Here is a 57,671-nt window from a genome sequence, read left to right as displayed (position 1 = left end):
GTCGTGGTCGTCGGGGTCATGGTCGCGTGGGCCAAGGACCTCCGCAACGACCCGTACATGCTCCGCAACCGCTACGCGAAGACCGCGATCGACCAGGGTGTGCGCCGCGCGATCGAGGACCACGGCGACGACTTCGTTTTCGGGTCGGACGTGGTCCCGGCCGAGGAGGGCGCCGGGGCGTGGCTCGACACCGACGACCCCGCGCTCACGGAGTGGTACGTCGAGGCGCAGGACGACTCCGTGACCGAGCCTGCGAAGACCAGTTCCGAGCCCGCGCTCACCGGCGAGACCGCCGCGGTCGAGGCCATCGAGGCCGCACCGGAGCCGGGAGCGATCGAGGCCGGGCCCGCGGGACGTCGAGAGTAGGAAAGCTGTCCACAGGCATCTGAGCGGGAGGCCTTGACGCCCTTGACGGTGGTAGCGTCGCTCATGGACACCTTGACGGCCTTGACAGGAGCAGCGATGGCGACGGAGCAGACCTACCACCAGCAGGTGGTCGACGAGATCAGTGCGCAGCTCGAGGCACGGCTGCGGACCGTCGACGTGTCGACGCTCGGCTCGCCGATCGATCTCGCCCACCAGATGGCGGCGGTGATCCCCCGGAGCAGCGAGCATCCCTGGGCTCGCCAGATCGGGCCGTTCTACGACACGGCTGCCGTCAGGGTGCTCTTCGGTTCCAGCAAGGCTGCAGTCTCGGACCGCGTCAAGCGGGGCACGCTGCTCGGCGCACTCACGGCGGGCGGCCCGATGGTCTACCCCGTCTTCCAGTTCGACGGGCGTGACGTCCACCCGGGCATCAAGGCGACCCTCGCAGAGTTCAAGGGGTCAGGGATCGACGCCTGGTCCATCGCGTCCTGGTTCACAGTTCCCGCAGCGGACCTCGACGGCACGACCCCCGCCGCCTGGGTCCGCGCCGGCCACGACGTCGGGGCTGCACGCGAGCTCGCGCGGGAGACCGTCACGCGGTGGAGCTCTCCGTGACAGGAGTGCCGCGTGCCGCCTCGACCCAGCAGCCGCCCGACCCCGACGTGGACCTGACAGCCTTTCCCGCACGCATGGTCGCGGTCGGCACCCAGTGGCATCGCGAGCACGGCCCTCGTCATCGGGTCGTCCCGGAGCTGGTCGTCATGCGCCCGTACGACACCCCTCGCGCCTGGGCGCACGCCTTCTTCGACTCCGGCTTCCAGGGGATCTGGGGCACCCTGCGGCACTCGAGCGGGACGAGCAGGGGGCTCTCCGTCTTCGGGCCGAGCGGACCCCGCGACTGGCCCGTCGACCCACACCCGACCCGGCTCAGCGATCTCCTGGAGGGCATGGCAGGCATGGCAGTCGTCAGACCTCCGTCGCTCGACGAGATCACCATCGTGCCACCGGCCTGACCCCGGAGGCCCTGGAGGCGACGGAGGCCCCCGAAGGGACTGGAGCGTCGAGGACACGCATCTCGGTCGGGCCCTCCACTCCCGATACCGTGCAGACATGACTGCTTCGTGTCCGACGATCCTCGCGACGAGTGCCGGGTTCGTCCCGCACCCTCGTCTGCGCTTCACCTTCGGCCCGATGATGGCGCTGGCCGTCGACCTCGCCTCCGAGAAGGGCCTGGTCGACGGTCGGCGTGCACGCATCTGCGTCGTCGGGACGGCGTCGGGGGACGACGCGCGCTTCCAGCGAGACATGGACGAGGCCGCGCGAGACTCCGGGTACGAGCTGCACCACCTGTCGCTGTTCTCGCAGCCGAACGTCGACGACGTGGAGTCCTACCTCCGGGGCTTCGACGTCGTGTGGGTCAACGGCGGGTCGGTCGTCAACCTGCTGGCCGTGTGGCGGGCGCACGGGTTGCCCGAGATCCTCCGCACCCTCTGGCAGGAAGGGGTCGTGCTGGCCGGGATCTCGGCGGGCTCGCTCTGCTGGTTCCGGGGCGGGACGACAGACTCCTTCGGGCCGGAGCTCGCCCCGGTCACCGACGCGCTCGGGTTCCTCCCCTACAGCAACAGCGTCCACCACGACTCCGAGGACGGACGCCGTCCGCTGATCCACCGGCTCGTCGCCGACGGCACCTTCTCCGAGGCGCACTGCACCGACGACGGTGCGGGTCTCGTCTACCGCGGCACCGAGCTGGCCGAGGCCGTCACCGAGAAGGAGGGGGCGTCTGCCTGGCGGGTGCGGCGTGACGCGGACGGCACGACGGCCGAGGAGCAGCTCCCGACGCGGCAGCTGGTCTGAGCGCCCGGCCTATGCTGGTCGCCAGGCGGCAGCCTGTACCTGCGCCTCTTCGGCTGACTGGCCGGCCTCGGGTCTCGACCATCCACCGGAGCCCATCGCGCACACCCCTGAGGTCGCCGCTCGCATCCCGGCGCTGTGGCTAGGTTGCATGAGATGCCTGACTCTTGCCCGGTCCTCTCACTCCTGGTAGTTTTGCCCTACTACATCCCCCACGCCTCTCGACGATGCGCACTTGGGGGATTTTTTTCGCTCGCTGGGAAGGGAACGATCGTGGCTCGTCCAGCTCGGGCGTCCAGGGAGCGCGGGACGCTCCACTACGGCAAGCCCGCCCTGAGCCTCGACGACCTCGTCGATCGCCTTGCGCGGCGCGGACTCGAGATCCCCGACACCGATCGGGCGCTCCGGCATCTACGGCACATCGGCTACTACCGGCTGTCGCCCTACACGATCCCCTTTCAGCAACGGGACTCGGATCACCACTTCCGCGGGGACGCAGCGTTCGACGACGTGCTCGACCTCTACGCCTTCGACCGCGCGCTCCGACTGCTCGTCATGGATGCTCTGGAGCGTGTCGAGGTCGCCGTACGCGCCGCTCTCACAGACCACATGTCGACGACGTACCGGGACCCTCACTGGTACGCAGACCCGTCCCACTTCCACAGCCACAGCAAGCACTCCGGACTTCTGAAGATCGTCCGAGACACCTCAGCCCACAAGCTCCTCTCCATCCCTGAGTCAGTGACCGCCCTCTCCACCGAGGCGGGAGACTCTGAGCGAACCGGAGCAGAGATGCTCTACCGCTCGGCCCTCGAGCACTACCTGATCACCTACGGGACGCCTGAGCTCCCGCCGTCATGGCTCGTGGTCGAGAGCCTGACCATCGGGCAGCTGCACAGCACGATCCAGAATCTGCGTCACCGGACCGACAAGACGGCTGTCGCGAAGAGCATCGGAGTCAACGAGCCCCTGCTGGACTCGTGGCTGCGCACCTACGTCCGCGTCCGGAACATCTGCGCGCACCATGGTCGCCTGTGGAATGTCGGCCTCGGTGTCTACCCTGCGATCCCGAGCGCCCCGAGCATCTCGTGGCTCAAGGGCACGGGCGCCATGCCTGATCGATCACGGAGACGTCTGTACCCGGTACTCGTCTCTCTGCAGTCACTCCTCGATGCAGTGTCTCCGCGCAGCAGCTGGGCTGAGCGGCTCCACACGCTCCTGACCGCCCGCCCCTCGATGAACCTCGTCGCGATGGGAGTTCCAGACAGATGGGCTGACGACGAGTTCTGGGCTCGGCACCTCGAGAGCAGCGACCAGAGGTAGACGTCCCGACTGCCTGCCGAGGGAGCGCCGGGCTACGGGGCCTCTCCAGCTCTCTCACCCCGAGAGGCGCGGTGACCGTGGCACCGTCCCTCCGGGCAGACCCGTGCTGAACACCGAGAGTGCGACCTCGGACCGTCGCAGGCCGAGCCGACGGCGGAGAGCCCCGTGGGCGGCGGGCGAGTCGACCACCTCCGAGTGCGGTGCGACGACGAGTCCTTCGACGTGGGCGTGCAGCCAGAGGCGCTGGAGCGCCCGACCGGCCTCGACGGCTGCGTCCTCGGGGATGCCGATGCGGCTCTCGACAGGCTGCGTCACGGGGGCGCGTCCGGCGCCGCTGACCCCAGCGGTACCGGCACGAGCCCCGGGGTCCGCGACGAGCACGAGGTGACGGACCCTGACGTCGGACTGGTCCTCAGGACGCCGTGGCAGCGGGCGGCCGCGGCCGAGCCCTTCGGCCGCGCGGCCGACCATCCCGGCCATGGCGACCAGCGGGTCGTGCAGCGCGGGGCGCCTGGTGAAGGGCGCGGCCAGACGCGCGACAGGTGCGGGCAGGGCCAGCATCTGGTCGGTCATGCCGTCGAGCGCGTAGCGGGGGTGGTCTGGTCTCAGGCGCAGCCACCGGACCAGCTCCGCAGCGACGGTAGGCCGCGACGCCGTGTACGCGGTGCCGAGGCGGACGAGCTGTCGCATCGCGGGGTCGTCGACCTCGAGCAGACGCAACCAGGCAGGTAGCCGCGGGGAGTCACGCCAGACGTCCGGGGCCGGCAGGAGCGTCCCACGGAACACGCGCCGGTCACGGACGTGCGTCGCTGTGAAGCCGTCGGTGGTCGTCAGGCCCGGGGTGACACCCCCGGCAGAGGCATGGGCATGGGCATCGGCATCGGCATCGGCATCGGTGAACGTCAGCCGCAGCACCGGGCGCTCAGGGTCGGCCGGACCCTCGACCGGGAGGTCTTCGAGCAGGCACAGCGCCGGCAGCGGCTCGACCGAGACGACGAGCCCGTCCGCAGCCGCGACGACGGCGAGGCTCTCGACCCAGGTCCCGAGAGACAGCAGCAGGTCCCGGAACGTCGGGTCGCCCGCAGGCAGCGTGCGGCTCGGGACCACCGACACCTCGACGGCTCCGTCGACGACGCGCGGCGCCCACGGCTGCGTGTTGTGCGCGGACGGGGCACGACCGGCGGCCCGGACGTAGCCTGCGAGCCGGGCGTCCAGGGCGTCGGGGACCGCTCGGCGATCCAAGGGTTCGTCGGTGCTGCGGCGGTCGGCGTGGGCGCGGTCGGTCATGTGAGTCCTCTGTCCGGTCGGGCGGTCGAGGGGACGACGCCCCGGGTGTAGAAGGTGTACCCGTGCAGCGGGCGTCCGCCCATCCGGACGAAGGCTCGTGCAGAGCCGGGGTTGTCACGGCCCACATAGGTGCTCCGTAGCCGTGTGTACCCACCGGCGGCGAGGTTGGCGTGCAGCTCGCGGGCGAGCAGCGACAGCACGCCCTGGCCCTGCCGGGCGGGCTCGGTGCCTTGCACCACGAGCACGGCCTCCTCGCGGTACCGACTGCGGGTCGCGAGCAGCTGCAGCTGGCGCAGTGGTCCGAGCCTGCCACCACAGCGCTGCAGGAACCGCGTGATGTCGGGGATGACGAGCACGAAGCCCACAGCCTCGCCCGAACCGGCGTCCCGGGCGAGCAGCAGGAGCCTCTCGTCGAGCAGGAAGGACAGGCCGTCGGTCGCCGCAGCCATCTCCTCGGGAGTGATCTGCGTGTAGTACGGCAGCTGGGCGAAGGAGGAGTTGAGGAGGGTGAGCAGCTCGGGCACCAGGTGCCGGACCTTCCGCCGGGTGCCGTGCTCGAGCGTCAGGCCGGCGCGCGACCACTCGTCGGGTGTCGGCCTCCTTGCGGCCGTGCTGCTCTCCCCAGGACCAGCACTCGCTCCGTCGCCGGCGAGCGCGGCACCCGGTGCGGGGATGTCGACCACCCACGTGTCGGACTCCCCCCACCGCTCGAAGCCGAGGGCCTCGTACATGCCCGGGTACCACTGCGGGTTCCACGCGGAGTCGACGAAGCCGCGCTCGTCGAAGCCCGAGGTGATGACCCCGCCCGCCTGGTTCGGCAGGAGGGACACCGGACCGAAGAGCTGCTCGGCGCCGGCGGCACGGGCCCGCTCGTCGAGGGCGTCGACCAGCGCCGCGGCCGCGGCGTCGTCGGCGATCTCGGTCGCCCCGAAGAGCAGCGAGCGCACGCCGAGCCGAACGTCGAGACGGGTGTCGGTGTGCGCGGTCGAGCGTCCAACGACGGTCCCCGACGCATCGCGGACGAGCAGCAGCTCGACCGGGCCGGGGTGCGGGCTCGTCCCGCGCCACCACGACTCGACCGTCGAGGCGAGGAGCGGGACGGCGAGGTCCCGGGGGTGCAGCCGTCCGGGCAGGTCGAGGAACTCCCGCAGCTGGCGCCGGGTCCGGACCGTCTCGACCCTCACGAGGAAGCTCCGCCCGGGTGCTCGTCCGCCGTGCCGTGCGTGTCCGGGGCGCCGCGGTCGTCGACCGGGCGGTGCACATCCACCCGGTCGCCCCCATCCGTGGCGCCACCGGGCTCAGCGGCGACGTGCAGCCGGATGTACCCGCCCGTCCCGTTGCGGGTACCCCGGGTGATCCACTGCATGAGGCGACGGTGCTCGGGCAGCCGCGCGAAGACCAGCAGGTCGTCGCGCGTCTCGAAGAACGCGAGCGTGCCGAGCGTGAACGGCGCCTCCCAGTACACGGCGTGCCACAGGTACCCGTGCATGCGACGCATCTTCGCGACCATGGGGAACCACTCACGTGAGAGGACCAGCCACGAGCGCAGCCCGCGGTACCGGGTAGCACCGATGAACATCGCGTGCGCGTCGACCGGTGACCCGGGTGCTCGCACAGGCCCCCGAGGCCTGCGACCTGCACGGCCGCCTCGTCGGCTGCTCGCGCCTCGCGCGGTGACGCGAGGGTCGGCGACGAGCGGCGGCTCGACCCCGCGCTCGACCTCGCGGGTGACAGGCGTGAAGCGCTCGACGTGCGCCATCGTCGGCCCCTCCGCGCGCCACACGCCGTTGGAGTACCCGGACTCCTCCGCGACCAGGACACGGGTGCGGACCGTCGCTCCCCGGCCGTCCGCCGCGAGCGCCTCCGCGAGCGCGAGCGCCTGCTCTGCTGTCTCCAGGTAGGCGATGACGCCACGGACCCGCTCGGGTTCGCGCAGCCTGTAGGCGGTCTGCCAGACGGCGCCGTCGACGGTGGCCGAGGTCCGGCGGGCTCGGCGCGCCCAGGAGCGGGCTGCCCGGCGCACGTCGGCGCTAGCGCCGCTGGTGCCGCTGGTGCCGCTGGTGCCGCTGCCACCCGACGCCCTCGCGTCAGGCACGTCAGGCGCGTCAGCAAGCTCGGCCACTTCGGCCACCTCGGCGACGACCATCGCCGCGGCGCGCGCCTGCCGTGGCGCTCGGGAGAAGTCAGTGGTCCGCATCAGCGCTCGCGGGAGTCGTCGACAGCCGCGGCTGGCACCGCACCGGCGGAGCCCGGGCTCCGGTCGGACTCGTCGACGAGGTAGACGTTCTTGATCTTGGTGCTCCCGCCCTCGAAGGGCCCGGTGCCGTGCGCATGGACCTCGATGCGCACGTCGGCGGCGGTCGGGTCTTCCTCGAGGGACTGGGCGATGTCCCGCGACACCGCGGCGAGGTGGGTGAGGACACCGGCAGCCGAGCGCTCGGCCAGCTCGGCGCGTCCGGCGTCGTCGAGGTGGGCGTCGGCGCGGAGCTGGAGGTGGATCACCGGGCGCTGCTCGTGCTCACCCACGTCGACGAGGGCGAGGCGGAAGGACTCGATGTCCGCGGCGTGCGGGTTGTCGAGGTAGAGGCCGTTCTCGACGTCGAGCGGGTAGATGTTGGCGCCCATGTACGAGATGGTCGAGTCCTTGCGGCCGAAGAGCAGCACGAAGGGCAGCTTCATCCGCTGGGCCGCGAAGACCCGCTCGAAGGCCAGAGCAAGACGTGACCGCTCCCCGCCGGGCTCACGGAGCACGGCCGCGCGCATCTCGGGGAAGGTGATGATCTTCGCCTCGTCGCCGATGTCGTAGCGGAGCTTGGGGCTCATGATGTCCGAGGAGTTGAGCGTGACGAGCAGCTCGTCGTCGGCGGTGGTCTCGAGGTAGGTCTCGAGGGGGTTGTACTGGAAGATCATCGGCGTGCGGTGCTCGTCGTCGCCGAGGATCTCGGTGCGCAGCCTGTCGTTGGTCAGCAGCGCGCGGCGCAGCCACACCGACAGGTCGCTCTCCCCGGCCATGCCGATCGTCAGGTCGGAGGCGCCGTAACCCGAGTACACGCGCCCGAAGCGCTCTTCGAGGTAGTCGCGCAGCCCTTCGGTGAGCGCCTCGCCGCCGACGAAGCCGTTGAGGTCGTAGCGGTCCCAGTCGAAGCCCTCGGCGTCGAGGCGGTCGCGCAGGTGCTTGAGGAACGGCGGGTACGCGCTGACCAGGTAGGTGTACCGGGGGCCGAAGTGCCGGAGGGTGTCGACGATCTTGTCGATCTCCGGGCCGGTGTTCTTGACCATCGCGATCTTGGACATCGCGATGCCGGTGTTGGTGCCCGTGGCCCAGGCCCCCATCGAGAAGGCGTTGATCGCGAAGAGCCGCTGCGTGCCGAAGAGCTGGGTGATGTAGCCGGCGACGTTCTTGTGCACGGTGTTGAGCTCCCGCCTGGACCGCATCCAGTTGTACGGCGTGCCCGACGAGCCGCTCGACTCGTCGACGACGGTCCCGACGGTCTCGATGACGCCGTGCCAGCAGCGCTCGTCCTCGGGGTAGCGGTCCACGTAGTCGTGCTTGGAGGTCGGGCGGTAGCTCGTGAGGTCCCACCAGCGGAACCTGAAGCCGCCCTCCTCGACGTAGCGCGTGTACGCGGGGACGTCGAGGTACGCGTGCTGGCAGATCATCCAGGCGTTGAGCCGCGCGAAGCGCTCCATCGCCGGGTGGTAGTTGCGGGCCGTGAAGCGCCAGATCGCCGGGTGGATGCGGTAGACCCTGAAGGCTGTCGTGACCGCTGACGTCGCGAGCCGTAGCGCCGCCTGACGCAGAGCGCTCGTCGGCCGGTCGTCCGGGACGGTCGAGCCGGTCGGTGCTGCCGGTGCCGGTGCTGTCGGCGCCGGTCGTGACGGCTTGCTCACGGAGACCTCCTGCCGGGCGCCCCACCTGCCGTGGGGAGCGGTGCGCCCAGTCTGCCGCCTCAGGCCTCACCCGCCCATGGGGACATCAGTCCTGCGTGGGCAGGCTGGTGGTGACTCCTCGGCGGACTGAGGCTTCAGGCGTCAGGACTCAGCCAGCGGCGCGACGGCGTGGTGCGCTCGACCTCTCACGGTCCCTGACGGTGCTGAGCTGATAGACGCGCTGCTTGCTGATTCCGAGGACGTAGCTCGTATCGATCACGGTCCACCCCTGCTCGAGGAGCGCGTCGACCGCGGCGCGCCGACGTGCGGCAGCCTGCACCTGCGCCGCTCGCGCCTGCTCCTCGTCCAGGGCAGCCTGCCTCCACTCCGCCAAGACGCTCTCCGGGGCCCGCACCGAGACGTCCACCGAGATCGACTCCGGCGGCACGTCCAGCCACATCGCCGCGACCCCCTGCGCCTCGTGCTCGACCTCCGCCAGACTCATCGCCTGCCCGCCCGTCCCCAGCTCGGGGATCTCGAAGACCCACCAGCGTCCATCACGGACGACCTCGACGGCGTACGTCGTCTTGTCCATCGACCGACCTCTCGCCCACTCGGCGTTCCGCAGGTGCTTCATGACGTCGCGGGTCTTCTGCGGCTTCACGCCACGATTCTAGCCCTGGGTTGAATGGCCAGACAAGAGGGGGTGGACAACCACGGTCGACCACCTGCGGTCAGCTGAAGCCGACCACCCGCTGCGCGACCCTGTACGCCAGGACGGAGACACGACGGCCGGCCGGGCCGGGGAGGTTGGTGAGCTGGCCGATGGCGCTCCAGCGCAGGCGTCGGTAGAGCCAGGGATCCTCGCGGCGGATCTCGCCCCACAGCTGGTCCTTCTCCGCGAGCGAGGCGCGGGTCCCGGACCGGACGAGCAGGATCGACGACACCGCGCAGATGATCCGCACGTAGTGCAGCCTGTAGTCGCGCATCCGCTTGTCCTCGACCTCGGTCGACCGCAGGTGGCGCAGCATCATCCAGTTGACCCGGAGCTGCTGGTCGAGGCGCCGGAGCATCACGGACTCGTGGACCGACTGGTCCTCGCGGCCGATGAAGTACCTGTAGAGGTCGACGTCGAGGTAGTACGCCGACCGGACGCGGGCCAGCGGCACGAAGGCGTACAGGTTGTCGACGTAGAAGGTGTGCTCGGGGAGCTCGAGGCCGACCTCGCGCAGCAGGCCTGTGCGGTAGATCATCGAGTGCATGAGCAGGTACTGGCGCTTGCGGAACCGCCGCGTCTGCGACCAGGAGAACACGCGGCCGCGCGGCAGGGCGTTGCGGTAGCGGACCGCGACCTTGCGCCGCTTGCCGACCTTCTCGTAGACGAAGTTCGACACCACGAGGTCGACGTCCGACCCTGACGTAGCGAAGCCGCGGAGCGTGTCGAGGACCTGGGCGAGCGCCGCCTCGTCGACCCAGTCGTCGCTGTCGACGACCTTGAGGTACCGACCCCGCGCCCGCGCCAGCCCGGTGTTGATGGCGGAGCCGTGCCCGCCGTTCGGCTTGCTCACGAGCACCACCGCACCGGGGAACCTGTCGACGTAGGTCTGCGCGAGGGCTGCGGTCCCGTCGGTCGAGCCGTCGTCGACGACGATGATCTCCAGCTCAGACCCGGCGCCCACAAGAGTGTCGAGGCACCTGTCCAGGTAGTCCTGCGAGTTGTAGCTCGGGACCACGACCGACAGCAGCGGCTCGGGGACCGGGGCGAGGACCTCGACCCTGGAGCCAGGCGCGACGGACACCCCCGTCCGGGCCCCGGCCGTCGCACCCCGTCGACGGGACACCGGCACGTCGTGCCGGGTGTGGGTGGGGACGTGCGCCTGGGTGCTCATGCCTTCTGCTCGCTCGGCTCAGCGGCGGCCCCGGAGACGGGGTCGCTCTTGAAGATCACCTTGAAGATCGGGAAGAAGACCCAGAAGGAGATCGCGCTGTTGATGATGACGGTGACGAAGTCGGCGAGCGTCTCCCCCGTCCCACCGAGCCCCCAGGTGTCGATGAGCAGGTCGTAGATCGGCGCCTTGTACAGGCCCTGGAGGGCCGCGGCACCGATGGTGATGAGGACGTACGCCACGAGGTACCAGAACGCCGCCCGGCCGATGCTGCTGCTCGACTTGAAGGTGATGCTCCGCTGGGCGAAGAAGTTGATGACCTGCGCCACGAGGATGGTGATCTGGACCGCGAGGAAGTATGCCAGACCGCCCCCACCGAGCGGCAGCGCGCCCGCGGCGTAGTCGAAGACGTAGTACGCCGAGCCGTCGGTGTTCGACCCGATCTGCCAGTGCTGGAACGCGGTGTCGATGAGGGCGGTGTGGCTGAAGGCCCACTTGACGAGGGGCATGAGCGCGAGCTGGAGGGCGGTGACCCCGTTGCTCAGCGCGAAGAACACGACGAACTGCGCGACTCCCGGTCGGGCTTCGGCAAATCGGCTCCAGGCGGCCTTGAGGCGCGTGACCATGATGTTCGTTCTCTCTTCGGTCGGTGCTCGGGTAGCGGTGGGGGGTGCGCGGTCAGGACGCGTCGCGCAGCGCGCGGGCGGTCCGACGGTTGGCGCGCAGGTTGCGGACGAGGCCGCGCACCGTGGCCGCCCCGCCGGTCAGCAGGTGGCCGTTGACGACCCGGACGATGCCGTCGACCATCTCGGTGCTCACCCAGCCGTTGGTCATCTTCCCGATCGCCCGGAAGGGCATGTTGAGCAGGAAGAGCGTGTTGAGGTCGGGCGTGCCCTTCTTCTCGCTGCGCCGCAGCTGCCAGGTCAGGACCCTGTGGGCGAGGCGCGCGAGCGGGCTGCGCGCGGTCCCCATCCGTCCGAGGGCGTCGTTGGGACCGAGCTCGCCGGTCCAGCGGGCCTGCGGCAGGGGCCTCCCGAGCAGCGCGGCGAACTCGGCGTCGGGCACAGACTGCACCCGGCCCGAGACGTAGCCGGGCAGCGCCGGGTCCGGCTGTCCTGCGGGCTTCGTGCCGCGGACGGTCAGCGGCGCGGAGAGCCTGAGGTCGTCGACGTGCGCGCCGACGAGCACCGTGTACTCGCCCTGCTCGACCTGCCATGCGCCCGACTCGACGTCGTAGTGGCGGAAGGCCTTGGCGTCGAGCGGGATCGTCACGACCACGCTCTCCCCCGCGGCGACCTCGACGCGGGCGAAGGCCTTGAGCTCGCGGTCGGGCCTGTGCACGCCTGCGGAGTCCCGTCGGACGTAGACCTGGACGACGTCGGCGCCGTCGCGCTCGCCGGTGTTGCGGACCGTGACCTGCACGCTGTCCTGGGACACCACGAGGTCGCTGTGCTCGAAGCTCGTGTACGAGAGCCCGAAGCCGAAGGGGAAGGCCACGGGGACGTCGGCCGTCGTGTAGTACCTGTAGCCGACGTAGAGGCCCTCGCGGTACTCGGCCGTGCGCTCGGTCCCGGGGAAGGTCAGGGCTGTCGGGGTGTCGGCGAGCGAGAGCGGCACGGTCTCGGCGAGCCGGCCCGACGGGTCGACGACCCCGGTGAGGACGTCGAGGAGCGCACCGGCCCCGGCCTGCCCGGCCAGGTACCCGTGGACGAGCGCGCGGCACGAACCGGCCCACGGCATCTCGACGACACCTCCGGCGCTCAGCACGACGACCACCTCAGGGTTGGCCTCCGAGACGGCTGCGAGCAGCTGGGTCTGGGCGTCGGGCAGCCGCAGGTGCGTCCTGTCGAGCCCTTCGGACTCGGCCATCTCGTCGAGACCGAGGAAGAGCAGGACGACGTCGGCCCCGCGGGCTGCCGCGACGGCCTCGGCCACGAGGTCGGCGTCGGGCGCGCTGCCCCGCCGGAAGCCCTGCGCGAAGCCCGTCGTCGTCAGGCCGCTGCCGTCGATCGTGTCGAGGATGCTGTCGAGCCGCGTGGGGTTCACCGCCGACGAGCCCGCCCCCTGGTAGCGCGGGGTCTGCGCGAAGTCGCCGATCACGGCGACCCGGGTGCCTGCCGCGAGCGGGAGCCGCGCGTCGTCGTTCTTGAGGAGGACGGCGCTGCGGGCTGCGGCCCGACGCGCCAAGGCGTGGTGGGCGTCCTGGTCGACCGGGGCAGCGGTCCCCGGTGTGCGGGACTCGGCCACGAGGGTGCGGAGCTCGGCGACGCGTGCGTCGAGGTCGGCGAGCCGCAGACGGCCGTCCTCGACCGCCGCGACCAGCTGCCGCGCCGAGTCGAGGCCCGCGGCCGGCATCTCGAGGGTGCTGCCTGCGCGCACGCCCTCGACGATGTCGTTCGAGCCGCCCCAGTCGGTCACCACGGCTCCGGTGAAGCCCCACTCGTCGCGCAGGATCGACTGCAGCAGGTGGGGGTTCTCGTTGGCGTAGACGCCGTTGACCAGGTTGTACGCGGACATGATCGCGCGGGGCGCGGACTCCTCGACGACGATCTCGAAGCCGGTGAGGTAGATCTCGCGGAGGGTGCGCTCGTCGACGACGGAGTCATTGACCATGCGGCGCAGCTCTTGGCTGTTGGCCGCGAAGTGCTTGGGGCAGGCCGCGACCCCCTGGGACTGGATGCCACGGACGTACCCCGCGGCGAGCTTCCCGGAGAGGATCGGGTCCTCGGAGAAGTACTCGAAGCTCCGGCCGCCGAGCGGGCTGCGCTTGATGTTGAGCCCCGGGCCGAGCAGCACGTCGACCTCCTGGTGGGCGGCCTCGGCGCCGAGCGCACGGCCGATCTCCTCGGCGAGCTCGGGGTCCCAGCTGTTCGCGATCGTCGCGGCCGTCGGGAAGCAGGTGGCCTGCTGCGAGGCGTGCAGCCCGAGGTGGTCGGAGGAGCCCAGCTGCTTGCGGACGCCGTGCGGTCCGTCCGCGAGGAACAGCGAGCGGATGCCCGCCCGCGGGACCGCGCGGGTCTCCCACACGTTCTTCCCGCTGAGGAGCGCGGCCTTCTCGAGGACCGTGAGTTCTGCCGTCATGACCTGCTGCTTCCTTCGTGTGTCCGGGTGTGGGCGTCCGGCGGGTGCTGGGCAGGGCGGCCCAGCACCTCGCGAGCCCGGTCTGGGACAGGGCTCCGTCCAGGGGCCCGGTCCGGGTCCGCGTCAGGCAGGCGGTGGAGACCACCTGCCTGACGCGGGGCGACGACTCGTCGTCAGGCGGAGGCGTGCTCGTCGTGCGACTCGGTCGCGACCACGGAGCTGTCGGCCCCGCGGTGACGCCGGACCCGGCGCGTCACCATGAAGATGCCGCCGGCCACGAGCAGCCCGAGCAGGATGCTCGCGCCGATCTGGACGTAGACCCAGGTGGGCGGCGTGTAGTCGACGGTCGCGCCGGGGGCGATCCCGTTCATCGCGTTGGAGTTGGTGACCGTGAACAGGATGTTGTGGGTCGCCTCCCGGATGTCGGTCCGGGCCTTGGCGGACTCCGTGTCGGCGAGGGACTTCGACGGCTGGAAGGTCAGCGTGAGGTCGGTGCCGGCACTGATGCTCTGGTTCGGGTTCATGTACGGGTAGAGGTTGAAGTCCGAGATGGCGAAGCCCTCGAAGCCCCACTCCCCGCGCAGCACGTCCGTCATGAGCGCCTCGGAGCCACCGGCCCAGACGGCGCCGATCCGGTTGAAGGAGCTCATGATCCCGCCGGCGCCGATGGTCGTCTCGGCGATCGTGCCCTCGTCGTCGGAGATGTAGCGCACCGGCATCGAGGTGTCCTTGACGACCATCTCGAAGGGCTTGAGGTAGACCTCGCGGATCGTCTGCTCGGTCGCCCACGTCGCGATGCCGTTGTTGACGCGGTTGGTCTCCTGCTCGTTGAGCGCGAAGTGCTTGAGCATCGTGTAGACGCCCTTGCTCGCTGCGCCGTTCGACACGGCTGTCGCGAGCGCGCCGGACAGCAGCGGGTCCTCGGAGTAGTACTCGAAGTTGCGTCCGCCGAAGGGCGAGCGGTGCAGGTTGACCGCAGGGGCGTACCAGCCGTTGAGGTCCTTCTGGAGCACCTCGTTGCCGATCATCGTGCCCATCGCGGAGCCGAGATCGACGTCCCAGGTCTGGGCGATGAGCACCTGCGAGGGGTAGGCGACACCGTTGATCGAGGAGTTGATGAAGGAGGACAGCCCGGCGGGGCCATCAGGCTCGACGGTCGCCGGCTTGGCGATCGAGCCGATCGCGGCCGTCTGGTACGCGCCGTTGAGCAGCATGTCGGTCATGTCGCCTGTCGAGAGCGAGTCGAGGAGCGAGTCCCAGGCGGGGTCGTCCTTCGGCAGACCGCGGAGGTCGACGAGCGCCGTCTCGGTCGCTGCGTCAGTCGTCGGGTCCTCACCGTCGAAGGCAGCAGCCTGAGCCTCGTGGTCCCAGGGCTTGAAGTCCTCGACCGTCGCGTCGCTCGCGACGAAGAGGTCCGGGGTCGGCGCCGTCGGGAAGGTCCCGGCGAAGTCGGCCCGCGACATCGAGAGGACCTTGCCCTCAGTCGGCTCGGTGGTGAACTGGGCCGAGACGTCGTCGAAGCGGTTGGTGACCTCGGAGAGGTCGGTCGACCTGTGGTCCTCGCCGGAGTACACGACGTCGGAGTCGACCGTGTAGGTGATCGGCTCGGTGCCGGGCGCCACGGTGTGGGAGTCGGTCCGCAGGGTCAGCGCGTAGTCGCCGGCCTCGAGCACGTAGGCCTGCTCGCCGAGGTGGTCGTAGGAGGCCATGTCCTCGACGGAGATCTCGAGGGTCACGGTCTCGCTCGCGCCGGGCTCGAGCAGGCCGGTCTTGGCGAAGCCGCCGAGCACGACGTCAGACTTCTCGATGCCGCCGGGGGTGTAGGGCGCGGAGTAGTACAGCTCGACGACGTCCTTGCCGGCGACGTCACCGGTGTTGGTGACCTCGACCGTCGCGGAGATCGTGCCGTCCACGGCACCGGCCTCGCTGCCCACCAGCTCCCACGCGAAGTCGGAATAGCTCAGGCCGTAGCCGAAGGGGTAGACGACGGCCTCGTCGTAGTCGAGGAAGCCCTCGGCCGCGGCCGTCTCGTAGTAGCGGTACCCGACGTAGATGCCCTCGGCGTAGTTGACGAAGGGCGCGTCCGGGGTGACGGTCGCGTTGGAGGTGGCGGTCTCGATCGCGGCGACGGGGAAGGACGCCTCGATGTTGTCGTAGACGAACTCGCCGAAGTTCGCGAAGGTCGGGTCGGCCGTGAAGTCGGCGGCCCAGAGGTCGGCCGTGCGGCCCGAGGGGTTCACGTCACCGGTGATGACCCGACCGAGGGCGTTGAAGCCCGTCGCGCCGGGTGAGCCGGCGAGCAGGATCGCGTCGATCTCGGGGTCGTCCTGGAGGGCGCCCATCTCGAGGGTCGTCGAGGCGTTGACCACGACGACCACGGTGTCGAAGCTGTCCTTGGCGAGCTCGACGAGGTCGCGCTCGTCGGCGTTGAGCTCGAGCTGGTGCTCACCGGGCTCGGCGGTCTCGCCCTCGGCGACCATGTCCTGCGTGAGGTCGCCGCCCTCACCGCCGGGTCGGCCGATGAAGATGATCCCCGCGTCAGGGTTCTCCGCGAAGGAGCCCGCCTGCGCCTCGTAGGAGGCCACCGGGAGCTCGCCGACGGTGTACGTCGACGCCTCGGGGTTGTCCATCTCGATGTGCCCGCGAGGGTTCTCCTCGGCGAAGGTGCTGATGACGCCGAAGACCGTGTCGTTGACCGTGAGGCCCGCGTTCTCGAGCCCACCGCGCGCGGTGACGGCAGAGTTCGTGTCGACCGAGCCCGAGCCGGAGCCGCCGAAGACCGGGTCGGCCGCCGCGCGGCCGAGCATCGTGACCTTCGAGGACGCCGCGAGGGGCAGCGCGCCGGCCTCGTTCTTGGCCAGGACGATGCCCGAGGCCGCGATCTCCTCGACAAGAGCCTTGGCGGCCTCGTCGACCTCGTCGATCGAGGCGAAGTCTGACGTGTAGTAGTCGGTGTCCCACTCAGCAGACTTCTCGGCGTTCGTGAAGGTGTACGTCCCGGACCCGAGCTGGGACGCGACCCAGCCGCCGGCGACGTTGAGCCCCACGTTGGCCACCACGGTCACGACGGTCACCGTGGCCAGCACGGGGACCCAGATCCCCAGGTACTTCTTGTTCGACATCGGCGTCTTCGCGCGATCGGCATTCTTCGCCTTGGCGTTCACTGCGTTCTCCCTCGGGTGCGAGCGGTGATCAGGTCAGGGGGTGGGATGCTCGCTGCTCACCGCTGCCTTGCGATCGGGTGGTGCTGCGGTGCGCCGGAGGCCCGGCGTCCCGCGGGGTGCCCGGCCTGAGGACCGGGCGCTGCTGCTACTCGGCAGCAGTGATGGTGCCGTCCTGGTCGATCACCCAGGTCTCGCCGGTCGCGGCGGAGTCGGCGTCGATCGTGTACGCGCCGTCGGTGATCGTCACGGTGCCCTGCACGCGCGAGGCGGCGTCCGAGGGGGTGTACGGCACGACGAGCATGCCGTACTTGACGGTCGGCGCCTTGACGTCGCTCGCCAGCATGATCTGACCCCAGGAGTCGTCCTCGGCGAGCGCGTCGGCGACGGCCGTGCGGGCGGCCTCGAGGTCTTCGGCGACGTCGACGTCCGCTGCTGCGGTGTCCGACCCTCCGTCGGCTGCTGCTGTCGTGGCGCTCGCCGAGGAGTCGCTCGAGCTGCTGTCGTCGCTGCCGCACGCGGCGAGCCCGAAGGTCGCCGTGACGGCGATGGCCAGACCGAGGCTCCTGGTGAGCATCGTGTTCCGCTTCATGTCTTCTCCTGTGAGGTGAGGTGTGGCGGCGGGCCTGCCCCGCTGCCTGTCGTGCGTCCCGGTACCTGCGGGCGCTGGTCGCGCCTGCCGGGCCGGTCCCCGGGTGGCCGGCGGCCTGCGCCGCCGACCACCCGGGCTCGTGCTCTGGTTCAGTCGGCGATCGGGCCCGAGTAGCTCAGACCGAAGCCGAACTCGTAGGCGTTGCCGGCCGAGTCGACGTAGGGCTCGGTGTCTTCGCCGACGTCTTCGAGCTGCGCCTCGACGGCGTCCATCGACGCCGGGAAGCCGATCGGCAGACGGCCCTGGGGCTCGTGCAGACCGAGGGCGACCTCGATGAGCGCCTGGTCGCTGATGCCGAAGCCGACGAGGATCGCGTCGGAGGCGGCCTCGAACTCGGTCGGGACCGTCGGGTTCTTCGCCTTGAGCAGCGTGATCACCGGGATGTCCTTGCCGCTGGCCTCGACCGCAGCCGTCGCCCGCTCGAAGGAGTCGAGGGCGGACTCGTTCGCGATCCGTGACGTCGCGCCGAGGTAGGAGCGGTTCTCCTGCGTGCCGTCCGGGAGGATGTCACCCGAGATCGAGACCTCACGGACGTTCTCGCCGTCCGCCGTGTACGGGCGGTATTGCAGGGACAGCGGGTACCAGGCGCCGGTCTCGGCGTCCTGACCTGCGCTGGTGAAGTTGCTGCCGTTGTTCGGGCTGGTCATGCCGACCAGGACGAGGTCGACGTCGGTGAGGTCAGGAGCCGTGTAGCTGGTGACCACGCCGTCGGCGTCCTCGACAGCCTCGTCCGTGACGACGGTGCCGAAGTACTGCTCGGCGGTCTCGACGTCCAGACCAGGACCCTCGACGTACTCGCCGGGTCCGAAGGTGCCGTCGAAGCCGGTGTCGTAGGACCGCGGGATGTAGACGGTCTTGTCCTTCCACGACTCGACGTCGGAGGCGGCGACGGTCTCGCCGTCGTTCTTGAGCATCACCGTCGAGGCGAGCTGGGCCGCGTAGCCGGCGGCCACCTTGTCCTCGGAGGCGAGGACGGCCTCGGACTCCTCGAGGTCGAGGAAGGCGTTCTCGTAGAGGCCAGGCTGGAACAGCATCGTGAGGATGCGGGTGCCGGACTCGCGGAACCGGGTGTCGGCGTCCACGTCGTTGGTCCCGGCCTCGAAGTCGGCCTGCCACATGTCGTAGGCCTCGAGCACGGGCTCGACGGCGTTGTTGCCGCCGAACATGTCGACGTCGTTCTTGAGGACCGCGTAGTGGCGCTCGGCGACGGTCATGTCGTCGGCTCCCCACGAGGTGCCGATCATCGCGTCGGGGTCGGTGCTGCCCCCGGCCGTGACGGCCCAGTCGGTGACGACCACGCCGTCGAAGCTCTCGCGCAGCAGACCCGTGCGCACGGAGTCGTAGGCGCTGCCGACGCGCTCGCCGAACAGCGGCTCGCCGTCGCCGTCGAGGGCGATCGAGTAGGCGGTCATGACGGCCGCGGAGTCGACAGCCCCGAGGAAGGCCTCGGTGTGCGCGTCGAAGTTGTCGCCCGGGTACACGCCGTACTTGCCGACCGAGGTGTGCGACTCGCGGCCGCCCTCACCGGGGCCGTCGCCGGCCCAGTGCTTGATCATCGCGGCGACGGACTCGGAGCCCCAGCCGTCGGTCTCGGGCGAGCTCTGCAGCCCGTCGACGAGGGCAGCAGCCATCTCGCTCGTGAGCTCGACGTTCTCGCCGAAGGTCCCGTCGACCCGGAGCCAGCGCGGTTCGGTCGCGAGGTCGATCTGCGGGCTGAGCGCCGTGGTGATGCCGAGCGCGCGGTACTCGGCCGAGGACATCTGGGCGAAGGCGCTGACCTGCGCGACGTCGAAGGTCGAGGCGAGGCCGAGATTCGAGGGCCAGCGCGAGATGTCGCCCGAGGCGTTGTAGCTGCCGCCGCTCTCCGCGGTCGAGCGCGGGTCAGAGCTGAAGTTGACCGGGACGTAGGGCTCGTCCTCGGTGACCAGCGACTCGGCGTGCGCCTGGAGCTGGTTGGACCACGTGACGTTGGCCTCGACGTCGTTGGGGCCGGCGTTGAGCACGTTGCGCAGGCGCGACTCTTCCATGTACGTCTTCTGCGCGTCGGTGATGCCGTCAGCGGGCGAGCGCTCGTGGGAGCTGAAGAGCATGAGCCCGGCGATCTGCTCGACCGAGAGCTCCTCGGCGAGCGCGGCGGCGCGGACGCTGTCGTCCTCGCGCCAGTCCTCCCACGTGTCGAGGGTCCCGTTGGCGTTCATGTCCTTGAAGGCGAGGGTCGAGCCGTCGACCTCCTCGGACAGGATCTCGATCCCGCTGTCTGCGCCGTAGGAGAGGACAGGGCCGTCGCCCGGGTTGGTGACGACGGTGAAGGTGGTCTTCCCGTCGGTGACCTCACGCGTCGTGAAGGTGCCTGTGGCGCCCTCGGTCGTGCCGTCCGCCGGGGTGCTGCCGGAGCACCCGGCGATCGCGAGCATCGCCAGACCGGTGAGCGCCGCTGCCCCCTGGATGCCCTTCGTCGTGCGGTGGCGACGTGGTGCCGTCGTCGTAGTCTTCATCGACCTTCCCTCTCCTTGCGCGTGCCTGACGCACGCGTGTCGTCATCGACTGTCGGGCCCCCACCACAGTCGTCGGGTCCCAGCGAGACCACTGAAGCGCACCCCGGGAGCCGCGCCTGGCCGTCCTGCAGAACCTGTCGTTCTGGGTGCACAACCTGTCGCCGGGAGCGGTCCCAGGCGGGGGCGGAGGTGCCGGGCGGGCGCTGGGGGCGGGTCTGGGAGGCCGGGGCGGTATGACCGGGCGGGTGGGCCTGGACTCCGGCTCGGGTCGGGTCGGGTCGAACGAGACGGCGGCACGGGTGAGGCACACGTCAGACAAGTCGACCGCGCGGACGAGGCTCCCGTAGGACGAGACGACCGCGCAGGCGAGGCACCGGTCAGATCAGCGCGCGTGAGCGCCGCCCTCGAGAGCCGGCCAGGCACGGCACCGCAGGTACCTCAGGGCACCACGTGCCCCGGGACCGCCAGGCAGCCGGTCAGCTGATCTCGAGAGCCGTCGGCTCGGTGCGGACGAAGTCGCGCGGGACGGGGATCAGCAGCCGCACGACGAACCAGCCGCCGTCGGTCCGCACGGTCATCGAGCCGCCGTACTTCTCGGCGGTGTACCGGATGCTCTTGAGGCCGTAGCCGTGCCTGTCGCGGTCGCCGCGACGGGTGACGATCTGCCCGCCCTCGGTGCGCACCTCGCCGTCGAAGTAGTTCTCGAAGGTCATGACCACGAGGTCGTCCCGGGCGAAGAGCGCCATCTTGACGAGCCGCTTCTGCGGGTCCTCGACGCGCGACGCCCCCTCGATCGCGTTGTCGAGGGCGTTGCCGAGCAGCGCGCTGACGTCCATGACCGTCATGAAGCCGAGCAGGCTGCCGTCCGCGACGCAGGTGAGGTCGACGCCCCGCTCGACGCACTCCAGGTGCTTGGTGGTGAGGATGACGTCGAGGACGCTGCTGCCCGTCTTGCTCTGCGACTCGACGTCCTTGATGGTCGCCTCGAGCTCGTCGAGGTACGACTCCTGCTTGCGCGGGTCGACCTCGGCGCGGATCACGCCGACCTGGTGCTTGAGGTCGTGGTACTTGCGGTTGACCCGCTCGATGCTGCGCTTGGACTGCAGGTACTGCTGGTGCTGGCTGCGCAAGATCTCGTCGATCGCCTTGAGCTCGCCCTTCGCGTGCTGCTGCAGCCGCTGGCCCTGCTGGGCGTAGAGCGCGACGAAGCCGCAGAGGTCCACGAGGGTGCGGATGTAGAAGATCTCGAAGCCGAGGCGCCCGCTGAAGGGTGTGCTCGCGTTGAGGAAGCTGAGGTTGCTCATGCCGAAGGTCACGAGGGCGATCGCCGCAGCCGAGGCGAGGTCGCGCCCCGTGACGTCGAGGGGCTGCGAGGGCCTGAAGTGGCGTGCCTCGACGAGGTACGCGATCGCGAAGGCGGCCACGTAGACGACCGCGAAGGTGAGGACGCGCGCCGGTCCACCCAGCCCGGCGTCACCGGGGTGGGCGTCACCGAGGAGGAAGAAGAAGCAGTGGATCTGCCAGTGCAGCGCCGCGACGAGCTCCGCGAGCACGAGGGCCCGCGCGCAGAAGTACCCGGCGTCGCGGACCGGTGCGCTCGTCGCCGCGTAGAGGAACAGGTACATGCAGGCCGCCGACGCCGCCATGCCGACGGGCCACCAGCCGAGCGGCAGCATCCCCGCCCCGACCTGCACGCCCACGAGCACGCCGAGCGCGACCGCCGACAGCAGCGCGAGGCGCGTCGGGCGCAGGCGGTTCTGGCGCAGCAGCACGTAGATCATGCACGCCGCCCACTCCGCGAGGCCCGTGAGCTCGCGCGGGATGTCCGGGAGGACGTCGAGAGTCATGCGCCGCGGCCGCCCACGTAGTCGGTCAGCGCATCGAGGAAGCCCCGCTTGCGCGGCCGGCTGATGGTGAGGTCGTGGCCGCCGACCATCTGGCAGGTGCTCTGCTTGACGCCTGTCACGTGCCGCAGGTTCACCAGGTAGCAGCTGTTGCTGCGGAAGAAGTTCTTGCCCTCGAGCTGGGCCTCCATGGCCTTGAGGGCACCCACCATCGAGTACTGGCCGTCGGTCGTGTGCACCACGACGCGGTGCTTGATGCTCTCGATGAACACGATCTGCGCGGTGTCCACGCGGATGAGCGCCCCGTCGACCGACAGCATGAGGTAGTCGGCCGACCGCCGCCGGATCCGCTGGAGCGACCGCTTGATCTCCTGCGAGAACGCGAAGTACGGGACCGGCTTGAGCACGTAGCTCAGCGCGTCGACCTCGTAGCCGCGGATCGCGTACTGGGCCATGTTGGTGATGAACACGATGATGACGTCGCTGTCGACCTGGCGGATCTTCTCCGCGGCGGTGAAGCCGTCCATCTCGGCCATCTGGATGTCGAGCAGCAAGATGTCGTAGTCCGGGCGGTAGCCGTCGACGACCTTGCTGCCGTCGTCGAAGAGGGAGACGGCGAAGTCCTCGTCGTGCTCGCGCTCGTAGCGGCGCAGGTGCTCGACGAGCAGACGTGCGCTCGCCGCGTCGTCCTCGACGATGCCGATGCGGATCACAAGTGCGCTCCTGAGTCCGGTGGCCAGCGCGGGGGGCACGGGCGCGTCGGCGCGCCACGTCTGCTGGCCGGGGTCGGACTGAGAGTACCCACAACGCCTGAGAGCGAGAACTCCCGCAGGTCAGGGGTGCGAGCCTGTCAACGACAGCCCTGCGCCGACGCCGCGCGACCAGGGCCGAGGTCGCCCCTCCGTGCGCCGAAGTCGCCCGGCCTGCACCGAGGTCGCCCCTCGTGCGCCGAATCGCCCCTCGTGCGCCGAAGTCGCCCCTCGTGCGCCGAAGTCGCCCCTCGTGCGCCGAAGTCGCCCCTCGTGCGCCGAAGTCGCCCCTCGTGCGCCGAGGTCGCCCGGACACGCCGTCCGACGGCGTCCGGCGGCGAGATCTGGCGTGTCTGTACGACCTCGGTCTCGGGGGTGCGACCTCGAGGCCGGCCGAGCGGGTCTCTGAGGGTGGCACAGCCCACCAACGACGAACGGCCCCAGTCCGAGGACTGAGGCCGTTCGTTCGGGTGGTGCGCCCGGAGGGATTCGAACCCCCAACCTTCTGATCCGTAGTCAGATGCTCTATCCGTTGAGCTACGGGCGCCCGGTGAACCGAGAGAAACGTTACAGGGGTGGGGACCCAGACGCCAAATCAGTTCTCAGTGAGCCACGACACGCTGCCCTCGTCTGGCTCGCCCCGCGCCCTGAGCGAGCGGAGACGGTGCCCGCTCCGGGGCTAGCGGCCAGACCGGTTCACCCCTCCGAACGGCTCCGCGACCCGCGCCCTCGCGCCGATCCCGACCGTCCGCCGGACCGCCCACCGGCCGGTACCTTCGGCCCGATCACAGGGTTGCGCGGCAGCACCCGGTCGATCCCGACGATCACCAGACCGAGCACGAAGAACCCGACGCCGTAGAGCACGACGTTCTGCACGAGCCCGAGGTACCCGATCTCGGCGACGTCGACGAAGCCGTAGGGGTAGTCGGTGTCCGGCAGCACGACGCCGCGGACGGTCGTGAAGGCGCAGTACGCGACCGGGTACAGCAGCCACAGCGCGGCGTTCTTGACCCGCAGACGACGGTGCGGGTCGAAGAGCAGGAAGTCGAGCAGCGCGAGTGCCGGCGTGAGCTGGTGGACGATCTGCCCGTCGGTCAGGCCGAGCACGACAGTCGGCTCTCCGGGCGCGTCGGGCGGCAGGATGAAGTACGCCACGAGACCGGTGATGAGGATGAACAGCGTGACAGCACCCTTGAGCCAGGCCGGCGGCTGGGGCTGACGGGCGAAGGACGCGAACCCGGCCCACACGAAGACGACCGCGAGCAGCAGGTTGGACTGGTTGGTGAAGTAGACCAGACCCGAGGGGTCACCGTCCCGCCAGATCTCCTGCGTGCCGATGAGCGCGAACACCGCGACCGCGATCCTGTACAGCCCGACGACGACGCCCATGGACGACTCCTCCACCTCGTTGCGCGGCCGTCCCACCCAGGGTCGGCCGGCTCCTCGACCAGCGTGCAGACCACAGCTCTCGGTCCGCACCGCACGCTCGACGGAGCGGCGGTCCCGAGCCTAACCGGCGTGCTGGCCAGGTGCCTTCCCCAGCCGACTCGCGGGCCGTCGAGACGCCCTCCCCGAGCACGCTCGGGGTGCAGGGCCACGAGGACCCCGTCCCCCTGACAGGTGACCCACCCCTGGCCCGGCTCCACCCGGAGACCGACCCCCAGACGTCCCAGACCCGTCCCTCGCCCGATGCAGGACGACCACCCCGGACGCGAGGCTGGACGTATGCAGCCCACACCCCCGCCCCCAGCCCCTGTGCTCCTCGCCGCCCGGTCGTTGCAGATGGTCTACGGCACCGGCCCGACAGCCACCCACGCCCTCGCGGGAGTCGACCTGTCGATCGTCCCCGCCGAGTCCGTCGCGATCATGGGCCCCTCGGGCTCCGGCAAGACCACGCTGCTGCACTGCCTCGCCGGGATCGTGCGCCCGACGTCGGGGTCGGTGCTGTGGAAGGGGCAGGACATCGCCTCCCTCAAGGACACGCAGCGCACAGCTCTGCGGCGCTCCGACTTCGGCTTCGTCTTCCAGTCCGGCCAGCTGCTGCCCGAGCTCCCGGCAGTCGAGAACGCCGCGCTGCCGCTCATGCTCGGCGGCATGCCGCGGGCGCAGGCCGTCGCGACTGCCGCCGTGCGGCTGGGCGAGCTCGGCCTCGCCGGGATGGAAGACCGTCGCCCCGGCGAGCTCTCGGGCGGTCAGGCGCAGCGCGTGGCGATCGCCCGGGCGCTCGTCGGCTCGCCCGGCGTGATCTTCGCCGACGAGCCGACGGGCGCGCTCGACCAGACGACCGGAGCCGAGGTGATGGCCGTCCTGACCCAGGCCGCGGCTCGCAGCGGCGCGGCCCTCGTGGTCGTCACGCACGACCCGACGGTCGCGCGCTGGTGCTCGCGCACCGTGGCGATGCGTGACGGCCTGGTCTCGGGCGAGTTCTACGCCCCGGCGGGTCACCAGCCCCCGGCACCCGCCACTCAGCAGGCGACCGCGCCGTCCGCCCCGCACGCGCCCGCGCCCGCGCCCCAGCAGGCACCCGCACCCCAGCAGCCCGGAGGGCAGGCCCGATGACCACGACCTGGTCCCTGTGGCGGCTGCTGCGGCGCCGGGGTGCGTCGAGCAGCGACCCGCAACGTCTGACGACCACCCTGGCGATCATCGCCTTCGCGGTCGCGACAGCGCTCCTGCTCGTCGTGCTCGGCGGAGTCGGTGCCTTCGTCGACCGCGCGGCCGCACCGGGAGCGGACGCAGACGCCGATTCCTACGTCATGTTCGCGTGGATCGCCTCGGGGCTGCTCGTCGTGCCGCTCACAACCCTCGGGGCCGCAGCCGCACGCCTGGCCGTGGCCCGCCGGGACGCCCGGCTGGCCGCGCTGCGGCTCGCCGGTGCCTCGACGGGTCAGGTCACCGGGCTCACGGTCCTCGACGCCACAGCGCAGGCCGTCACCGGCGCCCTGCTCGGTGTCGTCGGGTACCTCGCGCTGATCCCGCTGGTCTCGCTGCTGAGGTTCCAGGGCCGCACCTTCGAGCTCGCCGAGCTGTGGACAGGGGTGCCGATCATCCTCGCGGCCCTCGCCGGGGTCGTGCTCATCGCCGTGGTGTCCTCGACCATGAGCCTGCGCAGGGTCGCGATCACGCCCCTCGGCGTGGCCAACCGGGTCCAGCCGCCTGGGCTCACCTGGTTGCGCGCCGCCGTCGCGGTGGGTGCCGTCATCGTCTTCGCGGTCGTCACCACGTCCTTCGGGCAGGTGGGTCTGTCGGTCATCGGGGTGATGCTCGTCCTCGGCTTCACCACGCTCAACCTCGTCGGACCCTTCACGGTGTGGGTCGTCGGGCGGGTGACCGCCCACAGAGCCCGCACCGCCGCGACGCTGCTCGCCGGACGTCGGATGATCGACGACCCCAAGACCGCGTGGCGCAGCGTCGGCGGGGTCGCGCTCGCGACCTTCATCGCGGGGCTCGCGAGCATCACGTCGCTGTTCTCGTCGGCCTCGTCGGGCGCCTCGCCCGAAGACGCCCAGTTCCTCGGGGACGTCGCGACGGGCGGATACCTCACCCTCGGCATCGCCGGGCTGCTCGCGGCCGTCTCCACGGGCGTGATGCAGGCGGGCAACGTCATCGCGCAGCGGGAGGAGTACCGCGCCCTGTCCCTCGCCGGGACGGACCTGCGGGTCCTCGACTCTGCCCGGATGCGCGAGACCTTCATCCCGCTCGTCGTGACAGTCGGGACGTCGGCGGGCTTCGCGCTGCTCTTCATGCTGCCGGTGCTCGGCGCGGGCATGATCGCGCAATGGTCTGTCGTGGTGCAGTTCGTGGTGAGCGTGGGGGTCGCGGCCGGGCTCGTCCTCGCGGGCGCCGCGGCCTCGCGGACCGTCGTGCGGGAGGTCGTGCGCGTCTGACGACGACCTCGTCTGAGGACGACCGCGTCTGGAGACCACCGCATCTGGAGACGACCGCGCCTGGAGACGACAGAGCGCGGCGCTCCGACCGGATCACCGGTCGGAGCGCCGCGCTCTGTCGTCTTGCTGGCCATCGTCCTGCTGGCCGTCGTCCTGCTCGCCGTCGCGTCTGGCGACGGCTCCGTCTCAGGAGTGCGGGACGGTCGCCTGGATGAGCGTGCCGTCTTCGCGCCGGTTGCCCGAGAGCCGGCGCATGCTCGGGCGACCCGAGCGTCGCGGCCCCTGGTCGGCGAGGGCGACGACAGTCGGCTCGCCCGGGCGGACGTCGACCTGCTCGCCGCGGACCGAGACGTGCGCGCCGTCGCCGGTCTCGCAGGTGAGCTCGATCGCGTCGGCCGTGAGGTGGACGCGCAGGCGCGAGCCCTTGACCGTCACCCGGAAGGTGAGCGAGTCCCACGACGCCGGCAGGCGCGGGTCGAAGGCCACGTGCCCGTCGTGGTCGCGCATGCCACCGAAGCCGAAGGCGAGCGCCGACCACGAGCCACCGGCCGAGGCCACGTGGACACCGTCGGAGGCGTTGGCGTGCAGGTTCGCGAGGTCCACGTAGACGGACTTCTCGAAGTACTCGAGCGCGAGGTCCTGGTACCCGACCTCAGCAGCCACGATCGACTGCACCACACCCGAGAGCGTCGAGTCGCCCGTGGTCAACGGGTCGTAGTACTCGAAGTCCGCGAGCTTCTCCTCGGCGGTGAACTGGTTCCCCTGGAGGAACAGCGCGAGCACCACGTCGGCCTGCTTGAGCACCTGGTAGCGGTAGATGACGAGCGGGTGGTAGTGCAGCAGCAGCGGCCGGCGGTCGGCCGGGGTCGCCGCGACGTCCCACACCTCGCGCTCGAGGAAGTGGAAGTCCTGCGGGTGGATGCCCAGGTGCTCGGCCCACGGGATCGACATCTTCGTGGCGGCCTTGGACCACTCGTGCACCTCGGCGGGCGTGATGCCCAGACGGGCGTCGACGTCGGCCCTGGACGCAGGGTCCGTCTCGCCGATGATCTCGAGAGCCCGCACAGCGGCACGCAGGTTGAAGCGCGCCATGACGTTGGTGAAGAGGTTGTCGTTGACGACTGTCGTGTACTCGTCAGGGCCGGTGACACCGTGGATGTGGAACTCGTCGTCCCCGTTGACCCGCCAGAACCCGAGGTCGGCCCACATGCGCGCGGTCTCGACGAGGATGTCGACGCCCTCGCGCTCGAGGAACTCACGGTCCCCTGTCGCGAGCACGTACTGGACGAGCGCATAGCTGACGTCGGCGTCGATGTGGTACTGCGCGGTGCCCGCGGCGTAGTACGCCGAGGCCTCTTCGCCGTTGATGGTGCGCCACGGGAACAGCGCCCCGAGCTGGGACACCTGGCTCGCGCGCTTCCTCGCCGCGTCGAGCATCTGGTAGCGGAAGCGCAGCGCGTTCCGGGCGTACCGGGGACTCGTGTAGGTGAGGAACGGGAGCACGTAGATCTCCGTGTCCCAGAAGTAGTGGCCTCCATAGCCAGAACCTGTCAGGCCCTTGGCGGGGACACCGCTGCCCTCGGCGCGCGCCGTCGCCTGCGCCAGCTGGTACAGGTTCCAGCGCACGGCCTGCTGGATCTCCGGCTGGCCGGGGATCTCGACGTCGGAGCGGGCCCAGAACTCGTCGAGCCACGTCCGCTGCGCACGGAAGGTGCCCTCGAGCCCGTCACGCCGCGCGCGGTCGAGGGTGCGGCCGCACCTGTCGACGAGCTCGCGCGCCGGGACGCCACGGGAGGTGTGGTAGGCCACGGTCTTGGTGAGGTGGATCGGCTGGCCGGGCTGCGCGTCCACGCGGAACACGTGCTTGGCCACGTCGCCCTCGACGAAGGTGTGCAGGTCGACGAGGTTGTCCGTCACCATGTGGTGCTCGGCCGCGACGGCCAGCGTCATGCCCGAGTTCGCCACCGAGTACGAGAGCACCAGACGGTCGTCGTCCGCCGACTGCATCTGCGGGTGCAGCACCCTGTCGGTGAACTGGTTCGCCTTGCGCGGGTCGAAGCCCTCGCCCATCGCGGCGGCGCGCACGTGGTACTCGTCCTCGCCGTCCTGCCGGTTGAGGATCTGCGAGGAGATCGCGACGGGCGCGGACTCGTCGAGCATCGTCACCTCGAAGGTCATCACCGCGAGGTGGCGCTCCGCGAAGGACACCATGCGCTGCGACCGGATCCGCACCCGCTTGCCGCCGGGGGTGATCCACACGATCTCGCGGCGCAGCACGCCGTCGCGCATGTCGAGGGAGCGCTCGTAGTCGACGAGCTCGGCGACGGGCAGCAGCAGCGGCTCGTCGTCGACGTACAGGCGGATCACCTTGGCGTCGGGGGCGTTGACGATCGTCTGGCCGACCTGCGCGAGGCCGAAGGCCTCTTCGGCGTGGCGGATCTGCCACGTCTCGTGGAAGCCGTTGACGAAGGTGCCGTGGGTGTGGGACTCGCGCCCCTCCTCGACGTTGCCGCGCAGCCCGAGGTAGCCGTTGGCGACCGAGAACAGCGTCTCGGTGACCCCGAGGTCCTCGGTCGAGAAACGCTTCTCGACGAGGCGCCACTCGTCGGCCGGGAACCTGCTGCGGTCGACGTGCTGCTTCTCGGCAGGCGTGCGAGGGCTCACTGCTCTCCCCCGTCGGTGCGTGCAGAGGTGCCCTCGGCCGCACCGGCCGACGTACCGGCTGAGCGGGTCAGGATGGACGCGTCGAGCTCGCCGAGGTCGGAGACCACGAGGTCCGCACCGGCGGCGAGCAGCGCGTCGGGTCCGACACCCCGGTCCACGCCGAGCACGAGGCCGAAGCTGCCTGCTCGCCCGGAGCGGACGCCCGAGAGCGCGTCTTCGACGACGATCGCCTCGGCTGCGGTCACACCGAGCAGCTCGGCGGCGCGCAGGTAGGTGTCGGGGGCGGGCTTGCCAGGCAGGCCGTCACGCTCGGCGACGGCGCCGTCGACGACGACCTCGAAACGGTCGGCGATCCCGGCGGCGGCGAGCACCGACGGGGCGTTGCGCGACGAGGACACGACGGCGACGTGCGCACCGGCGGCGGTCACGGCGTCGAGGAACCGGACAGAGCCCGGGTAGGGGTCGATGCCCTCCTCGACGAACATCGCGTTGACGATCTGGTTCTTCTCGTTGCCCAGGGCGCAGACCGTCGACTCACCGGGCGCGTCGTCGGTCGAGCCCCACGGGAGCTCGACACCGCGCGAGGCGAGCATGGTGTGGACGCCGTCGAAGCGCGGCTTGCCGTCGATGTGCGCGAAGTAGTCGGCGTCGGTGTACGGCGCGAGCCCACGGGCGGTGCAGAACGGCGCGAACAGCCGTTCCCACGCGCGCATGTGGAGCTCGGCGGTCGGTGTCAGGACACCGTCGAGGTCGAAGAGCACAGCACGGAGCATGGAGGCGGATCCTTCAGGTCGGACCGGGAAGGGCAGGGGTGTGGCAGGGGTGGCTCGGAGGTGCGGTCGTCGTACCGCCCCCGGCACCCCCAGCCTACCGACGAGAGACCGTCCCGGGCGCTCCCTCGCCGCCCGTGTGGTGCCGCGCCCCCGCTCCCCTCACCCCGCGCCGCACTCCGCCCGCTCCCCTCCCACCCTTCGGGAACGAGATCGTGACTTTCGAACGAGATCGTGACTCCGGAGGGTCGATCTCGCTCCGAAGTCACGATCTCGCACCTGGCGGTCGGCGGTCGGCGGTTGGCCAGGCAGCCAGGCGGCCAGCCGGCTGGTCGCGTAACGCGGACGGAACACTGCGGCCGTAGGCTCCCGGGCATGGCGACCACAGCCCTGCCCCCGCACGACGCCGCGCTCCTCGACGCCCTGGCCACCCACCTCGGGGTACGTCTCGCACCGCGCGACTTCACGCTCCCCGGCGGGGTGCGCGTCGGGGTCGACGGCGCGGGGGTCGGTGACCCCGACAGCCTCGGCGTCGCCGGTGCCGTGCTCGTCCAGGTGACCTACGCCGCAGGCCCGGTCAAGTCCGCGCAGCGCAACAAGGTCCTCGCCGACGCCTTCAAGCTCGCGTGGCTGCGCTCGCAGGTCCCCACCGCCCGGACGGTGATCGTCGTGAACGAGCCCTTCGAGAGGCTCTTCGTCACCGGTGCGTGGTTGCCCGCAGCACTGACGCAGCAAGGCGTCGAGGTCGCACTGGTGCGCGGGGGTGCGAGGCTCGAGGTCGCCCGCATGCTCGCCTGAGGTCGCGATACTTCGTCGCACGCTCGTAACACTGCGCGTCTGATCCGGAAACACACGGCCCGTAGCGTGACGCCTGTCAACGATCCCCGCGGGCCGTCGACCATCACGCTTCCGCCCGCTCTCCGACGCACCTCACCCCACGGGGCGAGGTACCGACAAGGAGGGCCCATGGGCCAGTCTTCTGCCTACGCACTCGTAGGGAACCCCCGGCAGGGCTCGCGCACAGCGAGCGCCGCCACCACCTTCCTCTCCACCCTTGCGGGGGACCTCGACCAGGCCGTCGTGGACCTCGCTGACCTCGGCCCGGCGGTCCTCGAACCCGGGTCGGTCCCGGCGTCTGACGCAGTCGCCGCGATCGGCGCGGCCCGTCTGCTGGTCGTCGCGAGCCCCGTCTACAAGGGCAGCTACACGGGCCTGCTCAAGGCATTCCTCGACCGCTTCCCGCCCGGTGGTCTCACCGGCGTCGTCGCCGTCCCGGTCATGGTCGGGGCCTCCCCGGGTCACGCGGTCTCCGCCGAGGCGTACCTGCGCCCCGTGCTCCTCGAGCTCGGCGCGACGTGCCCGACGCCCGCGGTGTACCTGCAGGAGCAGTCCCTCGTGCACGTCGGGTCGGCCGCGACCGAGGACCCCTCGGTCCGCGACCCCATAGCCACCTGGTGCGCGCAGCATGCGTGGCTCGTGCGGTCGGCGCTCGCCGGCTCGCCCGTCGCCGCCTGAGCGCACCCTCCAGGCCGCAGCCTCCCCGGACCTCCCCGGAACGCCGGGGCGGACTGCCCGGCCTGAGCAGCCTCCCCCTGACGGCCCAGCCGTCCGCACCAGAGCACCGTCGCCCTCGTCGACCGCGCAGTCCTCGCAGCCACCCGTCCCCCGGGCAGCGCGAGGCACCGCGCGTCGACCTCCGCGACGGCGCTCCCCTCGTCGTCCCCGCACGCACCGCTCATCGAAGGAGCTCCGCGCATGACCACCTCACCCGTCACCCTCACCTCCGTCGACACCAGCACGAGCACAGCCACGGCTCCCCAGCCCGTGACCGACATCGCCGCGAACCCCGCAGCCTTCCGCGAGGGCCTCGCGCAGATGGTCACCTCGGTCAGCGTCGTGACCGCCGAGGTCGACGGGGCCCGGTACGGCTTCACGGCGAACTCGGTCACCTCGGTGTCGATGAGCCCGGCCCTCGTGCTCGTCTGCCTCGCGGACACCGCCGAGTGCCACGACGCCTTCCTCGTGGCCGAGACCGCCTCGATCAACATCCTCGCGGCCGACCAGGCGCACCTGTCGAAGGTCTTCGCGACGCGGGGCGCCGACAAGTTCGCCGCGGCCGACTTCCCAGCCGGTCCGACAGGCGCCCCGGTGCTCTCGGGTGCGACGGTCGCCCTCGAGGGCCGCGTGCACGAGAGGTACACGGCGGGCGACCACACGGTGATCCTGCTCGAGGTGCAGCACGTGCACCTCGGCGAGCGCGAGCCGCTCACCTACCAGGGCCGGATGTTCCGCGAGCTCGCCCAGGTGGCGTCGTGAGCGCCGAGGCCATCGCTCCGGGGCCTGGCGCAGCCGGGGCGCTCGCCCCGCACGTCGTCGCGGACCCGGACCACATCGTCGTCCGCGGGCTGCACAAGACGTACCCGGGCACGAGCGTCGCCGCCCTCTCGGACGTCGAGCTGGTCGTGCCGCGTGGCACCTTCGTCAGCCTCATCGGCCCGAGCGGTTGCGGCAAGTCGACGCTGCTGCGGGCCGTCGCCGGTCTCGAGGGCTTCGACGACGGGTCGATCACGATCTTCGGGGCCACCCCTGAAGAGGCCTGCACAGCCAAGTCCGTCGGGCTCGTGCCGCAGGCCCCCGCCCTGCTGCCGTGGCTCACCGTCCGGCAGAACGTCGAGCTGCCCCACAAGGTCAACCGTCGTGCGGACCGTCGCCGGGCGGAGCGCGAGCGCAAGCACCCCGTCCCGTCGTCGCCCGGTCTCGACGCCTTCGCGGACGTCGACTCGCTGCTCGACATGGTCAACCTCACCGACGCGGCCGACAAGCACCCGGGCGCGCTGTCGGGCGGCATGCAGCAGCGGGTCGCGATCGCCCGTGCCTTCGGCCTGCGCCCGGAGATCCTGCTCATGGACGAGCCGTTCTCGGCCCTCGACGAGTTCACCCGCGAGGCCCTGCGGCTCCAGCTGCTCACGCTGTGGCAGCGGATGCGCACGACGGTCCTGTTCGTCACGCACTCCGTCCGCGAGGCCGTGACGCTCTCCGACCAGGTCGTCGTGATGTCGGCCCGCCCCGGTCAGGTCCACGAGGTGATCGACGTCGACCTGCCCCGGCCGCGCGGCGCCGACGTCCTGCTCAGCCCGCAGCTGCACACCATCGAAGACCGCGTCCGCGCGAGCCTCCAGGGCGCGTGGGAGGCCGGGGCAGCCCCGGTCGACCTCGTGGCCGGGTGACGACCGTGACGACCACACCGTCGACGCCGGCCCGCCCGACGACCTCAGGCCGCCCCACGACCCCGACCCGCCCGACCAGCCCGAGAAGGAGGCCCACGATGGCTGCTCACGGCACCTCGACAGGGCAGGACGGCACGTCCGCGGCGGCGCCGCACGTCTACACCGCGAGCGCAGCGCACGGCCTCGCCGTGACCGCGGTGACGGACTCGACGCCCGCTGGCGGCACCCCGGTGGTCCCGGCCCCCGCCGAGCAGCCCGGTCCTGCCCTGGCGGCGCAGACCACCTCTCCAGCGGGTCGCGTCTCGGCGACCAGCCGCGGTCGGTCACGGTTCCCCCGCAGCCTGCGCCCCTCGACCTGGTTGCCGACGACGGTCTCGGTCGTCGTGGTGGCCCTCGCGTGGTCGTGGGTCGCGTCGGAGAACAAGTACCTGCTGCCGCCGCTGTCGGCTGTCGGCGACCTGCTCGTCGAGGACTCGGCGCTCTTCGCCTCGAACGCGTGGGCCACCCTGCAGATCGCGATCGTCGGGCTGGGCATCGGTTTTGGTGCGGCCTTCGTCCTCGCCGTCGTGATGAGCGAGATCGGGGTGCTGCGCCGGGCGATCATGCCGCTCGCGATCGTCCTCAACGTGACGCCCGTGGTCGCGCTGGCCCCGGCGCTGGTCGTGGCCTTCGGTTTTGGCATGACGCCCAAGGTGATCGTCACCGCGATCATCACGTTCTTCCCGGTGCTCATCAACGTCACCACGGGGTTGCGGTCTGTGCCGGTCCCCGTGCTGCACGTCTTCTCGACGCTGCACGCCTCGCGCCTCGAGGTGCTGCTGCGCCTGCGGATGCCGAGCGCCCTGCCCTTCACGCTCGCCGCCCTGCGTGTCGTGCTCCCGCTGTCGATCGTCGGGGCCGTGGTCGCAGAGTTCGTCGCCCCGGGCTCGTCGTCTGGCCTCGGCACGATGATCAAGACCTCGGCTGCGAACTCCCAGCTCGCACAGCTCTACGCGGCGATCGCCTGGCTGGCCGCGATGGGCGTCGTGATGCTCCTGCTCATCACCGTGATCGAGAAGCGCCTGCTGTTCTGGCACGAGTCCCAGCAGGGCGCGACCAGCTGAGCGTCCGGCCTGTCACCGACCCCGAGACCGTAGTCCCGCGTCCGAAGTCCCCGCAGTACGTGCACCCCCCACTCCCCGGCTCTTCTGCGAAAGGCACCACCATGACTCCCCGATACCGCCGTCAGCTCAGCGCCTCCAGCTCGTCCCGGCCCGTCCTCGCCGCGACCGTCGGCGCAGCCCTGCTGCTGTCCCTCGCCGCCTGCTCGGGCGACGCGGAAGGTTCCGACGACTCCGCCCCTTCAGGCTCGGCAGCCGCCGAGGGCAGCGCGATCTCCGCCGAGCGCTGCGCGCAGAACGAGGCCGCGGGCACGATCACCTACATCACCGGGTACCAGTACCAGTCGTCGGCAGGCATCCTCGAGGCCCTCGCCGCCGACTCCCTCGGCTACTTCGACGCCCTGTGCCTCGACGTCGAGATCCAGCCGGGGACGGGCGACACCGCGGCGAACGCGCAGCTCGTCGCCGCAGGCACAGCGCAGGTCACCTCGCTCGGCAACGACGCGGAGGCCCTCAAGGCCGTCGCTGGAGGCATCGACGTCACGGGCATCGCGACCTGGGGCCACGTGCCGATCGCGACCCTCATGACCGGCACGGACATCACCGAGCTCACCCAGCTCGAGGGCACGATCCTCGGCCACAAGGGCTCCCTGCCCGCCCCGCTGCGCGCGATGCTCGTGGAGGAGGGCGTGGACCTCGACGCGATCGAGCAGGTCGAGGTCGGCTACGACCCGACCGTCCTGCCCCGCGGTCAGGTGCAGTCGCTCACCGGCTACAAGTCGAACGAGCCGCTGCTGCTCGCCGCCATGGGCGAAGAGGTCACCGAGTGGAACCCCGAGGACTACGGCATCTCTGGGTCCTTCGGCACCATCGTCGCCAACCCGGCCTTCGCTGACGAGCACCCGACCGCTGTCGAGGACTACCTCCGGGCGACGTCCAAGGCCTTCGAGCACTGCGAGACGAACGGCGCCGAGTGCGTCGGCTTCGCGGCCGACGTCGCCGAGTCCGGCTACGACGAAGAGCACAACCTCAAGATCTGGGAGACCGAGTCGGCCCTCGTCACGGAGTCGACCCCCGAGGGCAGCCCGCTCGGGTTCCACGACGACGCGCTGACCACCTCCGAGGGCGAGGCGCTCATCGCCTCGGGCGAGCTCGACGAGCTGCCGACGGTGAGCGACGTCTTCGACCCGGCCTTCCTCACCGCGATCTACGACGGCACGGAGCTGGTCTGGCCCGCTCCCTGACCGGCTGATCGCTGGCCGGCTACCTGCTGGCCGATCGCCGACAGACCGCAGCACCCGACACGCGAGCGTCACTCATCCCCGGGACGTCCACCCCCTGCACGGGCGTCCCGGGCCTCGTACCCGCCGAGCCTCACAGCCCGGCACCCCGCTCGACCACACCGCACGACGAAGGACCACCATGACGACGACAGACGCCACCACCAGCACCCCGACCTCAGGCCCCGAGCTCGGCATCTTCCTGCCGATCGGCAACGGCGGCTGGATCATGTCCGAGACCGCACCCCACCCACAGGCCACCTACGACTACAACCGGAAGGCCGCGGTCCTCGCGGAGGAGGCCGGGCTCGACTTCATCATGTCGATGGGCAAGTGGCGCGGCTACGGCGGCACGACCGACCACTGGGGTCGCACCCTCGAGTCCGTGTCGATGATGTCCGGGCTGGCCGAGGCCACGAGCCGCGTGAAGATCTGGGCGACCATCCACACCAACCTGTTCCACCCGGCCATCGCCGCGAAGATGTACACGACCATGCAGCAGATCAGCGGCGGTCGCGCCGGCATGAACATCGTCGTGGGGGCCTACGCGCAGGAGTTCTCGCAGATGGGTCTGTGGGACGAGGACCTCGACCACGCTGCCCGGTACAGGTACACCGAGGAATGGACGAGCGTCCTGGAGCGCCTGTGGTCCGAAGACTCGGTGACCCACCACGGCGAGTTCTTCGACCTCGACGACTGCCAGTCCCGCCCGCACCCCGAGGTGCGCCCGACACTCATCAGCGCGGGCCGCTCCCCGGCCGGTGTCGACTTCCAGGCGCGGCACTGCGACGGGTCCTTCCTCACGGCCGACGACCTGCCCGGGCTGCGGAAGGTCTCCGACCAGGTCAAGGCCGCCGCTGCCGAGAACGGCCGCTCGATCAAGACGTACTCGATGTGCACGGTCGTGCTCGGCGAGACCGACGCCGAGGCCGAGGCGAAGCGCCGCGAGTACGGGCGCGGGGCCGACATCGAGGCCATCGTCAACATGAAGACCTCGTGGGGTCTGCCGCTCGACAAGGCGATGTCCATGACGGCCGCCGCCCCCGAGGACGAGGCCTTCCAGACCGCGGTGGTGCACGGCTCGCCCGAGACGGTGTCGGAGCGCATCGCCGAGCTCGTCGAGGAGACCGGCATCGACGGGCTGATGATGATCTTCCCCGACTACCACGCCGACCTCCCCGTCTTCGGCGAGACCGTCCTGCCGCTGCTGCGGCCGGCATCGGTGCTGGAGGGTGTCGCGTGAGCGCGAAGCAGCACGCGCACGCGCCCCAGGCGCAGCGCGACGCCGCGGCTCTGCGCGCGGCCGCCGCACCGGGTGAGGCCGCGGCCCCGAGCGATGCCGAGACCCTGGGTGAGGCCGCGGCCCCGCCCAGCGCTGCAGCCACGGGCGAGTCAGGTCTGCTCGACGGGACGACGCAGGCAGAGGAGACCACCCTCGTCGACGTCGAGGGCACGGTGCACCCGCTGCCCGGGCCGCTCGGCGAGGGCGCACTGCTCGTGGTCGACGTCCAGCGGTCCTTCGCCGACCCGGCCTACCTGCCGTGGCTCGACGAGGCCGGGCTCGAGGCGGTCGACGCCGCCGTGACGCGCACGGCGTGGCTCGTGGACCAGGCCCGGGCCTCCGGGGTCCCGGTCGTCTGGGTCGCGCTCGAGCAGCTGCCCGACTCACCCTGGCGCACGTCGCTGTGGCTGCGCGGCCTCGAGGAGGGCACGTGGCCCGTCCCCGACGAGCCGTGCGTGCTCGGCACCCCGGGGGCCGAGTGGTTCCGCGTCGGACCGCTCCCGGGCGAGACCGTCGTCCCCAAGCGCCGGTATTCCGGCTTCCTCGGGACGGGTCTGGAAGCCCACCTCCGAGAGACCGGGGTGACCTGGGTGGTCGCCGCCGGGCTCACGAGCGAGTGCTGCGTCGACGGGACCGTCCGTGACGCCTTCCAGCTCGGCTTCCGCGCCGTCATGACCTCGGACGCGACCACCGCCTACGACGCCCAGACCCACACCCACGCACTGTCCGTGCTCGCCCAGAACGCGGCTGTCGTCGCGACGTCGGCGAGCGTCGCCGCCGCGTGGACGCACGCCGCGGCAGCCGCTGCGGGGTCCGTCCCGCCGTCTGCCACGACGCCGTCCGCACCACCGTCGGCAGCACCTGTAGCACCATCCACCGCACAGCCCACCGCACCGCCGTCCGCCACAGCACCGTCGCCCTCGACAGTGGCCGTCGCCGAGCCGATCCCCGCCGGGAGGCCCTGATGACCACCATGAAGCTCGCCTTCGACATCTCCTTCACGCACACCGAGGGCAAGTGGGCCGCGCCCGGGTCCTGGGTGGGCGCGGACTACCCCGACGTCGGGATGTTCACCGAGCTGGCCGTCGCGGCTGAGCGCGGCGGCATCGACATGCTGTTCTTCGGCGACGGCACGGGCATCCCGGACACCTGGGAGCAGTCGATGGACGCCGCGATCCGCTACGGAATCCAGTGGCCGCGGCAGGACATGAGCCCCTTCATCGCGGCGATGGCTCAGGCCACGACGCACATCGGCTTCGGCCTGACGTACTCCTCGACCTACATGCACCCCTTCTACACGGCGCGTCTGCTCAACTCCCTCGACCACGTGACCAAGGGCCGGCTGGCCTTCAACGTCGTCGCCTCGGGCCGTCTGGCCGACGCCGCCAACTACGGCTTCGACGGGCTCATGGACCACGACCAGCGCTACGAGCGGATGGAAGAGTTCGTCTCCGTCTGCAAGGCGCTGTGGGACTCGGTCGAGCCCGACGCGATCCTGCGCGACCGCAGCACCGGGCAGTTCGCCGACCCGTCCAAGGTGCACAGGGTGGACCACCACGGCGAGCACTTCGACGTGGCAGGGCCGCTGCCATCGGTGCCCAGCCCGCAGGGCCACCCGGTCCTCGTGCAGGCCGGGGCGTCGCCGCGCGGCATCGCCGCGAGCGCCTCCTTCGCCGACGTCGTCTTCGGTCTCGGCGGGCACCTGCCCTCGCAGGTCAAGCACCGCGCAGCCCTGGACGCCGCGCTCGTCGAGGCGGGACGTCGTCCGGAGGACGTCGGCATCCTCTGGGCCACCCAGGTGGTCCTCGGGCGGACCGCAGCCGAGGCCGCGGCCCGCAAGGAGGAGATGGCGACGATGCTCATGGACGACGACGCCGTCGGGGCGTACCTGTCCTACAACTCGGGCTTCGACTTCTCCGTGCTGCCCGAGAAGTTCACGCTCGCGGAGGTCGCCGCGCAGATCGCCGGCGCACAGGCCACCCAGTCCGGGTTCGTGCAGCGCCTCATCGCGCGGCGCGGCGACGACGGGGTGCTCACCCGCACCGAGTTCTTCGAGGAGGGCTGGAAGTACGCGACAGGCTACGAGCAGACCATCGCGGGCACGGCCGAGCAGGTGGCCGACGAGCTCGAGGAGCAGTTCCTCGCGACGGGATCCAACGGCGGGTTCATGATCTGCAACCCGCAGTCCATGCCGTCTTCGCTCTACGAGGTCACCGACCTGCTCGTCCCCGAGCTCCGCCGCCGCGGACTGGTCAGCGACACGTACGCGGGCACGACCCTGCGCGAGAACCTGCTCGCGTGAGCACCGTCCGGGGTCTGGCAGCGGTCGCCGAGGAGGCGCGACCTGCTCGGCGACCGCTCCCGCCCCGGCTGCGCCGGCAGATCGTCATCGCCTGCTGCCTCGTGGCGAGCGCCCAGATCACCTGGGGTGCGATCGTCCCTGCCCTCCCCCGCTACGGCGACATGTTCTCGGTGTCGTCCTTCCTGCTCGGCGCGATCGTCGCGGCCTTCGGCGTCGGGCGGCTGCTGGTCAACATCCCGGCTGGGCTGCTGGCCGACAGGTTCGGCCCGCGGCGGCTGCTGCTCGGGGCACTCGTGGGGCTGGTGGTGGTCACCGTGCTCACGGCCTTCGCGCCGACGCTGGCGGTGTTGCTGGTTGCCCGCTTCCTCGCGGGGGTGCTCGGCGGGTCGGTCGTGACCATCGGCCTCGCCGTCGTCACGGCCAGAGCCCCCGCCGACGCCCGCGGGACCGTGCTGGCCACAGCCCAGGCCGTCCAGCTCGCCGGCGGCGCGATGGGCCCCGTCGTCGGCGGGCTCGTCCTGGACCGCTGGGGGCTGCACGCGGTGTTCTTCGCCGCCGCAGTCCCGGCCGTCGCGTGCCTGGTCTGGACGCTGCTGCAGCCGGACAGAGATTTCTGGGGAAAGGTACCTGCCGCCTCCATCCCTGCCTCACCCCCCTCCCCAGCACCCCCCGCCGCCCTAGCCACCCATGGTGCCGCCACCACAGTCCACCAGCGCAGCGACCTCGTGACTTCGGAGCGAGATCGTGACGTAGAAGGACCGATCTCGCTCCGAAGTCACGATCTCGACCGCCTCGACCGCCTCGACCCGGAACAGGACTCCGGGACAGCGGCAGGGGCAGCGACCGCCGGACCGGTCAGCGGTCGCCGCCGCGTCGCGACGGACCTCGCCGCCTTCGTCGGGCTCAACGTGGTCGGCTTCGCGGTGTTCGTCATCCGCTTCGGTGGGGAGCAGTCGCTCGTGCCGATCCTCGGCGACCGCGTCGGCATGACCTCCACGCAGCTGGGCCTGTCGATCGGCGTCATCACCCTCGTCTCGCTCGGCCTGCTGCCGCTGCTCGCCCGGCTGCTCGACGCCGGGTGGCGCCGTCGCCTGCTCGTCCCCGGGATGCTCGTCGCCGCCGTGGCGATCGCCCTCTACCCCGTCGCCGACAGCCCGCTCGCCTTCAGCGCGGTCGTCATCGCCGCAGGCGTAGGAGCCGCTGTGGGCGGCATCGTCCCGGGTGTCGTCCTCGCCGAGGTCGCGGCGCCCGGCCGCCAGGGCGCAGCGATGGGCATCTTCCGCTCGACCGGCGACCTCGGCGCCGTCGTCGGCCCGCTCGCCCTCGGCCTCGCCCTGGACCACTGGGGGGCTGGGGCTGCGAGCCTGTCGCTCGCCGCAGTGGCCGGGGTGTCAGCAGCGGCGTACCTGGCGCTGGTGCGGAGCCGGAAGTCGTCTTCAGGCGTCTGAGGTCCTCGACCGCCTCGGTGCTCCACGGACTCCTACGACCAGCATCGTGATCAGCACCGCACCGCCCCACAGACCGAAGGCCACGTGCCCGAGAGCCGTCGCCACGGGCGCTCCTGGCGCGGAGTCGACCAGCATCATCGTGAACCCCAGAGCCAGGACGACGGCCCAGGCGAGGTGCCCCGTGAAGACGATGGCGAGCAGACCAGCGCAGAGCAGCGCGAGGAAGAACGACGTGTCGGTCCCCGCACCGGACACCCCGACGGCAGACGGTGCGTACGCGAGCGAGGCGAGCCCGACGGTTCCCAGAGGCCGCACCCACTGGAGCGTCCGCTCACGCACGAGGGACGGCGTGAGATCTGTGAAGACGGGGTACAGAGGAGTGATCGCGACCACGACGGCCACGACAGCCACCAGCAGACGAACCGGGACCGTCTCTTGGAGGAAGGGCAGCTGGACGAAGGTCGCCCGGCTCAGGAAGCCGACGAGCCCTGTCGCGAGGGCTACGACGAGACAGGTGTCCCATCTGTGCGCCTTGAGGGCCGGCCTCAGTCCGAGACGTAGGTCCACGAGCCTGCTGCACCTCCGTCGCACGTCTGGAGCGCCTCCATCGCGCGCTGCGCACCGTCAGCATCAGCCGGAGAGCCTCCACCCTCGCCTGAGAGACGGTCGACGATCCAGGTCGCGAGCGATCCTTGCGCGTCGAGCAGGTCGTTCGGAGGGGTGTCTCCGTAGTACGCAGCGCACACCGAGGGGGTGGCGATCGTCAGAGCGACGTCCCACGGAGCCAGGTGCCCGTCATCAGTCACCTCGGAAGGACTCAGGCTGAGCATCCCCACACCTCCGGGCGGGATCATGATGTCGCCACGCGGGTAGTCGTACCTGTCTCTGAGGGGAACACCGTCCTCGGACAAGAGCTGTCCAGCGGACTGGAGATCCTCAGCAGCGACCGCGTACAGCGCAGCACCCTCCCCGGGGCCGCAGACCTCGGGCGAGGAGCCGACACACACCTCAGGGCTCGCACTGGGCTGCATGGTCCGCAACACAGGACTGAGGGTGTTCAGGTAGACGAGCGAACCGACCAGGGCGACCCCCAAGACGGCGGCACCGACCGACACGAAGGCATTCGTCGGAGCTGTCGATCGCCTCACCATCGCCCACGCAAGGGCTGCGACGAGGGCAGCCGCAAGGACCAGCACGACGGCTATCGTGCGGTCTTGGGTGATGCCGATGAGCGGCGCCGTGGCGCCCCCCGCCGTCATGAAGCCTTGGAGGCCGAAGACGTTGGCACCGATCGGCAGCAGGTAGCAGACGACCGCCGCGACCGGCGCTGCCGCGACGCTCCTCAACGTCGCGCCGGTCAGCGCACCGATGCAGACGCACGCGAGCATCACGAGCAGACCTTGGACGATCGTCCACCAGGGGATCGGCCCCGCTGCATCGTTGCTCGACGCCATGGCGAGAGCGACCCCGAGTCCCGAGAGCCAGGCGAGGACCGCGAGGAGCCAAGCCGCGAGCGCGAGCGCGAAGATCCCGGCTGTGCCGCGACGCGTGCTGGCTGCCAGCTCCCGCATCGTCGAGGTCTGACGACGCCAGACGTCGAAGGCGACCAGACCTGCGGCCAGGGGACCTAGGAGGATCGTGCACGCAGTCGCCCAGCTGACCGCCTGGCTCCGCTCCCAGGACCACCCCGAGCGGCTGAAGAGCACCAAGAACACGATGACGAGCATCGCGGGGAACGCGAGGAGAGCGCTCGAGCGACGGATCCACAGTCTCACCGGGAGCGTCATCGGGCGACCCCCGACCGTGTGGCCAGGACCGCGAGGAATCCCGCCTCGGCAGCCCGCGGGGCGCTCGGGTCAGGTGCGCGGTCGCAGAGGTCTGGAAGAGTGCCGTCGAAGACGATCGTCCCGGCGTCGAGCACGAGGACCCGATCGGCAAGATCGCTGACGTCCTCCATCACGTGCGAGCTCAGCACGACGGCAGCGTCGAGCTCGCGGAGCCGGTCGACCATGATCCGGCGCTGCTCAGGGTCAAGTCCTGTGCTCGGCTCGTCGAGGAGCAGGATGCTCGGATCCATCGCGACGGCCTGCGCCAGACCGACGCGCCTCAGCATCCCCCCGGAGAGCTCCCGGATCTTGGAGCCCGCGCGATCAGCCAGCTCGACCGTCTCGAGCGCGCGCTCCGCACGCGTCCGCGCGTCACCTGCTCGCGCGCCACGCATCCACGTGAGGTACTCGACGACCTCGCGGACCGTCATGTTCCCCGGGAACGACGCTGTCTGGGGCATGAGCGCGACGGCCTGGAGCGCGTGCCGCCGAGTCCGACGTCCGTAGATCGACTTCCCGTCGACCAGCACCGACCCTGACGTCGGCGAGAGGCCACCCGCCGCGACGTTCATGAACGTGCTCTTCCCGGCACCGTTGACGCCGATCAGAGCCGTCACCTCACGTCGGATCTCCACAGACACCTCACGAAGGGCATCGCGCCCTCGGTAGCTGTGCGAGACACCCGTCAGGGTCAGTACTGGTCCAGTCATGTCAGCAGACCTCAGATCCCCGAGAGACGGTCAGACGAGCATACGTCCGGACGAAGGCTGGCATCCTCACAGACCTTGGAACGGGCAGTGGCACCGGCGAATCCCTGGTAGCTGTAGAGCGACGTCTGCTGCATCGAGGCCCAGGTCGAGCCCGTACGGCGACCCGTCTGCCCAGAAGCCTGGCTCTTCGAGTTGTAGGCGTACGTCTCCTGGAAGACGCCACGACCGTTGCTCACGGGGTCTTTGAGCTTCGCGTCAGTCTTAACATAGGCGAACCCTGAGCGGTAGATGGACCCTGCCCCATCTCCCACCGAAGCCCCTCCGGAGATTGCCGACTGGGGAGCGCCGGTCGTCGCGAAAGTCCAGGCGGAAGCTCCAGTCGCCCCGACAGCCACCATTCCGACAACCGTCGCCGTCACCGCAATAGACCGACGAACGCGATTTGACAAAGTGCGCATCATTTCTGATCTCCGTTCACGAGCTGTCTCAGCCCGATCCGATGTCCCGCGCAGTCGGATGGCTACGCGAGTGGCGAAGGCAAGCCCAGCACGTGCGTAGCGACCCCCCGCTGCTGAGAACTTATGCCCCGACCGGCCCATACGCAAGTATCGATAGGAAAAGCGCAGGACCAACGACTGGAGTTAAGGCGCTTTCGGTGAGAGCGCATACATGGAAGGTCCAGAATGTGAGAAATCCGCATGGGCTCCCACCCCAGAGGATCAGCGCGCTCTCAGCCGATCATAAGGGCGTGGATTCGCAGGCACGCAAAAGCCCCGGCAGAGTCACTCTGCCGGGGCTTCAGTAAAAATATGCGGAGACGGAGGGATTCGAACCCTCGAACGGGTTGCCCCGTTACCACCTTAGCAGGGTGGCGCACTAGACCTGGCTATGCGACGTCTCCTCACCGAGTCACCCCGGCGCTGTGCCCGCTGAGCACGTGATCCTCTGCGGGCTGTGCAAGGCTACCTGCCCAGACGCCCTGGGAGCAAAACGTCGCCCGAGTGCCCGAGACTGCCACCCCGGACGGACCGTCGCCGGGCGACCAGCAGGCAGGCACGCACGCACGCACGCACGCAGCCAAGCGGGCAGGCCACCCCCTTAGTGCGGCGCCCGCCCCCACGACGTGTCCGTCACCGTCCGCGCCACCGTCAGCCCGATCGCGAGGGCGACCACCACGAAGGACGCCTGCACCCCGAACGCGAGCGCGTCGACGGTCTCGCCCGCGTTGAGGAAGTACACGGCCCTGTACGCCGACGCCCCCGGCACCATGATGACCACGGCTGGCACGCACAGCGTCAGACGGGGGACCCGCATCCGCGGAGCCACGATGTTGGCCGCGACTCCGACCACCAACCCGGCCGCCGCCGCAGCGCCCTGCGCGATCATCCCGGCGTCGAGGAGCTCGAGCCGGATGACGTTCGCGACCATGCCGATCCCCGCAGCGGCGAAGACCACCCGCCACGGGCTGTTGAACAGCACCGCGAAGCCGAGCACGCCGAGGGCGCTCGCGAGCAGGCGCAGCACGAGCAGCTGCCCGTCACCGAGGTCGAGCGGACCAGCAGGGTTCGGCGTCAGCCCCATGACAGCCGAGACACCCCACACGCTGAGCGCTGCGGACATCATGATCATCAGCGCATAGGCCAGCCTGGACAGCCCCGCCGTGAAGTCGAGGCGCGAGAGGTCGAGCGCCGCGGTGATGAGCGGGAACCCCGGCACGAGGAACAAGACCGCGGAGATGTACCCGCTCTCATGGATCGAGTCGACGGCCCCCGCGACGAACAGCAGGTTGACGATCCCCAGGTAGACCACGCTCGCGACAGCCGCGGCGACCATGGTCACGCCGAGCTGGTTGTAGCCCCGGTGGATCAGCAGGCGCCGCGTGAGCTGGCCGAGGCTGGCGCCCACCAGGACGACGAGGACCTCGACGAGACCACCGTTGTTGAGGAAGGCGAAGGCCGCACAGGCCACGCCTGTGAAGAAGGCGTTGGCGAAGGTGCCGTAGCGCAACGGCGTCTGCTCGATCTCGTCGAGACGCTCGGCCACCTCCTCGGCGGTGACACCCGGTTCGAGGGACGAGCAGAGCCGTTCGAGCTGGACCATGCGGTTCGCGTTCACCCCGATGGTCGGGCTGCGCGTCACCTCGGTCCGGAAGATCGGCCCGCGCCGCGAGGTCGCGACGATCTCGTTGACTGTCACCTGCGCCTCGACGCTGTCGAGCCCGAGGGCGCGGCCCACCTGCGCCATCGCGATCCGCACCCGATAGCTGCCACCGCCCGAGGCGAGCAGCATCCGCCCGACTCGGAGCACGACACCGGACTGCCGGATGAGTCCGACAGGTTCGAGCTCGTCTTCTAGGGGCACCGGAGGAGTCACGGTGTCATCATCGCCCGTGCCTCGGCGCGCACGGGGGACGTGGGTCCCGTTTTGCCGCCGGGGTGGCGGTTGTCACTGGGTGGGGCGCTGCGCGTCGGCGTGCACCCGGGAGACCTCCGCCGCGAGCTGGTCGACGCTCACAGCCGTCGCTGCGAGAGACCGGACGGTCACGAGGCTCAGGCTCCTGTACCCGGTCCCCTCGACGCGGGCACGAGACAGGACGTAGAACTCCCACTGCCGCGTGTCGAGCACGTCGAAGACGTCATGGGAGGTGGCGGTCTGCACCGCGAAGACGTAGACGTCAGCGTTGTAGCCCCGTTCCCCCGCGTAGGTCCCGGCAGCCTCGTCGAGCAGCCTGGCGCTGAGCCCGCTGAAGACGATCCGGGAGAGCCGCTGCTGTGACCATGCCTGCAGGTACGCGCCGCACTTCACCTCGATGCGGATCCCGTCGGGGGTCACGACGTCGTACGGGTCCCACTCCACCCGCCCAGGAGCGGTGGACCCGACGGCCCTGCTCACGATGAACTCCGCCATGACTCCGCGCAGCGTGTTCGTGCGGAGCTCCGACATGCCCCACCGCCAGAAGTCGAGGACCGTCGTGTCGCCGAGGCCGATCACGGGTTCGTCTCCGACGAGCGGCCGTCCGGCTGGGACGGGACCTATCGGGTCCTCGAGATGTTCTGCCACGTCCCGAGCCTAGGACAGGCCTTCCCATACCTGTGCAGACCATCACTCGTCAGCAAGCAGCTCTAGAGCCTGGCCTCCGCCTGCCCTGAGCTGCGCTAGAACACGGTCGACAAGGGCCTCAAGCTCGCTAGCGAGTTGCCTCACTGCCATGTGTACATCTGACCCGCCTGAGGGGAGAGTGGAAGAGCGGTGGCCTCACACCTGCAGCACCTCTACGAAGTGGACTCAACGATGGCAACGGACAGCCGGAGATCCACCAAGGCGATCGTCGCACTTGGTGCCACATCCGTAGCGATGGCCACCCTGGCACTTCTTGCATGGTCCACTCTTGGGCCTCAAGGTCAGCTCGACTGCACAGTGGCGACGAATGTCGACACCGAGAGAGCCGTCGTCGAGTCGATGCCAAACTGCGCACCGTAGCTTCCGACGCCCCCTCCGTGCTCACGCCCACCACCACGAGCCGAGACGACTTCCCCACTCCTCCGGGTCCGCTAGGTGGACCTGTCGGACGCACGAGCACCACTCAGCATGGCCGGCGCTAGCCAATCGCTAGTGATCTGCTGGCCCAGGGACTGCTCGCGAGAGCCGAGAGCCGCCCCTGCCGAGCACAGGGTGCTGACACGAGAACAGCCCCTGACCCGGCGCTCTTCCCAGGTCAGGGGCTGTTCTGCTGCGGAGGCGGAGGGATTTGAACCCACGGTCGGCTTTCACCGACTCCAGTTTTCAAGACTGGTGCATTAGGCCGCTCTGCCACACCTCCTCGCATCCTGCTGCGCGTCACCCTGGGGTGCACGCGCCGTCAGACGCACTGGACATCCTGCCACGAGACCCGCGCCGAACCGAACTCCCCACGCGCACCCAGAGCGTCGACCGCACCGAGGTCGCCCTCAGGGGACCGAGGTCGTACGGACACGCCAGAACACCCCAAGATCAGGGACGATCCGGCGTGTCCGGACGACCTCGCCGCACGACGGGCGACCTCGCGGCCGAGGGGGGATCGGCCGCGAGGTCAGTCTGGTCGAGCAGCTGGGTCAGGCGGCCCGGATCTGCTGCATGGCGTGCTGCACGAGCGCGATGAGCGACTGCTTGGTCGCCGCGCGCGAGCGGGCGTCCGTGTAGAGCATCGGCACGTGAACAGGGATCTGGAGCGCCTCGCGGACGTCCTCCAACCGGTGCTTGGCCACCCCGTCGAAGCAGTTGACGCCCACCACGAAGGGGATTCCACGCGACTCGAAGTAGTCGACTGCCGGGAAGCACTGCTCCAGGCGGTCGGTGTCGACGAGCACCACGGCGCCGATCGCGCCACGCACCAGGTCGTCCCACATGAACAGGAAGCGGTCCTGGCCCGGCGTGCCGAAGAGGTACAGCCACAGCGAGCCCGGGAGCTCGATGCGCCCGAAGTCCATCGCGACAGTCGTGGTCGTCTTGCGGTCGGACACGCCGCCGGCGTCGTCCACGCCGACCGAGTGCTCGGTCATCGCGGCCTCGGTGTTGAGAGGCTCGATGTCGGAGATCGACCCGATGAACGTCGTCTTGCCGACGGCGAACCCGCCTGCGACCACGATCTTGACGACCGTGGGCGCTCCGACGGGCTTGCTCACAGCGGTGGCCTCGGCCGGTCCGCTAGAGGGCTGAAATACCATTGAGAACACTCTCCAACACACTCAGGGACAGGGCCGGGTTCTGGCCGTGACCGGTGTGAACATTGACTGGCGTAGACGTGTGGATGGTCAGGTAGCCGTCTTCGGCGAGGTCCGCGATGAGGATGCGGACCACCCCGAGGGGCATCCGCAGGAGCGCGGACACCTCGGCGATCGACACGTACGTGCTGGCGGCGTGGCTGAGGATCGCCCGCTTCTCGGGCGGCAGGCCACGGCTGTCGACAGCCCCCGGGAGCACCTCGATGAGGGTCTCGAGGGGCAGGTTCGACGTCGCCGACCGCACACGACCACCGGTCACGGCGTAGGGCCGCACCGTCGCGGCCTCGAAGTGCTCGCCGTCCATGGAGTGCGAGCTCGACCGTCTGTTCATCATGGCAACCTCATCCGACCGGGGCGCGGACGGCTCCGTCGACCGGCAGGCTGCTGCGCATCTCGGTGATGAGCTGAGGCGTCAGCGTCGCCTCGGTCCGAGAGACCAGCATCGCCATCTCGTAGCCGATCAGACCGACGTCGCACGTCGAGTCCGCGACAGCCGCGAGGACAGAGCCGTTGGACACGTTCATGAGGAACAGGAAGCCGTTGTCCATCTCGATGATGGACTGACGGACCGCACCTCCGTTGAGCTGGCGGGAGGCCCCGCGGGTCAGGCTCGACATGCCGGACACGATCGCGGCGAGCTGGTCGCCGCTGGTCCGGTCCAGGTTGTCGGACATGGCCATGAGCAGGCCGTCGGCCGACACGACCAGGGTGTGACGGGTGCCAGGAACTGTCCTGACGAAGTTGTCCAGCAACCAACCGAAGTTCGTCGCCTCGGTGCTGAGAGCGCTCACGCTTCCTCCTTCTCGATGCCTCAGTGGCGAAAGACCATCAACGCGGCTGGGGCGCCGAGTCTGGGACGTACTGCGTGCCGAGGCCGCCGGCGGGTGCCGGTGCCTCCGCGGTGGGGCCGTCGGCCTCGGGTGCCTGGCGACCACGCGAGGTGGCCGACTGGAACGCCGAGAGCCTGGAGCGAAGCTCGGCCGCGTCGCGGCTGATCTTCTGGGACGCGAGGTCGTCGGTGGATTCCGCGACCTCTCCACGGGTACGGCGGGTCAGCCCGCCGCCCTGTGAGGTTTCGACCGCCGCAGGGCGGTAGGAGGACAGCTGGCTCAGCTCGGCCAGCGCCTGCTCCTGGATGTTCGACCGCATGGCGAGCATCGAGGACATGTCCGAGCTGATCTGCCCGGGGGGCGTCCAGCTGTCGCCCGACCCGGCGATCTTGCCGAGCTCGGCGAGCGCGGTGTCCGGGACAGGAGCAGGGTTCCAGGAGCCGCTCGCCAGGTCCGGCAGCGTGCTGCCCGACGGTGACGGGGCCGGTGCCCACGCGACAGGCTCCGCCACGGGCGCGGTCGCCAGCACGGGGGCGGGCTCGGGCAGGAAGAGGGGCTGGACAGGGGCCGCGACGGGCTCGGCCGGCGCGAAGGAGGCCGGACCTGTCCGCGTGACCGGCATGACCGGCCGCGGTGCGACGGCGGCAGGAACCTCGTCGACCTCGTCCTCACGCTTCTTCTTGCGACCGAAGAGGCTGCGGCGCACGGGCGCCTCGCGCTGCTTGGTCGACCGCCGGGTCGGCGCGTCAGCGACGACGTCGGCGAAGCTCGGCAGCGCTGCTCCGGTACCCCATGCTGCTGCGGGCTCGACGGCCGGAGCCACCGCGGCCTGCGCTGCCGCGGCAGCAGGAGCCTGGACGACCGGGGCCTCAGCGACGACCGGCTCAGGCTCGACGACCTGCTCGGCAGGTGCAGAGAACACCGACGACGCGGGCTCAGGCTCGACCAGCGCGCGGCGGGCCGCCCGGGTCGTGAGCGCGGGCGTCGCCGCTACGGGTGCGGGTGCGGCCTCGAAGGTCTGCTCCGGCGCGGAGGGCTCCTCGGCCAGGGCTGCCGTGGGGAGCGCGCTGTACGCCGTCTCGGGCTCCCACAGGGCGGCCGGCTCGACGACGGGATCGGGCGCGACGACGGGTTCGGGCTCGAAGACCGGCTGGGGTTCGTACGCCGGCAGGGGCTCGTAGGCCGGCAGCGGCTCGAAGGCCTCGGCCGGCGCGTAGGCAGGCTCGGGCTCGAAGTCGGGGAGGGGCTGGTAGGCACCCGTCGGGTCGTAGGTCGCCGTCGGCTCGAAGGCGGCGGCAGGCTCGGAGGCCGCGGCGGGCTCGAACGCAGCGGCGGGCTCGAAGGCCTCAGCAGTCTCGTAGACAGCCGAGGGCTCGTAGGCAGCAGCAGGCTCGAACGCCTGCGACGGCTGGAAGGCCCCGGCGTGACCCGCGACGGGCTCGTCCGCAGGGAACGGCTCGTCCAGCACCACGGCCGGTGCCCACGCGTCCTCGACGGCGGGAGCCGCAGGAGCCCAGGGCTCGTCGTCAGGCTCGAGCGCCGGCACCACGAGGGAGGGTTCCTGGACGGGCGCAGGCTCCGGCGTGCGCAGCCCGAGGCTGTCGAGTGCGGAGGTGCTCCACGTCGGCTCCTGGTCGTCCTCGACGAGAGCCGGGGGCGGCGAGGTCGCACCGCGCTCGGCGGCCACGGCGTCGAGGGCCGACGCCCCGTCCTCGAGAGCGTTGAGGGTCCGGAACCTGGAGAACATGGCGCTGCGTCGTCCGCCGTCGAGCAGCGGGGCGTCCTGGACGGGCTCGAGGACCGCCGGGCCAGCAGCCGAGGCTCCGCCCGGGGACCGGCTCGGCAGCGACGGCGGGAGCGCCTCGGCGAGGGTCTGCTCGGGGGCCCAGTCGACATCGGTCGACGCCGACAGCTCGACCTCGGGGTCCGCTGACTCGAGAGCCGGGAGCACGATCGAGTCGTCGGCCGGCGGCAGGTTCGCGGGCGCACCGGCGGCCGCGGCGTCAGGCAGCGCGGCACCGAGCGGCGTGGACGCACGACGACGAGGCATGCCGAGGGAGGTCGAGCCGTCGGTCAGCGCGTCGAGGTCGACGGGCTGGGCGGCCGGGGCGGCCTCGGGCGCGCTCCAGTCCTGGGTGGCCTGCTGCGTGGCGGGCACCAGCGGGTCCGTCGGCATCTGCAGGGGGACGTCGGACTCGTCGACGAACAGCGCGAGCGGCAGGGAGACCGTGACGACGGTCCCGGCGCTGCCGTCGACAGGGGCACCGAAGACCACGTGCGCACCGAGCCTGTCGGCGAGGCGCCCGACCACGAAGAGCCCGAGGCGCTGGACACCGATCACGTCGGAGGGCGAGCGCGAGGCGACCTTCTCGTTCGCGGTGGCGATGTCGGCGGCGCTCATGCCGAGCCCGTGGTCACGGACCTCGATGGTCACGAAGTGCTTGGTGCGGGTCGTGGTGACCTCGACGGCGGTGTTCGGCTCCGAGAACATCGTGGCGTTCTCGAGCAGCTCGGCGACGAGGTGCGCGGCGCTCAGCGCCGTGTGCCCGAGCATGAGCGGGTCGGACTCGAGGTTGAGCCGGACCCTGTCGTACAGCTCGATCTCGGACGAGGCCGTGCGCACCACGTCAGAGACGGGCATCGGCTGGCGGACACGGCGCCCCGAGTCGATCCCGGCGAGCACGAGCAGCGACTCGGAGTTGCGGCGCATGCGGGTCGCGAGGTGGTCGAGGCGGAACAGGTTCGCGAGGATGTTCGGGTCTTCCTCGGACCTCTCGAGGTCGTCGAGGAAGGCGAGCTGGCGGTTGAGCAGCACGTGGTCGCGGCGGGCCACGTTGACGAACATCTCGGCGATCGACCCGCGCAGCGCGGCCTGCTCACGGGCGACCTCGACGGTCGTGTGGTTGACGTCGTTGAAGGCGGCGGCGAGCTGGCCGACCTCGTCGTCGGACTCGACGGGGATCTCGGCGAGCGTGAAGTCCGGCATCTCGCCGGGGACCGCGCTCTGCTCGACGAGCTTCGGCAGCTGGTCGCGGACCTCGGTCGCGGCCTTCGTCAGGTGCTTGAGAGGCTCGGTGATGCGTCGGGCGATGAGCAGGGCGACGACCACGGAGGCGGCGACGGCGAGCATGGCCACGAGCACCGTGACGACGGCTGTCGTGCGGGCGGAGGCCGTCGACCTCGTGGCCGCGTCCGACGTGCGGGAGGCGAGGGTGTCGACGAGCGGCTCGAAGCGGTTGATCTCAGCCTGGACGGCGTCGGGCCACCGGGCCGCGAGGTCGGGTGTCACCGCGCTGAAGTCACCCGTCGCGAGGAGCCTGCGCAGACCTGCGTACTCCACGTTCGGCCGCGGGACCAGCAGTCCTTCGACGCCCAGGGCGCCGACGGCGCTGGTCGCCGTCGACCGGGCCGCGTTGGTGTCGGCCACGATCCCGGTCAGCGCGTAGACACGGTTGACGGCGAGCTTGCTGCGGGAGGCGTCGACGAGCGCAGCCTGCATCAGCGGGAGCTCGGCACCGAGCTGGTCGGCGGCGTCGAGCGAGGTGACGTACGCGGTGACGTCAGCCGCGAGCGGCCGGTCCGTCAGGGTCGCGGCGAGCGCGGAGAGGCCCGCAGGCAACCCTCGGATGAGCTCCGTGTAGCTGGTCGAGAGGTCGTCGGTGTCCGCAGAACCGCGCTTCTGCTCGTCGCGGATGATGACCAGCTCGAGCCTGTTCTCGCGCAGCGCCGTCTCGAGCGCCTCGCTGACCCGCGCGTCGAGCGCGCCGGTGTCGACGGCCTCGAAGGCCGTCGCGAGGTCGGCGAGGGCCGCGTCGGTGACCTTGCGGGCCGCGACGATCTTCGCGGTCGTCTCACCCCGCTCGGTGTTGACCGAGACCGTCCGCTCGTCCGACAGGGCCTGGGTCGCGGTCTCGATCGCGGGGCCGAGGTCGACGACGCCCTGCGCCTGCCCGGCGACCTTGGCGTCGTCGAAGGCAGCGAGGGAGAACATCGCGGCGGCGATGAACAGCACGAGGACAGGGACGGCGAGGGTCGCCAGGATCTTCCCTCGGACGCTCAGCTTGCGGAGCATCTGTACCCCTCCTCTTCCTCGGCTCGTGCGGTCTGGTGATCGGGTCTGCGGGGTGCGGGCCCGCCCGAGGAGACCTCGTCCGACACCCGCCGCATCGAGAGCATCGGCCCGAGCTGGCAGCACCTTGAGCGCCTTCGCGGAATTAACCCGCACGGCCCTCGTCAGGCGGCCGTGCGGCGCCGCCCGTGCCGGACCACCAGCGCGGTCGTACGCTGGGACGATGCGCGCAGTGATGATCGACGAGTTCGGCGGCCCCGAGGTGCTCACCTGGTGGGAGGTCCCGACCCCCGTCCCCGCGGCGGACGAGGTGCTCGTGCGGGTCGCGGCCGCCGGGGTCAACCGGGCCGACCTCCTCCAGCGCCAGGGCCACTACCCGCCGCCCGCGGGCGCACCCGACTGGCCGGGTCTCGAGGTGTCGGGGGTCGTCGAGGCGATCGGCGACCAGGTCGCCGGGTGGCAGGTCGGCCAGCGCGTCGCGGCCCTCGTCGACGGCGGCGGCTACGCGACGCACGTGACCGTCCCGGCCACCCAGCTCTTCACGGTCCCCGCGGGCATGACCCTCGTCGAGGCCGCGTCCCTGCCCGAGGCCGTGTGCACGGTCTGGAGCAACCTGGTGAGCACGGCCCACCTGGAGGCGGGCGAGACCCTGCTCGTGCACGGCGGAGCCGGCGGCGTGGGGACCATCGCCGTCCAGGTGGCCGTCGCCCTCGGTGCCCGCGTCCTCGTGACGGCCGGCTCCCAGGACCGCGTGGACGCCTGCGTCGCGCTCGGAGCCGCGGGCGGCTTCGTCTACAGGACGACCGACGGCTCCTCCTTCGCCGACGCCCTGCCGGACCTCGTGCGCGAGCACACCGACGGGCGGGGCGCCGACGTGGTGCTCGACGTGGTCGGCGCGGCCTACCTCGACGCGAACCTGCGCTCCCTCGCGACCGGAGGGCGGCTCGTGGTCATCGGCATGCAGCAGGGCAGCCGGGCCGAGCTCGACCTCGGACGCCTGCTCACCTCCCGTGCGAGCGTCTCGGGCACGACGCTGCGCGCCCGCCCGCGCAGCGAGAAGGCGAGCATCGTCGAGGCGGTCCGCGAGCACGTGTGGCCGATGCTCGAGGACGGCCGGGTCCGCACCGTGGTGCACGCCGAGGTCCCCATGCAGGAGGCGTCCCGCGCGCACGAGCTCATGGACTCCGGTGCCGTGCTGGGCAAGGTCCTGCTCGTCCCCTGAGCGTCCGGCCGGACTCCCTGCCGTACGACACAGGCACTCCCCCGCTGCGCACCCCGCGGCCGGCCGCCGCTGCACACCCAGCGGCTGGCCGTGTCTGCGCTCCCAGCAGCCGCCTGCTGCTCCCGCTGGCTCCCCGCCGTGCGCCCCGCCCGTTCTGGACGAGACTGGGAGCATGGCAGCGAACCAGAGCTCACCAGACCAGGGTGACCGGCCGGCCGGGAGTCACGGCCACGGCGGGGCGGCACCACGTGACGACAGCGCAGCACCGAAGCCGACCGAGCCTTCACGGGCTCACCGCGAGGCTCAGGGGCCCCAGGTGCCCCGCGACGAAGATGCCCGCGGCGTCGAGGTCCACCCGGCCCAGGCTGCCGCAGCGCCCGCAGCCCCCGAGGACGAGCGGACCCGGACGACGGTCATCCACGAGCCGGCGAAGATCCTGCGGATCGGCGAGATGATCAAGCGTCTCCTCGAGGAGGTACGCAGCGCACCCCTCGACGAGGCCGCCCGCGCGCGGCTGGCCGAGGTCCACGAGAGGTCCATCACCGAGCTCGAGGACGGACTCTCCCCCGACCTCGTGGCCGAGCTGCACCGCATCACGCTGCCCTTCACCGACGACGCCGTGCCCTCGGAGGCCGAGCTGCGCATCGCCCAGGCCCAGCTCGTCGGATGGCTCGAAGGCCTGTTCCACGGGCTGCAGACCGCGATGGTCGCCCAGCAGATGGCCGCCCAGGCACAGCTCCAGCAGATGCAGGCCGGGCAGCGGGTGCTCCCGCCAGGTCTTGCCGGCGAGGCCCCCCGGACAGCAGGGAGCCCGGGGCCGGACAGCCGTCCGACCCCGGGCCAGTACCTCTGACGCGCACCTGTCGCGTCTGCGACGCGCGTTGCGCGCCGTACGTCCAGAGCCATCGGGCCCGCCGCCCCTCCCCGGTGCAGCGGGCCCGCGCTCAGCCTTTGACGGACCCCGCGAGGAGTCCCCTCACAAAGTACCGCTGAAGTGCCAAGAACACGATCAGCGGGACGATCATCGACACGAATGCACCCGCTGAGAGCAGGTGCCACTGCGAGCCGCGGGTTCCCGCGAGCTCGGCGATGCGCACCGTGAGCGGGAAGGTGTTCGTGTTGCCGAAGGTCAGCGAGACGAGCAGGTCGTTCCACACCCACAAGAACTGGAAGATCGCGAAGGACGCGATCGCCGGGGTGAGGAGCGGCATGAGCACCTGGAAGAAGATCTTCACGTGCCCGGCACCGTCGACCCGCGCAGCCTCGACGAGCGACGGCGGGATGTCCTTCATGAAGTTGTGGAGCAGGAAGATCGCGAGCGGCAGCGCGAAGATCGAGTGCGACAGCCAGATCGACCAGAACGAGCCGTTGACACCCCACTGGACGTACTGCGAGAGCAGCGGGATCAGGGTCACCTGGATCGGCACGACCTGGAGCGCGAAGACCGCGACGAAGAGCAGGTTGCGTCCCTTGAAGTCGATCCACGCGAAGGCGTACGACGCGAGCAGCGCGAGCGAGATCGGGATGACCACGGCCGGCAGCGTGATGACCAGGGAGTTGATGAAGAAGGTCGCGAAGTTCGTCGACGACCCGAACAGCACCTCGGAGTAGTTCTCGAGGGTGAGCTGCGGGTCGCGCCACAGCGTCCACCAGCCCGAGGTCCGGATGTCCGCCCGGGGGCGGAAGGACGTGACGAGCAGACCGAAGGTCGGGATCGTCCACAGGATCGCGAGGACGATCGCGACGAAGGACGCCCACGGGGAGGTGAGACGGCCCTTGGCGGCGATCGCGCGCTTCTCCGCGCGGCTGAGCTTCTTGACCGACACGTTGGGCGTCGACTCGTCGCCGTCCCCCTTCTTGACCAGAGGGCCGACGGGGTTCACGGGGGCGCTCATCGGATCTCCTCGGTCATGCGGAGCTGGCGGACGTTGTAGATGACCAGCGGCACCACGAGGATGAAGAGGATCACCGCGAGAGCGGCACCGAGGCCCTGGTTACGGATCACGAAGCTCTGGTTGTAGAACTCGTTCGCGACGACCGAGGTGTCGAAGTTGCCGCCGGTCATGGTCCGGACGATGTCGAAGACCTTGAGCGTGCCCATGGCGATCGTCGTGATGACGACGATGAGTGCGGGCCGGATGCTCGGGATCGTGATGTAGCGGAACATGCCGAGGCCGTGCAGGCCGTCGAGACGGGCCGCCTCGACGATGTCGTCGGGGATGGCCTTGATCGCTGCCGACAGCACGGTCATCGAGAACCCGGCCTGGATCCAGATCATCACGACGATGAGGAAGAAGGTGTTGGCGGGCGCACCGAGCAAGAACTGCTGCGGCTCGAGCCCGATCCAGACGAGCAGCTGGTTGAGCGCACCGGTCTGGTTGACGCCTGGCTGGTCCGGCTTGTACTCGTAGACGAACTTCCAGATGATGCCGGCGCCGACCATCGAGATCGACATCGGCAGGAAGACGAGCGTCTTGGCGAGGTACTCGTAGCGGGTGCGGTCGACGAGCACCGCATAGACCAGGCCGACGAGCGTCGCGACGATCGGCACGAGGATCACCCACGCGAGGGTGTTCCGCAGGACCACCTGGAACTGTTCTTCGGTGAAGGCGGCGACGTAGTTGTCGAGACCGACGAACTCGGCGCCGTTCCTGTTGAACAGCGAGCCCCAGATGGTCCGGATCCCGGGGTACACGAGGCCGAAGCCGAGACCCAGGACTGCCGGGCCGAGGAACCCGACGGTGACGACCCACCCGGGGAGCTTCTTGGGGCGGTCGACCGCGAAGAGGATCGCCCCCATGACGACGACGAAGAGGACGATGGCGATCGCCATGAGCGCCAGCTTGTGCGGCGTCGACTCCGCGTTGATGAACCAGTCCATGCTCTACCTCCACGCCGGGGGGGGACTGCGTGGGCCGCACTGCCCAGGCAGGTCCGACGCCGTCCGAGACCGGGAGGTCTCGGACGGCGTCGGACGTCGATCAGTCGAGCGTCAGCTCGCGGGCCAGGCCGCGTCGATGTTGGAGAGGACCTCTTCGTCAGAGATGTCAGAGACGAACCAGTCCGTCATCTGCTTCCAGAACGCACCCGTCCCGACCTCGCCCGGCATCATGTCCGAGCCGTCGAAGCGGAAGGTGTAGCTCTCGTCCGTGAGCAGGTCGTAGGAGAGTTTGTCGATCGGCGACTGCAGGAGCGAGCCGTCGAAGCCGGTGTTGGCGGAGATCCAGCCCTGGCCGGTCACCTGAGCCTTGGCGTCAGCCCACTGCGGGCTGGACAGGTAGGCGTGGAAGGCCTGGACCTCGGGGCGGTCGCTGAAGGCGGTGACGAACTCACCACCACCGAGCAGCGGCTTCTCGTCGGCGGTCTTGCCCGGCAGGTAGAAGGCGAAGACATCGCCGTCCTCGCTCACGTCGAGCGACTCGTCCCAGTTGGCCTGGTAGAAGTTCGCCGCGCGGTGCAGCGAGCAGGTGCCGTCGGGGATGCCGTTGCCGGCCTCGTTCCACGGCGCCGCGGCGATCGAGCGGACGTCGCCGAGCCCACCGTTGACGTAGTCCGGGTTCTTGAGGATGTCGCCGGCTGCGCCGAGCGCCTCGACGATCGCGGGGTCGTCGAAGGGGATCTCGTGGGTGACCCACTGGTCGTAGACCTCAGGTCCGGCCGTGCGCAGGACCATGTCCTCGAGGAAGTCGGTAGCCGGCCAGCCCGTGGCGTCACCGGACTCGATGCCTG

The 57,671-nt window shown here is 70.5% G+C and carries 47 protein-coding genes and 3 tRNA genes (2 of these 50 running past the window's edge); 19 read left to right on the top strand and 31 right to left on the bottom strand.

The window, feature by feature from the left end; translation table 11 throughout:
• The 5 genes from ASG53_RS15200 to ASG53_RS15180 all read left to right on the top strand — a co-directional run.
• On the top strand, positions 1-366 hold the final stretch of the coding sequence (locus tag ASG53_RS15200) for a BCCT family transporter (protein WP_056135255.1). Its footprint begins 1,632 nt before the window's first position; only the last 366 of its 1,998 coding nucleotides appear in the window; its start codon lies off the left edge, out of view; its stop codon occupies positions 364-366.
• A gap of 96 nt (positions 367-462) precedes the next feature.
• Positions 463-981 (top strand): hypothetical protein, encoded by a 519-nt coding sequence (locus ASG53_RS15195; RefSeq protein ID WP_056135252.1) that lies wholly within the window; start codon positions 463-465, stop codon positions 979-981.
• Positions 978-1,379: a hypothetical protein gene (locus ASG53_RS15190; protein WP_056135249.1), complete on the top strand. Its 402-nt coding sequence runs from the start codon at positions 978-980 to the stop codon at positions 1,377-1,379. Before ASG53_RS15195 ends, ASG53_RS15190 begins: the two co-directional genes overlap by 4 nt.
• Before the next feature lie 97 nt (positions 1,380-1,476).
• The gene (locus ASG53_RS15185; RefSeq protein WP_056135246.1) at positions 1,477-2,220 is read left to right on the top strand and encodes a peptidase E; all 744 of its coding nucleotides are present in this window, start codon (positions 1,477-1,479) and stop codon (positions 2,218-2,220) included.
• A gap of 270 nt (positions 2,221-2,490) precedes the next feature.
• A complete protein-coding gene (locus ASG53_RS15180; protein WP_056135242.1) occupies positions 2,491-3,540 on the top strand; it encodes an Abi family protein in 1,050 nt (349 codons plus the stop codon).
• Between the two features lie 54 nt (positions 3,541-3,594).
• On the opposite strand, the gene ASG53_RS15175 is transcribed toward ASG53_RS15180, so the two are convergent.
• The 15 genes from ASG53_RS15175 to ASG53_RS15105 form a co-directional block, all read right to left on the bottom strand.
• On the bottom strand, positions 3,595-4,827 hold the full coding sequence (locus ASG53_RS15175) for a hypothetical protein (RefSeq protein ID WP_056135239.1): 1,233 nt from the start codon (positions 4,825-4,827) through the stop codon (positions 3,595-3,597).
• A complete protein-coding gene (locus tag ASG53_RS15170; RefSeq protein ID WP_056135236.1) occupies positions 4,824-6,011 on the bottom strand; it encodes a hypothetical protein in 1,188 nt (395 codons plus the stop codon). The genes ASG53_RS15175 and ASG53_RS15170 overlap by 4 nt, the downstream gene beginning before the upstream one ends.
• Entirely contained in the window at positions 6,008-7,024 is a 1,017-nt protein-coding gene (locus ASG53_RS15165; RefSeq protein ID WP_056135233.1) for a hypothetical protein, read from the bottom strand. The genes ASG53_RS15170 and ASG53_RS15165 overlap by 4 nt, the downstream gene beginning before the upstream one ends.
• Positions 7,024-8,718: a phenylacetate--CoA ligase family protein gene (locus ASG53_RS15160; RefSeq protein ID WP_200945516.1), complete on the bottom strand. Its 1,695-nt coding sequence runs from the start codon at positions 8,716-8,718 to the stop codon at positions 7,024-7,026. Before ASG53_RS15160 ends, ASG53_RS15165 begins: the two co-directional genes overlap by 1 nt.
• 148 nt (positions 8,719-8,866) lie before the next feature.
• The gene (locus ASG53_RS15155) at positions 8,867-9,361 is read right to left on the bottom strand and encodes an antitoxin HicB (RefSeq protein ID WP_235533961.1); all 495 of its coding nucleotides are present in this window, start codon (positions 9,359-9,361) and stop codon (positions 8,867-8,869) included.
• Positions 9,362-9,431: 70 nt separating this feature from the next.
• On the bottom strand, positions 9,432-10,586 hold the full coding sequence (locus ASG53_RS15150) for a glycosyltransferase family 2 protein (RefSeq protein ID WP_235533960.1): 1,155 nt from the start codon (positions 10,584-10,586) through the stop codon (positions 9,432-9,434).
• A complete protein-coding gene (locus ASG53_RS15145) occupies positions 10,583-11,209 on the bottom strand; it encodes a hypothetical protein (RefSeq protein ID WP_056135231.1) in 627 nt (208 codons plus the stop codon). Before ASG53_RS15145 ends, ASG53_RS15150 begins: the two co-directional genes overlap by 4 nt.
• 52 nt (positions 11,210-11,261) lie before the next feature.
• Positions 11,262-13,664, bottom strand: coding sequence for a glycoside hydrolase family 3 C-terminal domain-containing protein (locus tag ASG53_RS15140; RefSeq protein WP_056135228.1), 2,403 nt, complete (start codon positions 13,662-13,664; stop codon positions 11,262-11,264).
• Positions 13,665-13,837: 173 nt separating this feature from the next.
• On the bottom strand, positions 13,838-16,828 hold the full coding sequence (locus ASG53_RS15135) for a glycoside hydrolase family 3 C-terminal domain-containing protein (RefSeq protein WP_056135225.1): 2,991 nt from the start codon (positions 16,826-16,828) through the stop codon (positions 13,838-13,840).
• A gap of 145 nt (positions 16,829-16,973) precedes the next feature.
• Positions 16,974-17,417, bottom strand: coding sequence for a hypothetical protein (locus ASG53_RS15130; protein WP_056135222.1), 444 nt, complete (start codon positions 17,415-17,417; stop codon positions 16,974-16,976).
• A 149-nt stretch (positions 17,418-17,566) separates the two neighbouring features.
• Positions 17,567-19,972, bottom strand: a complete 2,406-nt coding sequence (locus ASG53_RS15125; protein WP_056135219.1) for a glycoside hydrolase family 3 protein — start codon at positions 19,970-19,972, stop codon at positions 17,567-17,569.
• A gap of 476 nt (positions 19,973-20,448) precedes the next feature.
• Positions 20,449-21,819 (bottom strand): GHKL domain-containing protein, encoded by a 1,371-nt coding sequence (locus ASG53_RS15120; RefSeq protein ID WP_056135217.1) that lies wholly within the window; start codon positions 21,817-21,819, stop codon positions 20,449-20,451.
• Entirely contained in the window at positions 21,816-22,529 is a 714-nt protein-coding gene (locus ASG53_RS15115; protein WP_056135213.1) for a LytR/AlgR family response regulator transcription factor, read from the bottom strand. Before ASG53_RS15115 ends, ASG53_RS15120 begins: the two co-directional genes overlap by 4 nt.
• Before the next feature lie 507 nt (positions 22,530-23,036).
• Positions 23,037-23,112 (bottom strand) — tRNA-Arg (locus ASG53_RS15110).
• A gap of 149 nt (positions 23,113-23,261) precedes the next feature.
• Complete coding sequence (locus tag ASG53_RS15105; RefSeq protein WP_056135210.1) at positions 23,262-23,954, bottom strand: Pr6Pr family membrane protein; 693 nt, start codon at positions 23,952-23,954, stop codon at positions 23,262-23,264.
• A gap of 336 nt (positions 23,955-24,290) precedes the next feature.
• Between ASG53_RS15105 and ASG53_RS15100 the strand changes: the two genes are divergently transcribed.
• Together ASG53_RS15100 and ASG53_RS15095 are read left to right on the top strand one after the other, a co-directional pair.
• Positions 24,291-25,124: an ABC transporter ATP-binding protein gene (locus ASG53_RS15100; RefSeq protein ID WP_235533959.1), complete on the top strand. Its 834-nt coding sequence runs from the start codon at positions 24,291-24,293 to the stop codon at positions 25,122-25,124.
• Complete coding sequence (locus ASG53_RS15095) at positions 25,121-26,452, top strand: FtsX-like permease family protein (protein ID WP_056135207.1); 1,332 nt, start codon at positions 25,121-25,123, stop codon at positions 26,450-26,452. The genes ASG53_RS15100 and ASG53_RS15095 overlap by 4 nt, the downstream gene beginning before the upstream one ends.
• A gap of 186 nt (positions 26,453-26,638) precedes the next feature.
• On the opposite strand, the gene ASG53_RS15090 is transcribed toward ASG53_RS15095, so the two are convergent.
• Together ASG53_RS15090 and ASG53_RS15085 are read right to left on the bottom strand one after the other, a co-directional pair.
• A complete protein-coding gene (locus ASG53_RS15090) occupies positions 26,639-29,116 on the bottom strand; it encodes a glycoside hydrolase family 65 protein (RefSeq protein WP_056135205.1) in 2,478 nt (825 codons plus the stop codon).
• A complete protein-coding gene (locus tag ASG53_RS15085) occupies positions 29,113-29,889 on the bottom strand; it encodes an HAD family hydrolase (protein ID WP_056135202.1) in 777 nt (258 codons plus the stop codon). The genes ASG53_RS15090 and ASG53_RS15085 overlap by 4 nt, the downstream gene beginning before the upstream one ends.
• A 372-nt stretch (positions 29,890-30,261) precedes the next feature.
• Between ASG53_RS15085 and ASG53_RS15080 the strand changes: the two genes are divergently transcribed.
• The 10 genes from ASG53_RS15080 to ASG53_RS15035 all read left to right on the top strand — a co-directional run bounded on the left by ASG53_RS15080 (position 30,262) and on the right by ASG53_RS15035 (position 40,525).
• Positions 30,262-30,684, top strand: coding sequence for a hypothetical protein (locus tag ASG53_RS15080; protein ID WP_056135199.1), 423 nt, complete (start codon positions 30,262-30,264; stop codon positions 30,682-30,684).
• Positions 30,685-30,852: 168 nt separating this feature from the next.
• A complete protein-coding gene (locus ASG53_RS15075) occupies positions 30,853-31,401 on the top strand; it encodes an NADPH-dependent FMN reductase (RefSeq protein ID WP_056135196.1) in 549 nt (182 codons plus the stop codon).
• Positions 31,402-31,641: 240 nt separating this feature from the next.
• Entirely contained in the window at positions 31,642-32,202 is a 561-nt protein-coding gene (locus ASG53_RS15070) for a flavin reductase family protein (protein ID WP_056135194.1), read from the top strand.
• Positions 32,199-33,113, top strand: a complete 915-nt coding sequence (locus ASG53_RS15065) for an ABC transporter ATP-binding protein (protein WP_200945515.1) — start codon at positions 32,199-32,201, stop codon at positions 33,111-33,113. The genes ASG53_RS15070 and ASG53_RS15065 overlap by 4 nt, the downstream gene beginning before the upstream one ends.
• A gap of 98 nt (positions 33,114-33,211) precedes the next feature.
• Complete coding sequence (locus ASG53_RS15060) at positions 33,212-34,216, top strand: ABC transporter permease (RefSeq protein ID WP_235533958.1); 1,005 nt, start codon at positions 33,212-33,214, stop codon at positions 34,214-34,216.
• 101 nt (positions 34,217-34,317) lie between these two features.
• Positions 34,318-35,457 carry an ABC transporter substrate-binding protein gene (locus ASG53_RS15055; protein ID WP_056135191.1) on the top strand — a complete coding sequence of 380 codons (1,140 nt, stop codon included), beginning with the start codon at positions 34,318-34,320 and terminating at the stop codon, positions 35,455-35,457.
• 178 nt (positions 35,458-35,635) lie between these two features.
• The gene (locus ASG53_RS15050) at positions 35,636-36,736 is read left to right on the top strand and encodes an LLM class flavin-dependent oxidoreductase (protein ID WP_056135189.1); all 1,101 of its coding nucleotides are present in this window, start codon (positions 35,636-35,638) and stop codon (positions 36,734-36,736) included.
• Positions 36,733-37,740 carry a cysteine hydrolase family protein gene (locus tag ASG53_RS15045; RefSeq protein ID WP_268793437.1) on the top strand — a complete coding sequence of 336 codons (1,008 nt, stop codon included), beginning with the start codon at positions 36,733-36,735 and terminating at the stop codon, positions 37,738-37,740. Before ASG53_RS15050 ends, ASG53_RS15045 begins: the two co-directional genes overlap by 4 nt.
• On the top strand, positions 37,740-39,077 hold the full coding sequence (locus tag ASG53_RS15040) for an NtaA/DmoA family FMN-dependent monooxygenase (protein ID WP_056135186.1): 1,338 nt from the start codon (positions 37,740-37,742) through the stop codon (positions 39,075-39,077). Before ASG53_RS15045 ends, ASG53_RS15040 begins: the two co-directional genes overlap by 1 nt.
• Positions 39,074-40,525, top strand: coding sequence for an MFS transporter (locus ASG53_RS15035; protein WP_056135184.1), 1,452 nt, complete (start codon positions 39,074-39,076; stop codon positions 40,523-40,525). The genes ASG53_RS15040 and ASG53_RS15035 overlap by 4 nt, the downstream gene beginning before the upstream one ends.
• On the opposite strand, the gene ASG53_RS15030 is transcribed toward ASG53_RS15035, so the two are convergent.
• The 11 genes from ASG53_RS15030 to ASG53_RS14980 form a co-directional block, all read right to left on the bottom strand.
• Positions 40,514-41,092, bottom strand: coding sequence for a hypothetical protein (locus ASG53_RS15030; protein WP_056135181.1), 579 nt, complete (start codon positions 41,090-41,092; stop codon positions 40,514-40,516). The genes ASG53_RS15035 and ASG53_RS15030 overlap by 12 nt on opposite strands.
• Positions 41,071-42,300: a hypothetical protein gene (locus ASG53_RS15025; RefSeq protein ID WP_056135178.1), complete on the bottom strand. Its 1,230-nt coding sequence runs from the start codon at positions 42,298-42,300 to the stop codon at positions 41,071-41,073. The genes ASG53_RS15030 and ASG53_RS15025 overlap by 22 nt, the downstream gene beginning before the upstream one ends.
• Before the next feature lie 8 nt (positions 42,301-42,308).
• Entirely contained in the window at positions 42,309-42,986 is a 678-nt protein-coding gene (locus ASG53_RS15020) for an ABC transporter ATP-binding protein (protein ID WP_056135175.1), read from the bottom strand.
• A gap of 887 nt (positions 42,987-43,873) precedes the next feature.
• A tRNA-Ser gene (locus ASG53_RS15015) sits at positions 43,874-43,962 on the bottom strand.
• 197 nt (positions 43,963-44,159) lie between these two features.
• Positions 44,160-45,422 (bottom strand): threonine/serine ThrE exporter family protein, encoded by a 1,263-nt coding sequence (locus ASG53_RS15010; RefSeq protein WP_056135174.1) that lies wholly within the window; start codon positions 45,420-45,422, stop codon positions 44,160-44,162.
• An 84-nt stretch (positions 45,423-45,506) separates the two neighbouring features.
• Positions 45,507-46,121, bottom strand: coding sequence for a hypothetical protein (locus tag ASG53_RS15005; protein ID WP_156382835.1), 615 nt, complete (start codon positions 46,119-46,121; stop codon positions 45,507-45,509).
• A 673-nt stretch (positions 46,122-46,794) separates the two neighbouring features.
• Positions 46,795-46,881: transfer RNA gene (locus ASG53_RS15000), tRNA-Ser, on the bottom strand.
• A gap of 271 nt (positions 46,882-47,152) precedes the next feature.
• Entirely contained in the window at positions 47,153-47,764 is a 612-nt protein-coding gene (locus ASG53_RS14995) for a GTP-binding protein (protein WP_056135167.1), read from the bottom strand.
• Positions 47,745-48,155, bottom strand: a complete 411-nt coding sequence (locus ASG53_RS14990) for a DUF742 domain-containing protein (RefSeq protein WP_179914317.1) — start codon at positions 48,153-48,155, stop codon at positions 47,745-47,747. The genes ASG53_RS14995 and ASG53_RS14990 overlap by 20 nt, the downstream gene beginning before the upstream one ends.
• Positions 48,156-48,162: 7 nt before the next feature.
• On the bottom strand, positions 48,163-48,612 hold the full coding sequence (locus ASG53_RS14985) for a roadblock/LC7 domain-containing protein (protein WP_056135162.1): 450 nt from the start codon (positions 48,610-48,612) through the stop codon (positions 48,163-48,165).
• Between the two features lie 37 nt (positions 48,613-48,649).
• A complete protein-coding gene (locus ASG53_RS14980) occupies positions 48,650-52,723 on the bottom strand; it encodes a sensor histidine kinase (RefSeq protein ID WP_056135160.1) in 4,074 nt (1,357 codons plus the stop codon).
• A gap of 220 nt (positions 52,724-52,943) precedes the next feature.
• Between ASG53_RS14980 and ASG53_RS14975 the strand changes: the two genes are divergently transcribed.
• Positions 52,944-53,942 (top strand): NAD(P)H-quinone oxidoreductase, encoded by a 999-nt coding sequence (locus ASG53_RS14975; protein WP_056135159.1) that lies wholly within the window; start codon positions 52,944-52,946, stop codon positions 53,940-53,942.
• 316 nt (positions 53,943-54,258) lie between these two features.
• Complete coding sequence (locus ASG53_RS14970) at positions 54,259-54,795, top strand: proteasome activator (protein WP_082544165.1); 537 nt, start codon at positions 54,259-54,261, stop codon at positions 54,793-54,795.
• A 91-nt stretch (positions 54,796-54,886) separates the two neighbouring features.
• On the opposite strand, the gene ASG53_RS14965 is transcribed toward ASG53_RS14970, so the two are convergent.
• The 3 genes from ASG53_RS14965 to ASG53_RS14955 all read right to left on the bottom strand — a co-directional run.
• Positions 54,887-55,837 carry a carbohydrate ABC transporter permease gene (locus ASG53_RS14965; protein WP_056135156.1) on the bottom strand — a complete coding sequence of 317 codons (951 nt, stop codon included), beginning with the start codon at positions 55,835-55,837 and terminating at the stop codon, positions 54,887-54,889.
• Complete coding sequence (locus ASG53_RS14960; protein WP_056135153.1) at positions 55,834-56,823, bottom strand: carbohydrate ABC transporter permease; 990 nt, start codon at positions 56,821-56,823, stop codon at positions 55,834-55,836. Before ASG53_RS14960 ends, ASG53_RS14965 begins: the two co-directional genes overlap by 4 nt.
• A gap of 111 nt (positions 56,824-56,934) precedes the next feature.
• Positions 56,935-57,671 carry the 3' portion of an ABC transporter substrate-binding protein gene (locus tag ASG53_RS14955; protein WP_056135150.1) on the bottom strand. It continues 640 nt past the right edge of the window, so 737 of the gene's 1,377 nt are visible here — the last part of the coding sequence; the start codon falls outside the window, past its right edge — the gene reads right to left on this strand; the stop codon is at positions 56,935-56,937.

Source organism: Sanguibacter sp. Leaf3, assembly GCF_001425965.1.
GTDB classification, from domain to species: domain Bacteria; phylum Actinomycetota; class Actinomycetes; order Actinomycetales; family Cellulomonadaceae; genus Sanguibacter; species Sanguibacter inulinus.
The sequence above is the reverse complement of the archived record's forward strand: the minus strand, read 5'-3'. Positions and strand labels throughout refer to the sequence as shown.

Bases quoted from the DNA above. Each gene is read 5' to 3' on its own strand.
- ASG53_RS15120 (WP_056135217.1), bottom strand. From the start codon at position 21,819: ATGACTCTCGACGTCCTCCCGGACATCCCGCGCGAGCTCACGGGCCTC.
- ASG53_RS14965 (WP_056135156.1), bottom strand. From the start codon at position 55,837: ATGAGCGCCCCCGTGAACCCCGTCGGCCCTCTGGTCAAGAAGGGGGAC.
- ASG53_RS14960 (WP_056135153.1), bottom strand. From the start codon at position 56,823: ATGGACTGGTTCATCAACGCGGAGTCGACGCCGCACAAGCTGGCGCTC.
- ASG53_RS14975 (WP_056135159.1), top strand. From the start codon at position 52,944: ATGCGCGCAGTGATGATCGACGAGTTCGGCGGCCCCGAGGTGCTCACC.
- ASG53_RS15095 (WP_056135207.1), top strand. From the start codon at position 25,121: ATGACCACGACCTGGTCCCTGTGGCGGCTGCTGCGGCGCCGGGGTGCG.
- ASG53_RS15080 (WP_056135199.1), top strand. From the start codon at position 30,262: ATGGCGACCACAGCCCTGCCCCCGCACGACGCCGCGCTCCTCGACGCC.
- ASG53_RS14990 (WP_179914317.1), bottom strand. From the start codon at position 48,155: ATGATGAACAGACGGTCGAGCTCGCACTCCATGGACGGCGAGCACTTC.
- ASG53_RS15105 (WP_056135210.1), bottom strand. From the start codon at position 23,954: ATGGGCGTCGTCGTCGGGCTGTACAGGATCGCGGTCGCGGTGTTCGCG.
- ASG53_RS15175 (WP_056135239.1), bottom strand. From the start codon at position 4,827: ATGACCGACCGCGCCCACGCCGACCGCCGCAGCACCGACGAACCCTTG.
- ASG53_RS15060 (WP_235533958.1), top strand. From the start codon at position 33,212: ATGGCTGCTCACGGCACCTCGACAGGGCAGGACGGCACGTCCGCGGCG.
- ASG53_RS15100 (WP_235533959.1), top strand. From the start codon at position 24,291: ATGCAGCCCACACCCCCGCCCCCAGCCCCTGTGCTCCTCGCCGCCCGG.
- ASG53_RS15145 (WP_056135231.1), bottom strand. From the start codon at position 11,209: ATGGTCACGCGCCTCAAGGCCGCCTGGAGCCGATTTGCCGAAGCCCGA.
- ASG53_RS15195 (WP_056135252.1), top strand. From the start codon at position 463: ATGGCGACGGAGCAGACCTACCACCAGCAGGTGGTCGACGAGATCAGT.
- ASG53_RS15125 (WP_056135219.1), bottom strand. From the start codon at position 19,972: ATGAAGACTACGACGACGGCACCACGTCGCCACCGCACGACGAAGGGC.
- ASG53_RS15075 (WP_056135196.1), top strand. From the start codon at position 30,853: ATGGGCCAGTCTTCTGCCTACGCACTCGTAGGGAACCCCCGGCAGGGC.
- ASG53_RS15070 (WP_056135194.1), top strand. From the start codon at position 31,642: ATGACCACCTCACCCGTCACCCTCACCTCCGTCGACACCAGCACGAGC.
- ASG53_RS15165 (WP_056135233.1), bottom strand. From the start codon at position 7,024: ATGCGGACCACTGACTTCTCCCGAGCGCCACGGCAGGCGCGCGCCGCG.
- ASG53_RS15140 (WP_056135228.1), bottom strand. From the start codon at position 13,664: ATGACGGCAGAACTCACGGTCCTCGAGAAGGCCGCGCTCCTCAGCGGG.
- ASG53_RS14980 (WP_056135160.1), bottom strand. From the start codon at position 52,723: ATGCTCCGCAAGCTGAGCGTCCGAGGGAAGATCCTGGCGACCCTCGCC.
- ASG53_RS15040 (WP_056135186.1), top strand. From the start codon at position 37,740: ATGACCACCATGAAGCTCGCCTTCGACATCTCCTTCACGCACACCGAG.
- ASG53_RS15130 (WP_056135222.1), bottom strand. From the start codon at position 17,417: ATGAAGCGGAACACGATGCTCACCAGGAGCCTCGGTCTGGCCATCGCC.
- ASG53_RS15055 (WP_056135191.1), top strand. From the start codon at position 34,318: ATGACTCCCCGATACCGCCGTCAGCTCAGCGCCTCCAGCTCGTCCCGG.
- ASG53_RS15050 (WP_056135189.1), top strand. From the start codon at position 35,636: ATGACGACGACAGACGCCACCACCAGCACCCCGACCTCAGGCCCCGAG.
- ASG53_RS14995 (WP_056135167.1), bottom strand. From the start codon at position 47,764: ATGGTATTTCAGCCCTCTAGCGGACCGGCCGAGGCCACCGCTGTGAGC.
- ASG53_RS15085 (WP_056135202.1), bottom strand. From the start codon at position 29,889: ATGCTCCGTGCTGTGCTCTTCGACCTCGACGGTGTCCTGACACCGACC.
- ASG53_RS15185 (WP_056135246.1), top strand. From the start codon at position 1,477: ATGACTGCTTCGTGTCCGACGATCCTCGCGACGAGTGCCGGGTTCGTC.
- ASG53_RS15150 (WP_235533960.1), bottom strand. From the start codon at position 10,586: ATGAGCACCCAGGCGCACGTCCCCACCCACACCCGGCACGACGTGCCG.